Raw genomic sequence first — 57,671 nt, 5'->3', positions numbered from 1 at the left:
AGATTTGCGCGCCCTCATTGAGGACCCGGTCGATAAGATTTACGGCCAGGTGTTCGAGACTGCGAAGGGCCTGGAGGGTCTGAAGCGTCAGTGGGGTGTGCACGCTGCGGGCGTGATTATGTCCAGCAAGGACCTTGTGGACGTCATCCCGGTGATGCGCCGTGAGGCGGACGGCCAGGTGATTACCCAGTTCGATTACCCCACCTGTGAGGGTCTGGGCCTGATTAAGATGGACTTCTTGGGTCTGCGTAACCTCACCATCATCTCCGATGCGGTGGAGAACATTAAATCGAACCGTGGCATCGACCTGGACCTGGAGTCCCTCTCGCTGGATGACCCGGAATCCTACCGTTTGCTGGCGCGCGGCGACACCCTCGGCGTGTTCCAGCTCGATGGTGGCCCGATGCGCTCGCTGCTCAAGCTCATGGAGCCCGAGGAGTTCGAGCACATTTCGGCAGTGTTGGCGCTGTACCGTCCGGGCCCGATGGGTGCGAACTCGCATACCAACTACGCTCTGCGCAAGAACGGTAAGCAGGAGATTGAGCCGATTCACCCCGAGCTGGAAGAGCCGCTGAAGGACATTCTGGACACCACCTACGGCCTGATTGTGTATCAGGAGCAGGTTATGGCGATTGCTCAGAAGGTCGCGAACTACACTCTGGGTGAGGCAGATTTGCTGCGCCGTGCGATGGGTAAGAAGAAGAAGGCGGAGCTGGATAAGCAGTACGCTACCTTCCACGACGGCATGATTTCTAACGGCTACTCTGAGGGCGCTGTTAAGGCGCTCTGGGATATTCTGCTGCCGTTCTCGGACTACGCGTTCAACAAGGCGCACACGGCTGCGTACGGTCTGGTATCGTACTGGACTGCGTACCTGAAGGCGCACTTCCCGCAGGAGTACATGGCTGCTCTGCTGACCAGTGTGGGCGATAACAAGGACAAGCTCGCACTGTACCTGAACGAGTGCCGCGCCATGGGCATTACCGTGCTCGCCCCGGACGTGAACGAGTCCACCCTGACGTTTGCCCCTGTCGGCGATGATATTCGCTTCGGTATGGGTGCGATTCGTAACGTGGGCGCGAACGTGGTTGAGGGCATGATTGCCGCCCGCGAGGAGAAGGGCCGTTACGAGTCCTTCAACGACTTCCTGAAGAAGGTGCCGCTGCAGGTGTGCAATAAGCGCACCATCGAGTCGCTCATTAAGGCGGGCGCTTTCGACGACCTGGGTCATACGCGCCGTTCCCTGTCCCTCATCCACGAGGCGGCAGTGGATGCCGCCGTGGCGGTCAAGCGTAAGGAGGCGGCGGGCCAGTTCGACCTCTTCGGCTCCCTCGGCATGGACGACGCCCTCGGCGACGAACTGACCGTGACCATCCCGGACGTACCCGACTGGGACCGCCGCGAGAAGCTGAACTTTGAGCGTGACATGCTGGGCCTGTACGTTTCGGACCACCCGCTGCGTGGCCTGGAGCGCGCCCTCTCTGATGCCGCAACCCACTCGGTACACGACATCATCGGCGAAGACTCGCACGTGCGCGACGGCGAAACCGTCACCATCGCGGGCATGCTCACCGGCGTTTCGCGCCGTATCGCCAAGTCCAGCGGTAACCAGTATGCCTCCGTGGAACTGGAAGACCCCTCGGGCGCAACCATCACGGTCATGTTCTTCTCCCGCGCCTACGAGACGATGGGCGCCGCTCTGGCGGACGACCTCATCTGCTCGATTCGTGGCCGCGTGCAGCGCCGCGACGACGGCAGCGTGAACATGAGCGCCCAGGAACTGCAAATCCTGGAAATCAGCGATGACGGCCGCGCCGCACCCATCACCATCGTGGTTCCCGAGTACCTGGTGACCGAGGCGAACCTGAAGGAGCTGAAGGAGACCCTGCGCGACCACAAGGGCACCGCGGATGTGCGCATGCTCATCCGTACCCGCGATAAGGAGCAGCTGGTGCTGCTGGACGCGAGTGTGCGTGTGGAACCGAACCCGAGCCTTTTCGGCGAAATCAAGACGATTTTCGGTCCGAGCTGCATTCGACGCTAACAACACGCCCCGCTGAGGGGAATGACAGGGTGGATTCTGCATAGCAGAGTCCACCCTGAGCGTATATTCACTCACACCATACGGTGCATCCGCTGTATATCACGGTAGAATAGGTATAAATATTCTTGAGCGCTGTATACGCGGGCGCCCCTAACGCCCAGCCAAGGAGAAACGAATGTACTGCCCCTATTGCAAGCACACCGACTCGCGCGTGGTGGATTCCCGCACCACCGATGACGGCGCCGCAATTCGCCGTCGCCGCCAGTGCACCTCCTGCGCTCGCCGCTTCACGACCGTTGAAACCACCACCATTTCGGTGATTAAGCGTTCCGGCGTGACCGAGCCCTTCGACCGTTCGAAGATTGCCGCCGGCGTGCGTAAGGCATGCCAGGGCCGCCCCGTGGGCGAGGACGATTTGGCGAAGCTCGCCCAGGAGGTTGAGGAGCTGATTCGTGCCCGCGGTCTGGCGGAGATTAACGCGCACGAGGTGGGTCTGACCATCCTGGAGCCGCTGTCGAAGCTGGACGCGGTCGCCTACCTGCGTTTTGCGAGCGTGTACCAGGCGTTTGAGAACCTTGAAGACTTTGAGGAGGCGATTGCGCGTCTGCGTGAGGACCGCATCGCGCAGTAACTAGCTAAACCGGTTGCCGCTACACGAGCGGCGGCATACAGAAGGGACCGCCTCCCGAATAACTCGGAAGGCGGTCCCTTCGTGTGTCTATAAAGCGCTATCCGAGACGGATAGCAGGAAGCAAGCCCTTACGCTTCGCCGCGGCGCTGACGTTCCGGCAGCATACCGCCAGCCCACAGTGCCGCACCCACAATACCCGCGTTGTTACGCAGGGCAGCCATGACCATGGGGGTACGAATCTGATCCTCAAAGTACGGCATGAACTTCTCCGGGTTCTTGGAGATGCCGCCGCCAATGATGAACAGGTCGGGGGAGAAGAGCATCTGGACGTGCTCGAAGTAGCGGTACAGGCGCTTGCCGTACTTCTTCCAAGACAGCTCGTGCACCTCGCGGGCACGAGCGGAAGCCTGAGACTCGGCGTTGTGGCCGTCAATCTCCAGGTGGCCCAGCTCGGTGTTCGGAATCAGCACGCCGTCGTTGATGAGGGCGGAACCGATGCCGGTGCCCAGGGTGATGACGGCGATCAGGCCGTCACGGTTACGGCCCTGACCGTAGGTTGCCTCAGCCAGACCGGCTGCGTCAGCGTCGTTGAGGCCGTAGACGGTGCGGCCGCCCAGTGCCTCGCTCATGACCTGCTCCAGGTCGGTGTTAATCCAGGAGTCGTCCACGTTCGCTGCGGAGAAAACCATGCCGTTCTTCACCACTGCGGGGAAGTCGATGCCGACAGCGGACTCGGGGTCCGGTGCCAGGTCGCGGCCCTGCAGCTCATCAACTACGCGGCGTACAACCTCAGCCACAGCCTCGGGGGTTGCAGGCTTGGGGGTGTCAATGCGGAAACGGTCGGACACGAGGTTACCGGTGCGCAGGTCGACGATGCCGCCCTTAATGCCGGTGCCTCCAATGTCCACACCAATCTGCAGGTCCTTGGGGGTGGGGGCAGGCAGCTCGTTGATGACGCCGGGTTCTGCGTAATCGCTCATGGTTTTCTCTCTCTTTCACCCCGCCTACTGCCGTATAACCGGGGAGCGGGCGGGCTTGTCAGTGGGTGAATTGATATAAAAAGTGAGGGGTTGGGCTCGTACCTGCACAAGTCGTATCAGCACAGGCAGGAAACCCAGGGGGCTGTGCCTTAGGGCAGGGTGAGGATGTCCGCGCCGTCAGCGGTCACCACGAGGGTGTGCTCGAACTGCGCGGTGCGCTTGCGGTCGCGAGTGACCACGGTCCAGTCGTCATCCCACAGATCCCATTCGATGGTGCCGAGGGTCAGCATGGGCTCGATGGTGAAAATCATGCCCTCGCGAATCTCGGTGTCGTAGGCGGGTGCCGCATCGTAGTGGGGGATGATGAGGCCCGAGTGGAACTCACGACCCACACCGTGACCGGTGTAGTCACGAACCACGCCGTAACCGAAACGTGCCGCATACTTCTCAATGACGCGACCAATCACGTTAATCTGGCGGCCGGGCTTCACAGCCTTAATCGCGCGGTTCAGGGACTCCTCGGTGCGCTCAACGAGCAAGCGGGACTCTTCGTCCACGTTGCCGATGAGCAGGGTCTTGTTGGTGTCGCCGTGCATGCCGTCAAGGTATGCGGTGACGTCCAGGTTGAGGATGTCGCCGTCCTCCAACACGGTGGAGTCCGGAATACCGTGGCAGATGACCTCGTTCAGGGAGGTGCACACGGACTTGGGGTAGCCGCGGTAATCCACGGTGGAGGGGTACGCGCCGTGGTCGCAAATGTACTCGTGGACCAGCACGTCAATCTCGTCGGTGGTGGTGCCGGGTACGCAAATCTTGGATGCTTCAACGATGGCGCCTGCCGCGATCTTGCCGGCTGCGCGAACCCGCTCAACTTCCTCCGGGGTGTACATGTTCGAGTCGTTACCCTCGTTGGCGGTGGGCTTACCCACGTACTCGGGGCGAACAATGTGCGAGGGGACCGGGCGCATCGGGCTGACGCGTCCGGGGGTCAGGCAACCGACGGGCGCACGACCGGGCTCTGCGGGAAGATTATGCGAAGTATTCGTTTTGGTTGAAGACATAGTTTCATCTTACCGGGCGGGGGCGGTTTGTGTCCCTTGCGCAGGCGCTAAAAAGCGGCGGATACACAAGCCGTACCTTTTTCCCAGATTGTGAATAAAATTCCATACACCCTAGCGGCAAAACCGCGCGGCGGGAAGCGGAGGAGAAGACATGAGAAAAGGGGAGGAACACCGCGAGAAGCTTCGCCCGCCTCATTGCCACGAACCTACGCGCGTGAGAAGCTAGAAACACCAACCCCTCACCGTCCAAGGAGAACCCATGAGTGAGAAGAAAAGCCACCTGAGCGAAGCCATCGAATCGGCGGTCGAAAAGACCCTGAACGCCGCAGCTGACGCAACCAGCCCGCACGCTGACGAATACTGGTACAACCTCGCCACCGGTGAGGTTGAGCGCGGCCAGCAGAGCGCCGTCACCTCACTGTGGGGCCCCTTCAAGACCTACGAAGAAGCCGCCCACGCCATGGACCGCGCCCGCGAACGCAACGACGCCTGGGAGAAGGACGGCGGCTGGCTCTAAAGAACCACCCCCCCCCTTCAGCCTTGCTCAAGGCACCCGCCGCTCGAAAGGCACAAAATCTTGAGACACAAAGACCCCCGCACCGGGAACACCGGATACGGGGGTCTTCGCCTTTTCTCAAGCCTTCTTCTAAACCTCAAGTCTATTCAAAGGTGTGCTCAGCCGCCGGGAACTCACCCGAACGAACCTGCTCACGGTAGGCGCGCGCGGCATCCTCCATGACCTGACCGATCTGCGCGAACTGCTTCACGAAGCGCGGCACGCGGCCCTCACGGACACCCATCATGTCCTGCCACACCAGCACCTGACCGGTCGTCACGTTCGAGGCGCCAATACCGATAGTCGGCACCGCGCCCACTGCCTCATCCACACGGCGTGCGGTCTCGGTAGTCACCATCTCCATGAGCACGCAGAACGCACCAGCCTCAGCCAGAGCCACCGCATCCTCACGAACACGCTCGGCAGCCTCGCCACGACCCTGCACGCGGAAACCACCCAGGGCATGCTCCGACTGCGGGGTGAAACCAACATGCGCCACCACCGGAATACCGGTACGCACCAGGGCACGAACCCACTCGGTCATCGACGCATCTGCCTCAATCTTGACCGCGTGCGCGCCGCCCTCCTTCATCAGACGAACAGCGCTCGCAACCGCCTGCTGCGGCGACTGCTCATAGGAGCCAAACGGCAGGTCAGCAACCACCATGGCGCGGGACGCACCGCGAGAAACCGCCGCGACCAGCGGAATCATCTCATCCAGGGTGATGGTCAGGGTCGACTCGTAACCGAGCACCACATTCGCCGCAGAATCACCCACCAGTAGCATCTCGATGCCCGCGCGATCAAAAATCTGCGCGCTCAGGGCGTCATAGCAGGTGAGCATGGAGAACTTCTGCCCGGTCGCCTTAGCCTGCGCCAGGTGAACGGTGCGCACCTTCTTGACGGTATCCAGGTCAAAAGGCTTCTGCGCGCCGGAGGGGGCAGAAGTGGAAGCGGAGGTAGCGGCAGGCTGCGCCGCGTAGGGCGAAGAGATCTCGGAAGAACGCTCAGTAGTCATGCTGACTATTCTAACCCTGCACGGCTCCAACCTGGCGTACCGCTCACCACGAGGGAACTGTCCCTAGTTCCAGATGAGATTGATGTAGTAGGTCGGGAACGACGCAGCAGCGTTCTTATTCATCATCTCCGGAATGGCGAGGGACGCATCCTCAAACTCACGCGGCAGATCACGCTGAATGAGTGCCTGCTGCACCAGGGCATCCCAGTACACCTGGGTGACCGAGTAGGTGCAGACTTCCTTCACGACGTCCTCCGCGTAGGACTCCCACGCCTTACGCGCCGCATCATCAGTGCCGAAGAAACCCTCATAACCCTGAGACAGACCCGTATCACAGGCGCTCACCGCGTTCTTCGAGTACTGCAGCCAGTAGCTGCGGCTCAGCTCATCCGAAGTGTTGAACGTGAACGCCTCGTAGTCCGCCTTCAGCAGGGCGTAGGACGCCTGGATGGAACCGGCAAGCGGGGCGTGCGAGGAGAAGACAATAACGTCCAGAAGAGCAGCAATGTACTCCATCTGCGCCTTCTCATACGCAATGCCGGAAGGCTGAACCTGGCCAGAATGCATCTGCACCAGAGCCTCGACAGCGTTGATGAAACGCTCAACATCGGCGGTTGCCTTCACCATCAGGTTCAGCAGACGCTGAACACGCTGATAATCCTCAGAAATCTGCGAGAACAAGCCGTAGGGCAGAATGCCGCGCTCCGAAGCTGCCGCCGCCAGAACCTGGCTCGTCAGACGCTGGCTCTCCGCCTCAGCCTTCGCCACGCTCAGCAGTAGGGCACCGCAATAGGCCAAAGCACGGCGATCCACGAGCTGAGGCTGCTGCTGATGCAGCGGCAGAAGACGCTCGTGAATCTGACGGAAAATCGCGCTCTGCGCCAGAGCCTTCTTACCCAGCTCCTCAGTCTTCAAAAGCACCGTATCCGCCGAGAAATCACGCGGAACAAAACGGCGCGCATCCTCAGCGGTAAACGGTGAATAGGGGCGACCCATCAGCGGCTGCAACAGCGACATCGTGGTAAACAGCGAAAAACGAGCCGACACCGGGTACAGCGAATCAGGGTAGTTCGGCGCATCCACCGCATTCACACGCTCCGTGCACAGCGTCAGCCAGGTCTGCTCCACCGCCCGCTCAGACCTAACGCCAAGACCCATACCCAGGATGCCCTCGCCGAACGCCTCCGAAGGGAGCTTGCCGGGGTTCATCTGACGCACCTGCATCTGCGCCAACGCCAGCTCCACCGTATAGTTCGCGCGGCGCTTCTTGCCCGCCTCATCAAGGTGCTGGAACGGGCGCATACCCGCGATCTTCTGTGCGCGCGCCTGCGTATGCAGCTCCTTGCTCATCGCAAACTGCTGCGGGTTACGCTGCATCATCTTCGACACCTCGTACGCGCTCTTACGGTTCAGCTTCTCGCGGCGCTGAGCGCCCTCAGCCGACAGCGCATCATACTTGCCGCGCGTCGCGTGCACATACCAGGCACGAATCAGCTGAAGCGGCAGGAAGAAGAACGCGAACTTCCACGACCACGTAAACAGAAGAATCGGAATGACCGCAATCGAGCCCACACGACCCGTATAACCGAGCCAAATAAGCTCCACAAACGCACCCACCAGCGCAAAGAGCGCCACGGTGCGAGTCCTAAACGCCACGCGGGAGGGGCGGTCCAGCAGGTAGGTCGTGCCGCCAGACTTGTTGTTCCTCATGACCAGCGGGCCAAACGCCGCAATCGCCATAATGCACGCTAGGTAAACAACGCAGAAAACAACCGGTGCCGCAATGAGTAGCAGCCACTCTAAACCGGTGGGGTCGGCAGCCACGATGCTGGTCGCCAACGGAAGCTGCGCGAGCGGAAGCTGTACGGTCGAGGGAAGAAGAATGGAATGTAGCATACCCCCATTATCGCAAGGCGGCCCCGAACACGCCCCGCGAGCCGTCATCTGCTAGGTATCTGGGCACAACCTACACCCACACAGCGGAAAAGCGGGGGAACAGAGAGCGGGGGAGCGGCCCCGGCACCGCCCAGAACCTGAGCCACCGAGGCGCACGAGCGAGAATTTACACAAACGAAACCTCCCACCCGCGCGACGCACAGCAGAACCCGATAGGCTAGATAACAACAGGACACACGCCGGGGCAAGGAGGCGCCAGCACCGCTGGTACACAACCCGCCGGACAACCCGCCGCAACCCCTTGGAACCCCAAGGGACATGCAGGGCCTTCCGCAACAGGGTCTTCTTCACCTCGGCAGCAAATTTAGCGCGCCTCCGCCGCCCACAGACGGGTACCACGCGGATGCACGCCCGCACCGAGAGGGCAACTTATGGACCGCCAACAGGAATTCGTACTGCGCACCATCGAAGAGCGCGACATCCGCTTTATCCGCCTCTGGTTCACCGATGTGGTCGGCACCCTCAAATCCGTTGCGCTCGCACCGGCTGAAGTAGAAAGCGCCTTTGATGAGGGCCTGGGCTTTGACGGCTCCTCGATTGAGGGTTTCTCCCGCATCTACGAATCCGACATGCTGCTGCAGCCGGACCCCTCCACCTTCCAGATTCTGCCCTGGCGCGGCGAGGAAGACTACACCTCCCGCATGTTCTGTGACGTGCTCACCCCCGACGGTGAGATCAGCGCCTCCGACACCCGCGGCGTGCTCAAGCGCGTGCTCAACAAGGCCGCGGAGATGGGCTTCACCTGCTATACCTCGCCCGAAATTGAGTTCTATCTGCTGGAGTCCTCCAAGCTCGGCGCGGACGGCTTCCCTGTGCCCGTGGACCACGAATCCTACTTCGACCACACCCCCGGCGGCATCGTGCAGGACTTCCGCCGCAAGGCAGTGACCATGCTCGAAGAGGTCGGCATCTCCGTCGAATTCAGCCACCACGAAACCGGCCCCGGCCAGAACGAAATCGACCTGCGCCACGCCGACGCCCTGCAGACCGCAGACAACGTCATGACCTTCCGCACCGTCATCAAGGAAGTCGCCTACTCGCTCGGCATGTACGCAACCTTCATGCCCAAGCCCTTCACCAAGTACGCCGGCAGCGGCATGCACACCCACTTCTCCCTCTTCGAAGGTGACACCAACGCATTCTTCGAAGCCGGTGCCGAATACCAGCTGTCCAAGACCGCACGTCACTTCATCGCCGGTGTGCTCAAGCACGCCCCCGAATTCACCTCGGTCACCAACCAGTTCATCAACTCCTACAAGCGCCTCTGGGGCGGCGGCGAGGCGCCCTCCTACGTCTCCTGGGGCCACAACAACCGCTCCGCACTCGTGCGCGTGCCCCTGTACAAGCCCAACAAGATGCAGTCCGCCCGTATCGAGTACCGCGGCCTGGACTCGGCATCGAACCCGTACCTCGCCTACGCGGTGATTCTCGCCGCCGGCCTGAAGGGCATCGAAAACGAGTACCCGCTCATGCCCGCCGTGACCGAGGACCTCGCCGCCATGACCAACGCAGAACGCCGCGCCATGGGCTACAACCCGCTGCCCGCGTCCCTGCGTGAAGCCATCAATATCACCGAAGAATCCGAGTTCATGGCGGAGGTTCTGGGCGAGCAGGTCTTCGAGCAGTTCCTGCGCAATAAGCGCGCCGACTGGGACCAGTACCAGGCTCAGGTGACCCCGTACGAGCTCAAGCACAACCTCGGAATCCTCTAACGGCTGGATCCTCTCACCTCCTCACAGGATGAGTGAGCGCTGACAGCCTCAGGGCGGTACCCGCTACCGGTAAACACGCCGGCGGGTACCGCCCACAGGTGTATCAGCATCGCTTTTTATCCCGCCGAAATTTATACTCTCTACCCACGGTTCTACCCACAGTTCTCACGCTATGACTGACAGCTCTCACTACCCGGCCACCGGGCTCATCCGCATTGTTGACCCCGCCAAAGAACCCAAGCCGCTGACCGATATCGCCCCCGATGCGCTCGACGACGAACAGCGCGCCGAAGCCGAACGCAAAGCACAGCTGCGCCTGCACACCCGCATGATTGCCACCGGTTTTCACGACCCGTCCAAAGCGGAACGCTGGCTCAACGCGCCCGAACTGCAGCGTGTCTCGCAGGATGCGCTCTTTGCTGGGCTGCGCCTCGCACCCTCACCGGATATTGCGCTGCCCGCCCTTGTGCGCCTCATCGAAAAGCATCCGGCGGTCGCCGAGCGCGCCAACCGCGGCGAGGAAGAATTCGGCATGTACCGCCTGCTCGGTGCATCCCAGGCGATTGGTGATTTCCTCTACCGCCGCCCTGAGCTCATCGATCCGCTCTTCGACACGCAGGTGTACCCCGCCGAGAGCGCGCTGATTCGCTCCCAGCACCCGGCGTCGATTCTGCCGGAGACCGACGGGGAATTCCTGACCCCCATCGCCCCGCTGGACACCCCATACCGCCGCGATATCCTCACCGCCCTCGGCGCGGACCCCCACGCGGAACGTCCGCGCGCTGCCGCAGAGCAGACCGGCAAGGACGGCTACGTGACCCTGCGCGTCGCCTACCGCGCCGCCCTGGCGCGCATCGCCCTGCTCGACGTGTGCTGCGAAGACCCGGTCGAAATGATGCCCACCATCGGTCGGCACCTCGCCGATTTGGCTGCCGCCGCGCTGGAGGGTGCGCTCGCCATTGCGCGCACCGAAGTAGCGGAGGGGCTGGGCCTCGGCCTGGCGGCTCCTCGCCGCGGCGAGGCCGTAGACGCCCTGGACTTGGCGATTATCGGCATGGGCAAGTGCGGTGCCCGCGAGCTGAACTACATCTCTGACGTTGACGTGGTGTATGTGGTTGCGCCGGTTGAACCCGCGCCCACTACCGGGGCAGAGGGGGAGGCCGCCCAGCTCAAGCTCACCGAGAACGAATGTTCCACCATCGGCACGGAACTCGTGCACGCCCTCACCCGCGCCATCATGGGCCCCGCACCCGAACCCGCCCTCTGGGAAGTTGACGCGAACCTGCGCCCCGAAGGTAAGGATGGCCCGCTCGTGCGCACCGTCGAATCTTACGTTCAGTACTACAAGCGCTGGGCAGAAAACTGGGAGTTCCAGGCTCTGCTCAAGGCGCGCCCCATCGCCGGTTCGGCGCAGCTGGGCGCCCGCTACGCCCGCGCCATTGACCCCTTCGTGTGGGAGTCCGCCGCCCGCGAATCCTTCGTGGAATCCGTGCAGGCGATGCGCGCCCGCGTGACCGACAACATCCCCTCGCACCAGGTGGACCGCCAGATTAAGCTGGGCCCGGGCGGCCTGCGCGATATCGAATTCACCGTGCAGCTGCTGCAGCTCGTGCACGGTCGAACCGACCCCGCCGTGCGCACTAAATCCACCGTGGACTCGCTCGCGGCGCTGACCGCGGTCAGCTACATTAGCCGCACCGACGCCGAAGCATTCAGCCGCGACTACAAGAAACTGCGCGTACTGGAGCACCGCATCCAGTTGCAGCAGCTACGCCGCACCCACCTGATGCCCGAGAAGGACGCCGAACAGCGCGCTCTTGCCCGCTCGATTCTGTCCCCGGAACGCAACGGAACGCTTTCTGCCGAGCAGATGCTCAAGGCGTGGCAGAAAATTAAACGGAACGTCCGTTCACTGCACGAGCGGATCTTCTTCCGCCCGCTGCTGGCCGCCGTCTCCACGCTCAGCCGCGACGAAGTGGTGCTCAGCGAGCAGGCGGCACAGGACCGTCTTGCGGCGCTGGGCTACCGCGACCCGCGCGGCGCCATGCGCCATATCAAGGCACTCACCACGGGCCTTTCCCGCAGTGCAGACATTCAGCGTCACCTCATGCCCGTGCTACTGGGCTGGTTCGCCCGCGGCGTGGACGCAGACGCCGGCCTGCTCGGCTTCCGCATCGTTTCCGAGTCGCTCGGCAGCACCAGCTGGTACCTGCGCATGCTCCGCGACTCACCCGCAGCCGCCGAGCGCCTCAGTCAGCTACTCTCCAGCTCGCGCCCCATGACCGACCTGCTCGAGGATGCATCCGCCTCCATCGCCTGGCTGGACAAGGTCGCCGACCTCAAACCGCTGGGGGAGGAGGCGCTCGCCTCCGAGGTTTCCTCGCTGCTGGCGCGCCACGAGGACGCCGCCGAGGCGATGCGCGCCGTGCGCTACCTGCGCCGCCGCGAAACCCTGCGCACCGCCATGGGCTGGACCCTGGGCATCGTCGACATTGAAGACACCTGCGCGGGTCTTGCCGCTATTGACGAGTGCACGATCGGTGCGGCGCTGCAGATTGCTCTGCGCGAGCTCCAGGGGCCGGCAGAAGGCGCTGAGGGTATGGAGGCTGAGGAGGCAACTGGGGAGAAGTTGCTCACCCGCATCGCCGTCATCGGCATGGGTCGCCTCGGCGGTGCCGAGAACGGCTTCGGCTCCGACGCGGACGTCATGTTCGTGCACGAACCCCTCGACGGCGCAGACGAGGACGCCGCTCAGGAACAGGCGGCACGCATTGTCAACCGCACTCTCGCCCTGCTCAAGCAGCCCGTCAAGCCCCCGATTCGCGCCGAGCGCCCCCTCGAAGTGGACGCCGACCTGCGCCCCGAAGGCAAGCAGGGCGCCATCGTGCGCTCCCTGGACTCCTACCGCTCCTACTACGAGCGCTGGGCGGAAACCTGGGAGTTCCAGGCGCTCACTCGCGCCCGCCCCATCGCAGGCGACGAAGAGCTCGGCAAGGCCTTCGTGGAGCTCATCGACCCGTACCGCTACCCGGCAACCTTTACGCCCGAGCAGGTGCAGCAGATTCGTCGCATGAAGGCGCGCGTGGAGAACGAACGTATGCCTCACGGCGCCGACCGTACCCGCCAGCTCAAGCTCGGCCGCGGCGGACTCTCCGACGTGGAATGGCTGGTCCAGCTCGTGCAGCTGCGCCACGCACACGCCGTGCCGGGGCTGCGCACCACCTCCACGCTGAAGGCGCTGAACGCGGCGGTTGAAGCGGGACTCGTCGAAGCTGCGGATGCAGAAATCCTCAGCGGTGCCTGGCTGCTCGCCACCAAGATCCGCGGCGGCAACGTGCTACGCGGTGTGCGCCAATCCGACACCCTGCCCTCGGGCCGTGCCGACCTGGAAGCAATCGCCCGCTGGTGCGGATACCCCGCCGGCAGCGCACGCGCCCTCGAAGAGGACTACCTGCGCCAAACCCGCAACGCCCGCAAGGTCTACGAGCGACTCTTCTTCGAGGAACTCTAAAAATCACAGGCGCGGATTTCATAGGGGAGGGGCGGGGAACCAATTGTGGCTCCCCGCCCCTCTTTTCCGTGCCCTATCGAATTTTCTTGTGGGCGACGCCCTCCTAGACCTCACCTCAACCAGAATCGTATCCATACCAAAAACCCGAAAATGTGACCGGCACCATGAAAATAAATTTTGCCAACATGTCTCAAAAATGAGGCAAAATACCCCGTTCTGCCCCGGAAACACGCGGAACACAGGGTGGTTAGTGGAGGATTTGGCAAACACTCAAAAACCCCGTATAGTATTTACCTGTCAGCACGACGGAGCGAAAAACTCCTCGGAATGATTCAAATTGAATACGCTGATATGCGGTTGTAGCTCAGTTGGTAGAGCACCACCTTGCCAAGGTGGATGTCGCGAGTTCAAGTCTCGTCAACCGCTCGTAAGGACTCCAAGAGTTCGAACGCGTTCCCTCGTGGAGCGTATGCGGTGAGGTGGTCGAGTGGTTAGGCAGCGGCCTGCAAAGCCGTGTACGCGGGTTCGAATCCCGTCCTCACCTCGCAACAAAACAACTGTTTTGTGAGCGCGATTGGCGCAGCGGTAGCGCGCTTCCCTGACACGGAAGAGGTCACTGGTTCGATCCCAGTATCGCGCACAAATGAAGCCCTGATTCTTCGGAATCAGGGCTTTTGTGTTTAACTTTTTGGTTTTGGTTTAGGAGGGAATGGTGCTCCTCTGCTGACTCGTGTTTGTTCTGGAGGCGGCGCTCCGTATGTTTCCTCCGCGCCGTCGCAGGGAACCCGCCCTCGCTCCGCTTCGGGCACCCTGAGGGCGCTTCCGGAAAATACGTGCACCGCTCCGCACCCTGATGTCACAGCGGAGGACACCCCCTCCGCCTCGCATGTAAAACACTCAGCTCCAGTTCCGTAAGCGCGGGGCTTGCGTGCGCGATACCGGCATAACGAACTTAAGGGGGAGGGGTTGCCGCCTTCTCAATCTTTTGCTGGCTCCGCCGAGCCTGTTTCGTGAGGCTCGCGCCTACACACTTCCTCCGCGCCGTCGCAGGGGACCCGCCCTCGCTTCGCTTCGGGCACCCTGAGGGCGCATCCGGAAGGTGTAGCCAGCAGTCAAACGCTCTCTGACATGACCAAATGCTTTGCACGCCGCGAATACCTCCGATACCCTAATGGAGGAAATCTACACTCACAGATACACCGCCGTATCACAAAGGAACACCCATGAAATTCCTCAAAGGGCTCGGCATCTTCTTCGCCGTATGCCTCGCCTTCTCCCTCTGGTACGTCATCCTCGGCGCCGCCATCATCGTGCTCATCGTGGGCATTGTCCTGACCATCCGCAAAAACCGGTACTTCGCAACCCCCGAATTCCAGACGCACCGCCAACGCACCGCCACACTCGCCAGCGAATACAACGAAGTCGCCAGCTACGTACACGACATCTATACTCGCGGAATCTACGAACTCGGCGCCTCCACCAACGGCATGTACAGCCACCTCGCCACCGTCGAAGTTCAACAACCCAAAACCTGGCAGACGCTGCTGCGGAAGAAACCCGAAGAACGCCACCCGCACGTCTACAACTCTTCAAAACAGGTCGTCCTCGAAGCCGAACGGGACCCCATCGGCAGCCTCACCAAATACTTCCACATCGAAGCCGACCTGCAAACCCTCAAAGACGTGCAGCGCCTCTCCGACGATATCGCGCGTCTAGAAACCGCCGTCGACAACGTGCGACGCCGCGAAGACGACATGCTCGCACACATCAACCCGCCCCAATTCATCACCAAGCACTATGCCGACGAGTTCTGGGACAAACTCAACGTCTGCCACGTAGGGCTGACCGTGCCATACCCCGTCTATCGCTTCGAATACACCTCAATCAACGGCAAAGAAAACCGCGCCGTCACCGTCACCCTCGACACCCCAACCCTCGACGCGCTCTCCGAAACCCTCGAACGCAAAATACGCTGGGCATGGCCCGAAGGCGGCAAACGCACCCTCATGACCGCCCAGCTGCGCCAACGCATCAAAGAGCGCGACAACTACACCTGCCAAAATCCCGGATGCGGCAACTCCATCATGCGTGAACGAATCCTCATCCTGGAGGTCGTCCACAAGGTGCCGTTGTCCGAAGGCGGCAACAACGAACCCGAAAACCTGCAGACCCTCTGCTGGCGTTGCGTGCGCGGGCGGAACCTGCGGCTCGCATAGACCCACTGAGTGATAATCAGTGAAATTTACGTTAAGGCTGAGGTTAAGGGTATTCTTTTCCTCGGCGTTGATTTTCTTTCCACAGCAAGCAAATCGAGGCTCGCCTGGTTTCAAATAAAGTCGCGCCGCAAACACATCACCCCACCTGAATAAAGGGCATACCATGTCTACTTCCCTGACCCGCCGCAAGCTCGTCGCTGGCGCAGCCTGGGCGGCACCGGTCGTCGCAGCCTCGGCAACCATCCCCTCCTACGCGGCATCCGTCGCCGCCACCAACGACTGCATCCTGGCGGCAAACCCGGCGTACAGCATCTCCGGCACCGACGAAGGCGCCAAGACCGTGCAGAGCTTCGCCGTCCCCAACAACGTCTATAAGCTCCGCTTCGAGCTGGTCGGCGGCGCGGGCGGCACCAACAACCGCATGACCCCCGCCGGCTCCGGCGCGAAGGTCACCGGCATCATCCCCGTCACCCCCGGCTCCACCGTGCAGATCGTGGCTGCCGCAGGCGGCATCGGCGACGGTTCCCTCACCCCCACCGCCGGTGGTGAAGGCTACGGCAACGGCGGCTCCGTACCCGCCTACACCATCCCCGCCAACGTCACCGCGCAGGTCGACGCAAAGTACGCTGACCCGGCAAACTCCAAGAGCCAGGTCTACGCCGCATCCGGTGGCGGATCCTCGGCACTGCTCGTTGACGGCACCGTGGTAGCGGTTGCAGGCGGCGGTGGTGGCGCGGGTATGACCAGCTCCGGCGTGTCCTACGCGGACCCCTGGTACTCCAACCTCGACGGCCAGATTGACGCAGGCGTGGCGGCCCTCGGCTCGGATGCATCCCCGCAGTTCGACGCGGCGGGTAGCGCCTCCGCAGTGGCAGGCTCCAACGGTACCCCCGGCTACGAAATCTACAAGGCTGAACGCTCCAAGGTGCTGACCTACAACTCCGGTTCCGGCGGCGCAGCGGGCGTAGGCGGTGCAGGCGGCGCGGCAGGCACCCTGCCGGCAAGCGGCCCCATCATCGGTTTCGAGACCACCAACAACCAGGTACTGTTCAGCCAGTTCACGGCCGGCAACGCAGGCACGAGCGGCTTCGCGGGCAACGGCGGCGACGGCGCGGGCGCGTACTCCTACCAGCTCGACGAGAACCCCGCCAGCGTGCACGAGAAGGGCACCTACGAGGACCGCAGCTGGGACTTGGACGTCTACACCGACGAGGGCGCGTATGCGCAGAACTTCAACGGCTACCAGTCCGTGGTTTCCGGCGGCGGTGGCGCGGGCTACGGCGGCGGCGGTTCCGGTGCGGCGCAGTCTGTCTCCTCGATTGTGCTGACTCAGAAGTGGCTGAACAGCCCGACCGGTGTGCGTCAGGGCCTCGGCTACACGATGCAGGGCGGCGCTGGTGGCGCGGGCGGCTCGTACATTGCACCGTCCGTGACTGATGGCTCCATCGTTTCGGCTGAGAACGCGCCGCAGTGGATGCGCGAGCGCGGTAACGGTTCGGTGACGGTGACTTTCTGTGAGGCGGCTGCCTAACCGTCCTGGTTGCTCTTGCCAATTCGCGGATGGAGGCGGCTATGCCTTCCGGGCGCGGCGGGTGCCCCTGCAGGAGCGGAGGAAGTGCATGCTTGCCGACCCGCCGGGCACCGAAAACCACAGAGATGAAAGAGCCCCCACACGAGGTGATCGTGTGGGGGCTCTTTGCTGTTCACAGCGCAAGCTGAGGCGGGAACCTACCGCGGACAGGCGGTGTCGTCCGTAGCGACATCAGGGTGCCCGAGCTCTGCGAGGGCGGGTGCCCCTGTAGGAGCGAGGACGAGCACCGCTATCCGCAACTAAACCGTATTCCCGGAATTAACGCTTGATGGCGTCCAGCGCCTCACGCTGAGCCTTCGCAATGCGCTTCTCAGACACCGTGTAGGCGGTACCAAGCTCCTGGGCGAAGAAGCTGACGCGCAGCTCCTCAATCATCCAGTTCACGCGGCGGAGCGCATCCGGCACGATGGTGCCTGCCGGTAGCGACTTGACCGCGTTATCGTAGGAATCTTCCAGATCCTGCACGGTGAGCATGAGTTGGTTGTCGCGGTGCAGGTTCGGTCCGAGCTTCGTCAGGCGCACCTGGGCGGCCTTGAGGTAGCGGGGGATGTGAACCAGCTGGTCGTAGCCGGTTTTCGCTACGAATCCGGGGTAGACGAGGTTCTCCATCTGTGCCTTCACGTCGGAGACGGCGTGCATGGTCGTCAGCGAGGTTGCCTTTTTGATTGCCTTCTTCAGCGCGGTGGCTTCGGAGAGGATTTCGGCGACGAGCTTGGTGACGTCGAAGACCGTCTCGATGAGTTCGGCACGCACGTGCTCGTAGAGTTCGCTGTATTCGGTGTGAGTGAAGATGGGGGTGTGCGGCACGAGGTGGTCGAGTGCCGCGACGGTGCAGTCGCGGATGAGTTCGTCGATGGAGCCGTGCGGGTTCTGCGTGAAGACGATTTTCTCCTTGTGGGAGAGGTGTTCGCTCACGTAGCGTACGGGCGAGGGCACCTGCAGTTGGAGCAGGCGGATGATGCCGCGGCGCTGGGCGTGGAGCTGTTCGGCTTCGGTGGGGAAGATGCGCAGGCCTACGCTGGTTTCTTCGTCGACGAGGGCGGGGTAGCCGTTGACTGCCTGGGTGGCGATGATGCGCTGTACCTTGCGGGGGATTTCTCCGTTGGGGAAGAGGTCGGCGGGGAATTCGGTGAGGCCGCTGATTTCGCGTACCTGAGAGCCGTGTGCGTCGGTCGGCTGTGCCGTCTGGGTGGTGCCGCCCTGTGCGTTTTTCGCGCCATTCTTGGCGGAAGCCGCGGAGCTACCCGAGTTGCCCGAGCCGCCCTGGGCGAGCGCCACCATTTTTGCCATGGTGTCGTCGGATGCGCCGAGAGAGTCGGCGAGGGCGCTGCGGATTTCCTTGTGGAGCTGCTGTTGCAGGGCGCGCAGGTCCTTGCCTTCGCCGAGGATTTTGTTGCGTGCGTTGCGCACCTGGAATCCCATTTTCAGGTGTTCGGGCACGGCGTCCCAGTTGAAGGCTTCGGGCTCGACAACGACGCCGCGCAGGCGGCGTAGTACGAGTGCGAGGGAGGGGATGAGTTCGTCGGTGGCGGGGGAGTAGTCCTCTTCCAGGGCGGCGCAGGCGGCGCGTGCTACGTCGGGTGCGGGCACGAAGTTGCGTCGAATCGCCTTGGGGAGCGATTTGATGAGTGCGGTGACGAGTTCGTGGCGCAGGCCGGGGATTTGCCAGCGGAACGGTTCGGGGCTCAGCTGGTTGAGGAAGAGGATGGGTACCTGGACTGCTACGCCGTCGCGCTTGGCGGCGTCGGTGCGGGCGCCTCCGATGCCGGCGGTGGGGGCGTATTCGTAGCGCAGGTCGAGGGTCAGTTCGCCGCTGTCGGTGCGCTGCACCCACTGGCGGGGGAACTGGGAGTCGTCGTAGTCGGCGGCTTCCTCGTTGATGAGCTTTTCGGGGTTGAAGTCCAGGTAGTTGTCGTCTTCGAGACGTGCCTGCTTCCACCACTTGTCGAAGGCGCGCACGTCGGTGACGTGGGCGGGGATGCGTGCGTCGTAGAAGGCGAAGAGTACGGAGTCGTCTACGCGCAGGTCGCGGCGGCGTAGGCGTGCTTCGAGTTCTTCGACTTCGGCGAGGGCGCGCTGGTTGCGCAGGTAGAACTTGTGCTGGGTGTGCCATTGGCCTTCGACGAGGGCGGACTGGATGAACAGTTCGCGGGCTGCGGCGGCGTCTACGCGGGCGTACTGTACGGGGCGGTCGGCGTAGATGGTCAGGCCGAAGAGGGTGCCCTTGGCGTAGGCGACTGCCGCGCCGGAGCTGAGGGACCAGTGCGGTTCGGAGTATTGCACGCTGATGAGGTGCTTGCCGATTTCTTCGATCCACTGCGGGTCGATGGAGGCGTTGGTGCGCGCCCACAGGCGGGAGGTTTCGACGAGTTCGGCGGAGAGCACCCAGTCGGGGCTCTTTTTGAACAGGCCGGAGCCGGGGAAGATCGCGAACTTGGTGCCGCGTGCGCCGAGGTATTCGCGGGGGCCGCGGTTGCGTCCCTTGGAGTCCTTTTCGCGTTCTTCTTTAACGCCTACGTGCGAGAGCAGGCCGGAGAGCAGGCTCTTGTGGATGTCGATTTCGTGGGCGGAGGCGTTGATGTCCCTGCCGCCGCTGGCGTGAATGTTGGCGGTGCGTCCCATTTCGCGCAGCTGCGCGAAGAGGTCCTGCCATTCGCGGATGCGCAGGTAGTTGATGTATTCGCGGTGGCACATTTTGCGTAGCTGCGAGGAGGACAGCGCCGCCTGCTGCTCGTTGATGTAGTCCCAGAGCAGCAGGAAGGAGGAGAAGTCGGAGGTGTCGTCGACGAAGCGGGCGTGCATGGCGTCTGCTTCGGCGCGCACGTCGGCGGGGCGTTCGCGCGGGTCCTGGATGGTCAGGGCGGCGGCGAGCACCATCATTTCCTTGGCGCAGTTGCGGCGGCCGCCTTCGATGATTATGCGGGCGAGGCGCGGGTCCACGGGGAATGCCGCCATGGCTCGGCCGATGGCGGTGAGGGTTGCGCTATTGCCGCGGCCCTTGCGGGGCTGGCGGGGGCGTTCGGTGAGCGCGCCGAGTTCGCGTAGCAGGTTCACGCCGTCGTTGATAGCGCGGGATGCGGGCGGCTGCACGAACGGGAAGCGGGAGATGTCGCCGGGTTCGCGGACCACGCCGATTGCAATCATCTGCAGGATGACGGCTGCGAGGTTGGTGCGCAGAATTTCGGGGTCGGTGAACTCGGGGCGTGAGTTGAAGTCTTCCTCGGAGTAGAGGCGGATGGCGATGCCGTCGCTGACGCGGCCGCATCGGCCCGAACGCTGGTTGGCGCTGGCCTGCGAGATGCGTTCGATGGGCAGACGCTGAACCTTGGTGCGCGCGGAGTAGCGCGAGATGCGGGCGGTGCCGGTGTCGATGACGTACTTGATGCCGGGCACGGTCAGCGAGGTTTCGGCAACGTTCGTGGCAAGCACGATGCGCGGGCGAGATCCGGGGGAGAACACGCGGTGCTGCTCTGCGAGCGAGAGGCGCGCGTACAGGGGCAGCACTTCGTAGTTCAGGCGCGGCGACTTGAGAACCATTGCCTCAATGGCGTCCTTGGCGTCGCGGATTTCGCGTTCGCCGGAGAAGAAGATAAGGATGTCGCCGGGCGCTTCCTTGGAGAGTTCCTTGATGGCTTCGAGAATGCCGTCGGTGGGGTCGTGGTCGTCTTCGATTTCGTCGTCGCTGAGGTAGTCTTCCTCGTCGAGCGGGCGGTAACGGATTTCCACGGGGTAGGTTCGGCCGGACACCTCAATGATGGGCGGCGCGTCGTCGGGCAGGATCGCTTCGGCGATTTTGCGTTCTTCGGCGCTGAGGCTTTCGTCGACGATGCCCTTGCCCGGCACGTAGCTGGGGGAGAAGTGGCGCGCGAAACGCTCCGGGTCGATGGTCGCGGAGGTGATAATGACCTTCAGATCCGGGCGCTGCGGCAGGATGCGCTTGAGGTAGCCGAGGATGAAGTCAATGTTCAGGCTGCGTTCGTGCGCTTCGTCAATGATGAGGGTGGAGTAGCGGCGCAGCAGCTTGTCGTTCTGGATCTCGGCGAGCAGAATGCCGTCGGTCATGAGCTTGATAGCGCTGTGTTCGCCCACTTCGGAGGTGAATCGCACCTGGTAGCCGACGGTTTCGCCGATTTTCTGGCCGAGTTCTTCGGCGATGCGTTCGGCGACGGAGCGTGCGGCGAGGCGGCGCGGCTGGGTGTGGCCGATGAGGCCCTTCTCCCCCAGGCCCAGGTCGAGACACATTTTGGGGATCTGGGTGGTCTTACCGGAGCCGGTTTCACCCGCGATGATGACGACCTGGTTGTCGCGGATCGCGTTCATGATGTCTTCGCGGCGTTCGCTGACGGGTAGCTCTTCGGGGTAGGTGATGACCTCGGGGATGAGCGGTTCGTAGCGGCGCGGTGCCGGGCGGTTCTGCTGGTTGCTCTTGTTGTCGCCCTGCTGGTTACCCTGCAGGTTGCCCTGCTTGCGGGCGCGGTTGTTGGCGCCTGCGCGTCGGTTGGAGCGGGAGACGTTGGAGTTGCGTTCGGAGGCGCCGCGGGAGGAGTTCTTGCGGTCTGCGTTATTCTTCTGGGCGCTGTTCTTCTGTGCACCCTTCTTCGGGGCGCCGTTTTTTACCGCGTTGTTCTCAGTAGTTTTATCTGCGGTTTTGCCAGCGGCTTTTTCGCCGGTTTTTTCGGAGGATCGTACCTTTGCCGCATGGATTGCGGCGGCCATGCTCGCCATGGTGGGGGCGGTGCGGGGGGCCTTAGAAGTATCTGCGTGTTTCTTCGTGGATTTCTGCTCAGACATATCCTATCCAGTGTACTCGCCTTGCCCGCGGTGGGCTTGGGGTGTGCTTTGTTTGTCATATTTGGGTTTGTTCGTGGGAACCCCGGGGCGGACGGTGGTGGAATACCGACTCCAGGCATGCAGTTAATGTACAATAAATGACATCAAATGCTATCTAAAGAGTTAATAATTATTCATTTGAATTTTATGCACCGTAGATGCGAATTAACTGCGCTTCTTAACTTTCTTTCGATAGTTTCGTTCAACTGCTACAGTGGTGAATAACACAGTAACGAAGGAGTGACTATGCCATCACCAAAGACGTACCCGGCAACACGTGTTGCAGTGTTGGATTGCTGCGAAGACGGACAGCACGAAGAAATTCACCACCGCTGCGAAGAGCTCTTCCAAGCCCTCGTTCACGCGAGTCTGCGCACCCACTTCGACCGCCTCAGCGCCGAAGAAACCCTCTACCTGGTCACCGGCGACGGCGAGCGCGTACAGATTTCCCCCGAAATGTACGGACCCCTCACCTCCGTAGCGCGCGCATTCGCCGACCGTAAGGACGTCTGCGTGGTACGCCAGGACCGCCTCATGACCACGCAGGAGGCGGCAGACTACCTGGGCGTATCCCGCCCGACCGTTGTTCGCCTGCTGGAGCGCGGAGATATTCCGTTCGAGCGCATTAACACGCACCGTCGCGTTGCTTTTGATGACCTCGAACGCTACCGCCTTGAGCACGAATACGTGAACCGCCGCGTTCGCTAAACCCGCATCTGGTCGATTACTTTCTGATCAATCACTCGGGTCAGACAATACGGTTCAGACAGCGCGGTTCTAGAAAGCGCGGTTGAACTAAACAGTACGGTTGAAGAACTGCAGCATCTGCTGAACAATATCGGGGCTAAAACAGCGCGAATCCCCGTGTTCGGCATCCGGAACCAGCACCAAATCGGTAGGCACCTGTCGCGTGCGCAGCGCCTGATACACCCGCACCGATTGCTGGTACGGCACACACGAATCACTAATACCGTGCACGAGCATGAGGGCAGTGGCGCCGCCGCTCGCACCCTGTGCAGAGGCACTTTCGATCTTATTCACTCGTTTCTGGGGGCGTACCGCATCAATAGGATGCGCACGCTCCCAGTTCTTTTGGGCACGCTCGATGCAGACACCCGGAACCGCCCGCTCACCCTTGGAAGCGTCGATAGTAGACATGTCTGCGGGTACGGGGTGGGTGCTTCCCAGTAGCCGCCATTCGGCGCCGTCATCCTCGGGGTGGTCGAGAGCGTAGCCAGCCAGGGGACGGTCGGTGAAGATGGTCCTCAAGTCGCTGACCCCGTAAAACGAAGCCGCCGCCGCCACCTGCGAACTATGGGACGGGTAGGCGCTCGCCGCCCTGCCTTCAAAGTATTCGTCGTGCTCGGCGTGTTCGGGTGCGCTCGCAGGATCCCCACCGCTACCGTCACTGGCGGCGGAATCTCCCGTATGCGCAACCATCATGCTCAGGTGCCCGCCGGCGCTTCCGCCCGCTACCGCAATGCGCTGCGGATCAATACCGAATTCGTGCGCGTTGGCGCGGAAGAAACGCACGGCCTCCTTCACATCGTGCAGGGCGCCCGGGAAGAGCGCCTGATGCGAATATCGGTAGTTGATGGACGCGACCGCCCAGCCTGCCTGCTGAAAAGCGGCGCGCATGAGCGCCTGGGTATTGGGCTGCTCCCCGGTGGGGGTACGCAGGATAGTGTCGCGTAGGGCCTGGTTGGTGCCGAAGCGCCAGGCGCCACCGTGAATCCACACCAGCAGCGGCGCGGGGGAAGAAGGCTCGGTAGCTGAAGTTTCGGCAGTTGAAGAATCAGCAGCCGCGGGGAAGAAATCGTAGGCGAACGCCTCGCGAGTTACCGGCGACTGCGCGCCGTAGTCGGGTGGTGAGTGGGCATCGTGAAAGCCCGCCTCGCGGTAAAAACCGGAGCGGTACTCGGTGCTCTCAACGGTCGGCGTACCCTCAGTGGTCAGTGCACCCTCTACATTCGGCGTGCCCTTAGTGTCCATCGCGCCCTCAACGGTCGGCGTGCTCTCAGAAGTCTGCATGAATCAGCACCTCGTTAGGGAACCAGCACGATCTTGCCGCGGGTGCGACCCGTCGCCACCAGGGCATGAGCCTGCGCAGCCTGCGAAAAATCAAGCACCTGATCCACGTATACCTTCAACAGGCCCAAGGACATGAGGCGGGCAATCTCCTGCATCTGCGTGCGGTCCGGGTGAACCGTCAGCCACTGCGCCTCGAAGCCGCGCTCACGCGCAACATCCAGCGGGTCGGGGCTGGTCAGGGTGACAATGCGACCGCCGGGAACCAGCACCTCCAGCGAATCGAGGAAGGTCTGCTGACCGGTGGAATTGAGCACCACATCCATGGTCTGGCCCAGTACGGCGCGGAAATCCTCGGTGCGGTAATCGATGGGCTGGGCGCCCAGCGAGCGCACAAACTCGTGGTTCGCCGCGGAGGCGGTCGCAAAAACCTGAGCGCCAGCCTGCGCCGCCAGCTGAACGGCGAGGTGGCCGACGCCTCCGGCACCGGCGTGAATAAGCACGCGCTCGCCTTCCTTCAATCGCGCCACTTCGAAGAGCGCCTGGTATGCGGTCAGCGCCGCCAGGGGAGCGCCGCCCAATTGTGCGCAGGGAACATCGGCGGGTACCTTCACCAGCTGATGCGCCGGGGCGAGAACATACTCGGCGTACGCACCGGCGGGGGAGGGAAAAGAAACAAGACCAAATACGCCGTCGCCCACTTTAAAACCCGTGTAGTCGCCGGCGGTAGCAACCACGGTGCCGGCAACATCCCAGCCGGGCACGAAGGGCTTGTACGACGGGTCGGCAAGCTGAGCGGCGGGCCCCAGACCCTTGCGAGTGGTTAGGTCAATCGGGTTGACACCGGCGGCAACCGTCTTGATGAGCACGTGACCGCGCACCGGCGAGGGGATAGGCACGTTTGCTTCGTGCAGAACGCTTTCGTCGCCCCATTCGGTGAGCTGGATCTGGCGCATGGTGGTCATCGGGTTACCTCCGCTGTTGTGGCTTGAGCCGTGCTGATGTGACGGGTGTGCGCGTTTTCCCATTCTCTCAAGGCTGTTAGCGTTGCCACAACAGGTAGGCGGGTAGTGTCCACCCTCTGAGGTTGAAGAGGGTGCTGCCCGGCATAAGATGTTCAACAACCAGGCTTAGCCGTTAAATAAAAAGGAGCCGATACCCGAACAATACGCCTCGGATATCGGCTCCCGTGTTCCCTCTCGAATAAGAACATCGTGCCCCTGAAAGGATTCGAACCTTCGACCCCCAGTACCGGAAACTGGTGCTCTAATCCGCTGAGCTACAGAGGCAACCCACCTATGGTATCAGATAAGCGCTAGATGAAGGGTCAGGCACCTGCCAAGGCTTGCTAGAATAGTTTGTTATGACTCCTGAAGAACTCTCTGAAGCCATTGCGCTTGCCCTTGAAGAAACCATTTCCTCCGGCCAGCTGACCCTCGTGGAGGGCGCTGAACTGCCCGCCGTCCGAGTGGAGCGCCCCAAGTCCCGCGAACACGGCGACTGGGCAACCAACGTCGCTCTGCAGCTCGCCAAGAAGGTGGGCAAGAACCCGCGTGAGGCAGCAGCTCTTCTTGCTGAAAAGATTGGCGCCATCGCCGGTGTTGCATCCGTAGATATTGCTGGCCCCGGCTTCCTGAACATCACCCTGGACGCTGCAGCTGCTGGTGAGCTTGCCGCCACCATCGTTGAGGCTGGCGAAGCATACGGCCGCAGCGACAAGTTCGCCGGTAAGACCATTAACCTTGAGTTCGTCTCCGCGAACCCCACCGGCCCCATCCACCTGGGTGGCACCCGCTGGGCTGCCGTCGGTGATGCGCTCGCCCGCGTCCTTGAGGCTGAGGGCGCTAACGTGGTGCGTGAATACTACTTCAACGACCACGGCACCCAGATTGACCGTTTCGTGCGCTCCCTGATTGCCGCTGCCCGCGGTGAGGAGACCCCTGAGGACGGTTACGCTGGCGCATACATTGTTGACATTAAGGACCAGATTCTGGCTCAGCGCCCCGACGCGCTTGAAGCTGAGAACCCCGAAGAGATTTTCCGCGAAATCGGTACTCACCTGATGTTCGATCAGATTAAGGAGTCCCTGGCGGCATTCGGCACCCACTTCGACGTGTTCTTCCACGAGAACTCCGTGTTCGAAGGCGGCAAGGTGGACGCCCTGCTTGAGACTATGCGCGAGAACGGTCAGCTCTTCGAGGCTGACGGCGCATGGTGGATGCGCACCACCGACTACGGCGATGACAAGGACCGCGTGGTCATCAAGTCTGACGGCAACCACGCCTACGTGGCGGGCGATATCGCCTACTACCAGGACAAGATGACCCGCGCAGTAAACCCCGCCGACGTGGCGATCTACATGCTCGGTGCTGACCACAACGGCTACGTGGGCCGTCTGAAGGCTATCGCCCAGATTCTTGGCTACCGCGCCGACCAGATTGAGGTCATGATCGGTCAGCTGGTGAACCTGGTCAAGGACGGCAAGCCCGTCCGCATGTCCAAGCGTGCCGGCACCGTGGTCACCCTCGAGGACCTGGTCGAGGCTGTGGGCGTTGACGCGGCTCGCTACGAGCTGACCCGCTACTCGGTGGACACCCCCATCGACATTGACCTGGGCCTGCTGACTTCCAAGAGCAACGAGAACCCGGTCTACTACGTGCAGTACGCTCACGCACGTACCGCCGCTGTGGCACGTAACGCCGCGGAGGCTGGTGTGAAGGTTGAGGACGGCGTGGACACCTCCCTGCTCGACTCGGCTGCTGACGGCGAGCTGCTGGCTGTACTCGGCCAGTTCCCCGCTGCTGTGCGTGATGCCGCGAAGTTCTACGAGCCGCACCGCGTGAACCGCTACCTGGAGCAGCTCGCTTCGGCGTACCACAGCTGGTACGGTGTCTCCCGCGTCGCCCCCAAGGCTGATGAAGAGGTCACCGACCTGCACCGTACCCGCTTGCTGCTGAACAACGCGGCGCAGCAGGTGCTGGCTAACGGCCTGAACCTGCTGGGTGTGAGCGCACCCGAGCGCATGTAATACTCTCGTTTCAACCCCCGACCCGGTGCTACCGGGGCGGGGGTTGAACGCATGCCCACAAAGATAGCTAAGAAAGAGATACGATGAGCGAAGCCCGCGCCCTCTACGCCCCCGAATGGCTCACCTACCCCGAGCACCCCGAGGCACTGTCCCGCACCATCTGGACGGATTCCTTCACCCGCAATGAGCAGGGCGAGCTCTGCATTGATGGCGTGACCGTCAGCGACCTGGTTGCTGAGCACGAAACCCCGCAGTACGTCTTCTCCGAGACGACCTTCCGCGCCCGCGCCCGCGCCTACCGCACCGCTTTTGAGCAGGCTTTCGCCGCGCACGGTGCGAAGGTGAGTGTTTACTACGCCGGTAAGTCCTTCCTATCCACCGCTGTGGCGCGCTGGGCGACCGAGGAGGGGCTGTGCCTGGATACCGCCTCCGGTGGTGAGTTGGCGTTGGCTCTGCGCGCGCAGGTGCCCGGTGCGAATATCGCCCTGCACGGTAACAACAAGTCGGAGGCTGAGATTGCCCGCGCAATCCGCAATGGCCTGGGTCGTGTGGTGGCTGACTCGGTGGATGAGCTCAAGCTCATTGAGCGCGTGTACGCCGAGCTTGCCGCCGAGCGTGTGGCTGAGGGCGAGGAGCCGTACGCGCCGGTTCCGGTGCTGATTCGCATCACCCCCGGCGTGCATGCCTCGACCCACGAGTCCATTGCGACCGCGCACGAGGATCAGAAGTTCGGCATGTCCCTGCAGCCCGGCACCGCCGCGCTTGCTGGTCTGGATGAAGAGGAGCTGGAGCACTGGGGTGTTGAGTCTACCGATTCTTACGCGGCTCTGGCTGCCGCGATTTTGAACGCGACCGATTCCCTGGATTTCCGCGGTATTCACTGCCATATTGGTTCGCAGATTTTTGAAGCGGAGGGCTTCGAGCAAGCGGCTACTACCGCTCTGGAGTTCATGAACCGCCTCAACCGTGACCTGGGTGTGACGCTGCCGGAGCTGGATTTGGGTGGCGGTTACGGCATCGGCTACACCGAGGCGGATCACCCCCGCTCCATTACCGAGGTGACCGAGTCGATTGCCGCTTCCGTCGCGGCGACCTGCGAGCGCCTGGGCATGGCGATTCCGCACATGTCGTTCGAGCCGGGCCGTTCCATTTCTGGTCCTTCGGGTGCGACCCTGTACACGGTCGGCACCATTAAGAACGTGAGTATTGAGGACGAGAACGGCGAGATTCGCGTGCGCCGCTACGTTTCGGTGGACGGCGGTATGAGCGATAACGCCCGCCCGGTGCTGTACGAATCGGATTATTCGGTGACCCTGGCGAATCGCGCCCCGGCGGGGGAGCAGGTGCTCTCTCGCGTGGTGGGTAAGCACTGTGAGTCTGGCGATGTGGTGGTTCGTTACTGCTACCTGCCCGCTGACCTACAGGCTGGCGATATTCTGGCGGTTCCGGCGACCGGCGCGTACTGCTATGTGCTGGGTTCGAACTATAACTTCTTGACTCGCCCGCCGGTGATTGCCACTGCTGAGGGTAAGCCTTCTCGCGTGATGATTCGTCGTCAGCGCGAGGAGGATATGTTGGCGCTGGATATGGGTTCGGATATCTAAGAACCCTGTCTGACATCATGAAAAGCCGTGAAGTTCCCGTTTCTACAATGCGTGCCGTGAGGTGGCGGTTGCGGGCGGGGTCTTCACGGTTTTGCGCGTTCACAACATGACAGAAGATAAGGTTCACCTCATAACTGTGAGGGATACCTCATCTCAGAGAGTAAAAGTCGCACCTTGAGGCTGCTGAGCCGTCCCCGCCTCTTGATAAAGTGGTTGTTGAGTGCGTGCTCTGCGCCGCATCCACGCCGTAGCCCGAAGAGATACCGGGGCGAACCCGGAACAGACCGTAGAAAGAGACTATCGTGGCTGAAAAGATCAAAGTAGCACTGCTTGGTGCCGGTAATGTCGGTTCCCAGGCTGCTCGCATCCTGGTCGAGGATAACGCCGTCCTTGAAAAGCGCATTGGCGCCCCCGTGGAGTTGATCGGTATTGCTGTGCGCGATACTAATGCATCCCGCCACTGGAATGCGGACCCCTCGCTGTACACCACTGACGCTGAATCCCTGATTGATGCGGCGGATGTGGTCATCGAGCTGACCGGCGGTATTGAGCCGGCTCGCACCCGCATTCTGCGTGCCCTGAAGGCGGGCAAGTCCGTGGTCTCCGGCAACAAGGCGCTGCTGGCTAAGCACGGTGTGGAGCTGCAGGCTGCCGCTGATGAGTCCGGTGCTCAGCTCTCTTACGAGGCTGCTGTTGCGGGTGCTATCCCGATTCTGCGCCCCCTGCGTGACTCCCTGGCTGGTGACCGTGTGACCCGCGTTCTGGGCATCATGAACGGTACCACCAACTACATTATTGATCAGATGGACACCACCGGCGCATCCTTCGCGGACGCACTGGCTGAGGCTCAGAAGCTCGGCTACGCGGAGGCTGACCCGACCGCTGACGTTGAGGGCCACGATGCCGCGTCGAAGGCTGCGATTGTTGCTTCGCTGGCGTTCCACTCTGACTTCACCATCGATGATGTGCACACTGAGGGCATTACCTCCATCACCGCTGATGATGTTGCTGCCGCGGATGCTGATGGTTACGTCATCAAGCTGCTGGCTATTTGCGAGCGTGAGGGTGCGGACGGCGCGAACATTCGCGTGAACCCGACCCTGATTCCGCGTCAGCACCCGCTGGCTGGTGTGCACGGTGCGTTCAACGCTGTGTTCGTTGAGGCGGAGAACGCTGGCGAGCTGATGTTCTACGGTCCCGGTGCGGGTGGCGCTCCGACTGCTTCGGCTGTTCTGGGTGACTTCGTGTCCCTTGCTCGTCGTCTGGTGCTGGGTGGCCCCGGTGTTCCGGAGACTTCTCACGCTCAGTTGCACGCAACTAGCCTGGACAACGTGATTTCTCGCTACTCGGTGGGTGTTCTGGTGGAGGACCGTCTGGGCGTTCTGGCGAATATTACCCGCATCCTGACTGAGCACGGTATCTCTATTGATTCTCTGCGTCAGTCCGCCCCGAAGGAGGGTGCGGCTCAGATTCGTATGGTCACCCATTCGGCGAAGGATTCCGATTTGCGCCGTGCGATTGCTGTGATTGACGCTCTGGACACTGTGCGTGAGGTGAACTCGGTCATCCGCGTGGAGTCTGAGAAGCACTAAGCGCTGAGAATTACTGGGCGCGAAAGCGTCGTGCGGCACGCGCCGCTTACTAAACGTGCGATGCTCGCGTGTAGAAGCATCGCTCACGAACGAACCCGCGTCCCCGCTACCGCGTCGAACCTATGGAAGGTCCGGCGGGCGGGGCGCCAAGATTGAAGGAGAAGCCAATGGCACACGTGTGGCAGGGCGTTATCAATGAGTACCGTGACCGTCTGCCTTTCGCGGACGATGTGAAGGCAGTGACCCTGGGTGAGGGTGGTACCCCGCTGATTCACGCGCCGGCACTGTCTGCTGAGACCGGTAACACCGTTTACCTGAAGTTTGAGGGTATGAACCCGACCGGTTCGTTCAAGGACCGCGGTATGACCAGCGCGATGACCGCCGCTAAGCGTGACGGCGCGAAGGCTGTTGTGTGTGCTTCGACCGGTAACACGTCCGCTTCGGCTGCTGCGTACGCTCTGCAGGCTGGTATGCGCTGTGCAGTGCTGGTTCCGGACGGCAAGATTTCCATGGGTAAGCTGTCTCAGGCGATTGCTCACGGTGCTGACATCATTCAGATTGACGGCAACTTCGATAACTGCCTGGAGATTGCTCGCAAGCTCAGCGAGAACTACCCGGTGTTCCTGGTGAACTCGGTCAACCCTTACCGCATTGAGGGCCAGAAGACCGGTTCGTTTGAGGTTGTTGACACCCTGGGGGATGCTCCCGATTACCACCTGCTGCCGGTTGGCAACGCGGGTAACATCACCGCGTACTGGAAGGGCTACAAGGAGTACTCGGAGCCTTACACCAACCGTGACGGTAAGGTTCTGGAGCCGGTTGCGACCAAGCGTCCGATCATGTGGGGTTTCCAGGCTGCTGGTGCTGCACCGATCGTTGCGGGTCACCCGATTGAGGCTCCTGAGACCATTGCGACCGCGATTCGTATCGGTAACCCCGCGTCGTGGGAGAAGGCTGAAGCTGCTCGTGACGAGTCTGGCGGCGTGATTGAGGCTGTCACCGATGAGGAGATTCTGGAGGCGCACCGCTGGCTGTCTGCCCGCGAGGGCGTCTTCGTGGAGCCGGCTTCGGCTGCTGGCGTTGCGGGTCTGCTGAAGAAGCACCGCGCAGGTGAAGCTCCCGAGGGTAAGACCATCGTGATTACCGTGACCGGTCACGGTCTGAAGGACCCGCAGTGGGCTCTTGAGGCTGTTAACGGTGTGAAGGTTGAGCCGACTAAGGCTCCTTTCGACGTGGTTGCTGTGGCAGATATTCTTGATTTGAACTAGTCTGTTCATACTACGATGTGCACTCCGTCCCGTGTTTGCGGGGCGGGGTGCACCTGCATGACAGCCCCTTTTTGTATCTTTCACCTATTCACTCATTACGTCACCGATCGCGAGGTTCTTCTCATGTCTTCCCTGCATATTTCTGATATTCCGGTGGGCGCGTCCGTTAAGGTTCGCGTTCCCGCTACGAGCGCTAACCTGGGTCCCGGCTATGACAGCATGGGTTTGGGTCTTGGCTTCTATGATGAGCTGGTTGTTGAGCGTATTGAGTCCGGTCTGGAGTTTGAGCTCAGCGGTGAGGGTAGCGCGGATGTTCCTCGCGATGAGAGCCACCTGGTGTTGCAGGCGATGAAGGCTGGTTTTGCGGCGGCTGGTTTGGATGAGCTGCCGCCGGTGAAGCTGATTGCTGATAATAAGATTCCGCATTCTCGCGGTATGGGTTCTTCGGCGTCGGCTATTGTGGCGGGTGTGGCTGCGGCGAGCGGTCTGCTGCCGGAAGAGCACCGTCTGAGCCGTGAGCAGATGCTGCAGGTCGCCTCCGATATGGAGGGCCACCCGGATAACGTGGCTCCGGCGATTTACGGCAACCTGTCGGTGTCCTGGGGCGAGATGGGTAACTGGAAGTCCCTGATTATTCCGGTGCATCCTGACGTTCACCCCGTGGTGGCTGTGCCCGATTATGAGGTGTCGACGAAGCTTGCTCGTTCGCTGATTCCTGCGCAGATGCCCCACGGTGAGGCGGTGGCGAACTCCGCTCGTGCGGCGCTGCTGGTGCGCACTCTCTCTGATGCTCCCGAGTACCTGATGGATGCGACCGTGGATTACCTGCATCAGGGTTACCGCGTGACCGCGATGGAGCCGTCGGCTGCGCTGGTGGCGTACCTGCGCGGTCAGGGTTTTGCGGCGGTGATTTCTGGTGCTGGCCCGACCGTTTTGACCTTTGCGCACGGCGATGAGCAGGTGCGACAGGTTCAGGAAGCGATTGCCGAGTTTGAGGCGACCCATCCGTGCAGCGCTATTGTGGATCGCCGCCTGAACTGGCGGGTTCTTCCCCTTGAAATTGATACTGAAGGTGTTATAGTTACTCAGTAGGACGTTATTAGTTCGTCCTACGTTGAGGTTCGCCCGTCGTTCAATGTAGACCGTCGATACTATCCTTCGTAACGTATTTCCGTTTCCCCTAATACCTCAGATGCTTTTGTATCTGGGCGGGAACCGGCAAGGTTCGGAGGAGTGCCTTTAGGATTCATGTCTTTCTTTATTTCTGACGCATAGGGGAAGACTTTTCTTAGAGGTTCGGTTTCGCGGCGGGTGCCCTTTCAAAGTGACCAATCCATCCTCTTCATCTTGCGTAGATGGTTTGTATAGATGATGGTTTGGGCTTGCCCACATTTGTGATAGAGCGCCTTATCTTCCGTGTGTGCTCGCTGTGTCTGAATCAGCGTGTACGGTAAGAGACGCGAATCGCCTCCAGTGCGGTTCGAGGGAGTCGAAGGTGCAGACTGCTGTTTTCTTTCGGCAGTGTCTAAACCTTTGACCGCGCTATAGCGCCCGCCCGATCTTTATTCTGAAGATTTTTCAGGGCTTATAACCAAAGGAATTGTAGTTGGCAAAGAATATTGTTGTCACCGATGAGTACGGTACGGCAGCTGCCGCACCGGAACTTGCAAACTTGAAGGTCGCGCAGCTGCGTGTCCTCGCCCAGCAGCTTGGTATCCGCGGCTATCTGAAGTTGAAGAAGGCTGAGCTGGTTCAGGCTCTTGAGGAGCATCAGCGTGGTGGCGCCGTAGCCGCTCCTGCTGCGCCCAAGTCTGAAAAGCCTAAGTCTGAAGCATCTAAGTCTGAAGCGCCCGCTGAGGCTGCTGAAGCCTCCGCTGAGGGCGCTGAGAAGACTGAAGAGTCTAAGCCTCGCCGTACTCGCCGCACTCACGCCCAGAAGGACACTGAGGCAAAGGCAGAGAAGACTGCTGCGAAGGCTGAGAAGACCGAAGCTGAGGTTGCTGAAGCCCCGGCTGAGGGCGCTGAGAAGGCTGAAAAGTCTGAGAAGCGTACCCGCTCTTCCCGTTACGAGACTCCCGCTCAGAAGCGTGCGCGCGCTCGCCGTGCCGCTGAGGGTGAGGACGCATCGGCTGAGAAGTCCGAGAAGACTGAGCAGACCGAGAAACCGGAGAAGCGTACCCGCCGCACCCGCACCCGTAAGGATGAGAAGCCCGTTGAGCTTCCTCCGCTGGATGTGCGCGCTGAGCTGGCTGCTGAGCGTATTGGCGAGCGTTCGGAGCAGATTGAACTGCCCGGTAACTCTGCTGAGCTGAAGGCTACTACCGCTGACGGCACCGCGAGCCTGGACAGCCTGAACGCTGCCCTGGACATGACTTTTGGCACCCCCGACGGTGAGAAGAGCTCGAAGCGTACCCGTACTCGTGAGCGTCGCCGCGATCAGGATGGTGAGCGTACTGAGCGCCGCACTAAGCGTGAGCGTCAGGCTGAGCGTGCAGAGCGCAGCACTGAGCGTAGTGAACGTGCCGAGCGTAAGGCTGCTGAGCGTGCAGAACGCGCAGAGCGTGCCGAGCGTACTGAGCGCCGTTCCAAGCGTGACCGCCAGGCTGAGCGTGCTGAGAAGCAGGCTCGCCGCCGCGAGGAGAACGAGCCTCGCCTGAGCGAAGACGATGTGCTGGCACCGATTTCGGGTGTTCTGGACATTCTCGATAACTACGCTTTCGTGCGTACCACCGGCTACCTGCCCGGCACCAACGACGTGTACGTCTCCCTGGCTCAGGTGAAGAAGTACAACCTGCGTAAGGGCGACCACGTGCTCGGCGCGATCCGTGTGCCGCGCGAGGGTGAGTCGAACAACCGCCAGCGTTTCAACGCGCTGGTTCAGGTTGAGGCGATTAACGGTCAGAGCGTTGAGGAAGCAGCGAACCGCCGCGTCTTCTCGAAGCTGACCCCGCTGTACCCCAAGGAGCGTCTGCGCCTGGAGACCACCCCGAAGAAGCTGGGCACCCGCGTGGTGGACCTGGTGTCCCCGATTGGTAAGGGTCAGCGTGGTCTGATTGTGTCCCCGCCGAAGGCGGGTAAGACCCTCATGCTGCAGTCCATTGCGAACGCGATTACCGTGAACAACCCGGACGTATACCTGATGATGGTCCTGGTGGATGAGCGTCCTGAAGAAGTGACCGACATGCAGCGCACCGTCAAGGGTGAGGTTATTGCCTCGACCTTCGACCGCCCCGCTGAGGATCACACCACTGTGGCTGAGCTGGCTATTGAGCGTGCGAAGCGTATGGTGGAGCTCGGCTACGATGTGGTCGTGCTGCTGGACTCCATGACCCGCCTGGGCCGCGCATACAACCTGGCGGCTCCCGCATCCGGTCGTATCCTGTCCGGTGGTGTGGATTCTGCCGCACTGTACCCGCCGAAGAAGTTCTTCGGTGCAGCCCGCAACATTGAAGAGGGCGGCTCGCTGACCATCCTGGCTACCGCCCTGGTTGAGACCGGCTCGAAGATGGATGAAGTGATCTTCGAAGAGTTCAAGGGCACCGGTAACATGGAGCTGCGCCTGTCCCGTCAGCTGGCGGATAAGCGTATCTTCCCGGCGGTTGATATTAACGCTTCTGGTACTCGCCGTGAGGAGAACCTGCTCTCCCCGGATGAGATCAAGATTATGTGGGGTCTGCGCCGTGCCCTGGCGGGTATGGAGCCTGAGCAGGCTCTGGGTGTTCTGACTAACCAGCTGCGTAAGACTGAAAGCAACGTGGAGTTCCTTCTGACGGTTCAGAAGAACGGTCTGCGTCTGGTCGACTAAGGCTCGTGTCTCACGCGCCCCACCTCCTGAATGTGGGTGGGGCGCGTGAGCCGTTCGTTTTGTGCATCCCCGTTGTGAGGGGTGTGAGATGTCTAGTGCCTGCCCGTGCGGCGTAAAGTGCGGGAGATGGAAGAGAGAACAGAATGTTTGAATCTATTCAGGTTCTGCTGGATGAGCACGCTGACCTGCAGAATCAGCTGGCCGACCCCGCTGTGCAGGCGAACCAGGGTAAGGCACGCCGTGTGGGCCGCCGTTACGCGGAGCTGACCGGTATTGTGACTGCGTACAACAAGTACACTTCGCTGAAGGATGACCTTGAGGCTGCTCGCGAGATGGCTGATGAGGATCCGGATTTCGCGGCAGAGATTCCCGGTCTGGAGGAGGAGCTGGAGGTTGCTCAGGAGAAGCTGCGCCGCCTGCTGATTCCGCGTGACCCGGATGATGGCCGTAACGTCATTCTTGAGGTGAAGGCTGGTGCCGGTGGTGACGAGGCGGCTCTGTTCGCTGGTGACCTGCTGCGCATGTACATGCGTTACGCCGAGAACAAGGGCTGGAAGACTGAGATTATTTCTTCGACCAGCACTGACGTTGGCGGCTACAAGGACGCCCAGATTGCTATTAAGGGCTCCTCGAATGAGCCTGCTGAGGGCGTGTGGGCGCACCTGAAGTATGAGGGTGGCGTGCACCGTGTGCAGCGTGTTCCGGCGACTGAGTCTCAGGGCCGTATCCACACTTCTGCCGCTGGTGTTCTGGTGTTCCCCGAGGTGGATGAGCCCGAGGAAATCGAGATTAACCAGAACGACCTGAAGATTGACGTGTACCGTTCTTCGGGCCCCGGTGGCCAGTCGGTGAACACCACTGACTCGGCGGTGCGTATTACTCACCTTCCGACCGGTATTGTGGTGGCGATGCAGAATGAGAAGTCTCAGCTGCAGAACCGTGAAGCTGCGATGCGCGTTCTGCGTGCGCGCCTGTTGGCTCACCAGCAGGAGCAGATTGACGCTGAGAACGCGGCACACCGTGCTTCGCAGGTGCGTACCATGGACCGTTCGGAGCGTATCCGTACGTACAACTTCCCGGAGAACCGCATTGCGGATCACCGTACCGGCTACAAGGCGTACAACCTGGATGCTGTGCTGAATGGTGACCTGGAGCCTGTGGTTCAGTCCGCTATTGAGATGGACGAGGCGCACCGCCTCGCTCAGGTGGGCCAGGAACAGAAGTAGTTTCTGTATATAGACTCTTGCCGATTCGCTGAATCGACGTGAGATGTTGGTGAGGGGCTCGCCGCTACGGCGGTGGAGCCCCTCAGCCATATGCTGTGACAGGTTTTGAGCCGTTGAGAGACGAAGAGGAGAGCTCATGAAGGTGAATGTGCACGACCCGCGCGGGGAAGAACTCGCGCAGGTACTCACGCGCGCCACCGCGGCACTGGCGCAGGTGCCCAGCCCCCGCGTCGATGCCGAGCTACTCGCCGCGCACCTGCTCTACGACGGCTCACGCTCGCGCCTCCAGCACGCCGCGTTGATGGGGGAACGGCTCACTCCCGACCAGGTCGCAGAGTACGAGGCACTGGTCGCCCGCCGCGCCAGCCGCGAACCGCTGCAACACATCACCGGCTCCGCTCCCTTCTACCGCCTAGAACTGGCAGTCGGGCCGGGCGTGTTCGTACCCCGCCCCGAGACCGAGCTACTCGTCGAAGAAGCCCTCAGGGTACTGGGTACTCGCACTGGGAAAGTCGCACCGCGCATCGTCGACCTGTGCACCGGCTCCGGGGCTATCGCCGCGGCAATCAAGAGCGAACTGCCGAACGCCCAGGTGTTCGCGGTGGAACTCTCCGAAGATGCCATCCCCTACACCCGTAAAAACCTGGAGCCGCTCGGCGTGCACCTGGTACAGGGGGACGCCCTCACCGCCCTGCCCGAGCTTACCGGAACCTTCGACGCGGTACTCTCGAACCCTCCGTACATTCCGCCGGCGAACGTACCCGCCGACCCGGAAGCCGCCCTGCACGACCCGGACATGGCGCTGTACGGCGGGGGAGAGGACGGCATGCAGATGCCCTCCGCAATTGCCGCCCGCGCCTTCGAGCTTCTTGCCCCCGGCGGTCTGTTCATCATGGAGCACGACGACACCCAGGAAGAAGCCGTCGCCAAGCTGCTAGCACGCGTCGGCTTCGAGCGCTGCTACCCGGTGCGTGACCTGAATAATCGTCCGCGTCATAGCGTCGGTTATAAACCGCGCCTACTAGAGCCTTTAGACTAGTAAATGCACCACCTAGCCCGTGCCGGGCTGCGTGAAGGCAACGCGTCCGCCCCAGTAACCAGCCCAGAGCCGGTGAAATACGGCGAACCCCCGGAAGAGCGCTTCCACATGGCGCGTTGTGGGTGCCGGTGTCTCGCCGCATCCAGAAAAACATGAGAGAATAAGACCCGTGACTGCAAAGCTGTACCCCGTAACGACTGAAACTGAGACCCGCGAGGCCATCGAGGCTGCCCGCGAGGCGCTGAAGGCGCACGACACGATTGTGATGCCCACCGATACCGTCTACGGTATTGCCGCCGATGCTTTCTCGCATCAGGGCGTTGCCAAGCTGCTGGCAGATAAGGGCCGCGACCGCACCATGCCGCCGCCCGTACTGATCTTTGATCTTGCTGCGCTCGCTGGCGTGGTCGACGACGTTCCGGACGATATTTACGACCTGGGTGGTCGCTTCTGGCCCGGCGCGCTGACTATTATTCTTCACGCGTACCCGTCGCTGAGCTGGGATTTGGGTGAGACCCGCGGTACCGTTGCCGTGCGTGTTCCCGATGATGAGTTCGCCCTGAAGCTGCTGACTGAGCACGGTCCGCTGGCGGTTTCGAGCGCGAATAAGACCGGTCAGGAAGCCGCACTGGATGCGCAGACCGCCATGGAGTCCCTGGGCGAGGACGTTGCCGTGATCATTGACGGTGGCGCTCGTCCTAAGCCGCTTGAGTCCGAGCCGAATGAGGATGGCGTGGTTGTGGTGACCGAGCGTGAGCCGGCACCGTCCACGATTCTGGATTGCACCTCCTTCCCCTACGTGGTGGTTCGTGAGGGCGCAATTTCGGTGGAGGAGCTGCGTGAGGTTGTTCCGTCGATTCTGACTCGTGCGGAGGCTGACGAGCAGGCGGCTCGTAAGGTTGAGGAAGCTGAGTCCGCTTCTTCCGCGTCGTCTGAGTCGGCTCCTTCTGAGCGTGCCCTGGATGATCAGGCTGATCTGGATGAGGCGTATGAGCAGTGGGACAGCACCCATACCGTGAGCGGTGAGCCTGCTCGTCGCGCTTCTGCACCGGCTGCTGGTTCTGTTGCGGCGTCCCTGCTGGGCGCTACTTCGGCTCTGTCTTCTGCTTTCAGCACCGGCGTGGATCAGGAGCGTTCGCGCGGCTACCGTGATAACACTCCGAAGCCGGTTCGTGCGGATGAGCCTCAGACCCACCCGGTGTCTGCTGATACTGCCCGTGCGCTGGTCTTTGGTGAGTCGAAGATTGAGACTGCCGCTAAGACCGCCCCCGCTCAGAGCGAGGCAAAGGCGGCAGAAGCTAAGGCAGAAGACGCTAAGACTGAAGCTGCTACGACCGAGGCTGAGGCAAAGACCGAGCAGAAGGACGCCCCGGAGGATCAGCTCTAAACCTCTGCGGGTTATAGAGCTTGGAACATAAAATCTCGGAGCATAAAAACTTAGAAGGGAACCCCCGATATATCGCTCAGATATATCGGGGGTTCCCTTTTGCTATGAGTCTTACAGATTGCGTGCCCCTAGATTGTGCGTCTCTACAGGCACGTGCGCAATCTACTTCTTGTCGAAGCGGCGGTCCTTCTTCTTGCCCAGCGCGGTGTGGGCGTTGCGCAGTACCTCGCGTACGCGCGGGGTGGGCAGAAGGTTGTTGTCGCGCGCCCAGGAGTCATCAATGCCCTGGCCAAACCACATGACCTCGACCTTACGCACGGAGCCTGCGAACTTGTCGTTCATCAGCTCGGAGACGGTGTAGCCTGCCTTGACGGCTGCGCGGCAGAGCCATTCGGGCAGGTGCAGCGGCTTGCGGCGGCCCGCATCCAGAGTTGCGGAGGCGACGGTTGCCCCCTCCCAGGGCTGCAGGACAATGGTGGGCAGTTCGCCGGGGAAGGTGCCGAGCATGACCACGAATTCCGCGAGGGCGTGCACACTGGAGACGGGCGACTTGCCGGTGCCTGCGCCTGCAACGGACGCGAAGGGGGAGGACGCCATCTTGGCGAAGAGTTCCGTGGTGCGGCGTCCGCGGCCCTGCACGCTGGTTGCGCGCAGGATGCACAGTTCGGGTGCGCTGTCGGGGTGCTCTTCGAGGAAGTAGTCCTGCAGATCGAGTAGCGCTTCTTCACCGAGTGCCTTGGAGAAGGAGTATGCGCTGAACGGGTTAGTCTCTTCGGAAGCATCCAGCACGAGGCGCGGGCCCTGTACCGCTGCGGAGGAGAGGTGGATGACGCGGCGCACGCCGGTGCGCTGTGCGGCAATTGCGATGACTGCGGGTAGCAGTGCGTTTGCGCCGACGAGCGGGGGCAGGTCCTGCATGTTGGGCGCTGCGAGGCCTGCTGCGTTGACGACGACCTGCGCGCCGGCGAAGGCTTCTGCGAGGGAGTCGATGATGCCTTCAAGCTGGTCTGCTTCGTCGATGATGCTGTCTACGTCGAGGGCTCGGGTTGCGAGTCGAGGTGCCTCAATGGGGTCGACGCTGATACCTTCTGCGTTCAGGCGCGCGACGATGGAGGAACCAACGAAGCCGCTGGCGCCAATGACTTTCCACTTGGATTCGGACATCTCTTTTACCTCTCACGAGCCCGCGTACGTTGCGGGGAAAAATGGGGTCATTTCAACTTTCCCATATTTGAACAGTTTATGGGGAATTTGTGGGGTTTTATTCGGTCTCTGGTCGTTTTTTCGCACGGGGTGCACAGCGTAAACACAGGCTGTGAAGCTGGTAGCTTGATGGATACCCAAAACTGGGTGTGCCGGTACGTCCGCTATACGGATAAATCAACTGAATTCGGTTGTTTATTTGTCATAAAGTGCGTCTTTTGGGGTGATGGTTCACTCTCTAGTGGAGACCGCAGGTAGAATATTTTCTTTGAGTGATATATCCACACGGTTGAATGCCGCGGGCGCGAGAAACACCACAAGCGCCCAGTTCGGTATGGGTATATCGCGTACCGGCTGATTCAGGCGCATCGCGCCGCGGAGGGAGAACTTATGGCAGAAAAGTACAGCGACGTGACCGCTTTTGCCCAGCCTTCTTCCGAACAGTCTTCTTCTCACGATTCTTTGAACGAGTATCCCCGCACGGTTGCCGTGGTGGTGACTTATAACCGTGAAGACCTGCTGCCGAAGACCCTCGCTGGTATCGCTTCTGGTGAGCGTGTGCCTGCGGCGGTGGTGATCGTTGATAACGCCTCCACGGACGGTACAGCCGAGTATCTGCGCGCCCTGGACTATGAGCTGCCGGTGGATTGTATCCGCCTGGAGAGTAATATGGGCGGCGCTGGCGGTTTTGCGGTGGGTATTGACCGCGCCCTGGAGCGCCATAACCCGGACCTGGTGTGGGTTATGGATGATGACACCGAGCCGACCGAGAACACTCTGTCGGAGGCGGTTGCCGCCTGGCTGAACTATTCGCCGGTGCCTTCGCAGCGCCCCGCGGTGGTTGCCTCTCGTGTGGTGTGGACGAATGGCGAGGACCACCCGATGAACACTCCGCGCACGATGTTTGCGGCGGGGGAGCAGCGTCATGCTCGTGCGCAGGCGGTGGGTGCCCGTCCGATTCGTAGCGCCTCGTTCGTGTCGATTCTGATGGATGCGCAGGCTATTCGCCGCAACGGCGGCCTGCCCATTGCTGAGTTCTTCATTTGGAATGATGACTTCGAGTTTTCGACTCGTCTGATTCATCACCGTGACGGTATTGCGGTGCCTTCTTCGGTGGCTAAGCACCACACGAAGACTTTTGGCACGACGAACGCTGACCCGGGGCCGCGTTTCTATAACGATGTGCGTAATAAGCTGTGGGTCTTTACCCGTTCGCGTACCCTGAACCCGCTGGAGAAGTTGCTGTATGGTGGCTCGTCGGCGCGCCTGTGGATTTCTACTGTTCTGCGTACTGATGACCGCCGTACCTACCTGGGGTATTTCCTGAATGGTGTGCGTGATGGTTTGCGCGCGCCTCGCCCGAATGCTCAGGTGCTTGAGGGTATTTACCCGCTGACTTTCCCGGGCTGCTACGGCGTGCCGGTATCCGCTGAAAGCCCCGCTGACTCTGAGAAGGCGCGCGGTTGCGTGAGCTCTGTACCCGATTTCTCGGTGCTGATGAGCGTGTACGCGAAGGAGAACCCCGCCTATCTGGATCAGGCGTTGGAGTCGAATCTTCTGAACCAGACGGTGCGTCCTTCCGAGCTGGTTTTGGTGAAGGATGGTCCGCTGACCCCCGAGCTGGATGCCGTGGTGGACCGCTGGGTTCAGCGCGCCGAGAATCTGGATTGCCCGCCGATTCAGGTGGTGGAGCTGGCTCAGAATGTTGGTTTGGCGGAGGCGCTGAACGCCGGGCTGCAGGCGTGTTCGTATGAGCTGGTTGCTCGTGCTGATTCTGATGATCTGTCTGAGCCGACTCGTTTTGCGCGTCTGATTCCTGCCCTGGTGCAGGGCGGCTACACGGTGCTGGGCTCTGCCATGCTTGAGGTGAATGAGAGCAATACTGCGGTGGAGTCGACTCGCGAGGCGATTGTTGATTCTGCTCGTTTGCTCAGCGCGATGGATTCGCGCAACCCGATTTATCACCCGTCCGTGGCGTTCGTGAAGAGTGCCGTGCAGCAGCTGGGCGGTTACGAGTTCGTGCCCGGCGCTGAGGATTGGTGGCTGTGGATGCGTCTGCGCGATGCCGGTTACCGTCTGGGTAATATCCCGGAGGCTCTGGTGCGTTACCGCGTGGGTGCGGGCGCGTACACGAAGCGCGGGGGAGTGGACGCCTGGTTGCAGGATGTGGCGATTCAGCGTCGACTGTACACCGGTCACGGTATTTCTAAGCTTCAGTGGGCTCAGAATATGGCGGTGCGGAGTGTGTACCGTTTTGTTCCTGAGCAGGCGCGCCGTTCGGCGTTTCGTGCGTTGTCGTCTTTGACGGCTCGTGCTTCTTCTCGTTCTTCTGGTACCGCATCTGAAGGAGGCATGTAGTGGCTCAGTTGAAACCTCACGCTCATGTGGTGATGCGGAAGGCGGCCCAGCGCGGCACGATGGTGACGGAGGGTGACTCTGGCACGATGCTGGTGAACCGCCTGTATGAGCGTAAGCCGTGGTGGTTGATTGCGCAGGCGCTGATTGATTCGAGTGCCTGGGTTCTGTCGGTTTTGTTCGCGTACATGCTCCGCTATAGTGTGCTGCTCAGTAACGGTTCGGTGTTCGATATTATTCACCCGGCGTCGTTGACGATGACCGCTACGTTGGCTGTGGTGTTGCACCTGGTCATTGGTCTGGCGGGTGTGAAGATTTATAACGGCGTGTATTCGTACGGTTCGTTTGACGAGTCGTGGCGTGCCGGCGCGGCTGCTTTGAGCGCGGGTGCGGCGTTGACTGCTTTCTCCTTTGTGGATGAGCTACTGGGGCTGCCGCATATTCCGCATAGCGTGCCTGCGATTGCGGCGGCATTTAGCCTCATTATGATGGCGGGCGCTCGCATGGCGAAGCGTGTGTACACTGAGCGCGGTGCTGTGCGTGAGCTGACCGGTGAGCCGGTGATTGTGTACGGTGCCGGTTTTATCGGCGGCATGGTCATGGATTCGATGCTGCACGATGAGGAGGCGAAGCTTCGCCCGGTTGCGGTCTTCGATGATGACCAGCTGAAGGCTGGTACGAAGTTCCACGGCATTTCGGTGATTACGACTTACCGCGAGCTGGAGCAGGTGATTCGTGAGTCGGGTACCCGTAAGATTCTGGTGACGATTTCGGATATGTCGGAGGATTACTTCGAGTCCTTCTGCAACCGCATGCGTAAGCTTAAGGTTGAGGTTCAGCGTATTAGTAGTGCGAACGCTCGACTGATGGGTGAGCGTCTGATTACCGCGAGCGATAACGACCTGATGCGCGTGATTCGTGGCGAGATTAACTACGATATTGACCGCGATATTCTGCGTTCGTACCTGCACGGTAAGCGCGTGCTGGTTACGGGTGCGGGTGGTTCGATTGGTTCTGAGCTGTGCCGTCAGATTAGCGAGTTTGAGCCGGAGACCCTCATGATGCTTGATCATGATGAGACTCTGTTGATGGAGACGAAGGTTTCGATTACTCACGAGTCGAGCCTGGATGATGACCGCATTATTCTGGCTGATATTCGTGAGGGCGATAACCTGCTGGAGATTTTCCGTGACCGTCGCCCCGAGGTGGTGTTCCACGCCGCAGCTTTGAAGCATGTGTCGGCGCTGGAGGCGTACCCGCAGGAGGCGTGGAAGACGAACTCCTTGGGCACTCTGAACGTGCTGCGTGCCGCGGAGGCGGTGGGCGTGAAGACGTTCGTGAACGTTTCGACCGATAAGGCTGCAGATCCGAAGACTGCGCTGGGCCAGTCCAAGCGTGTGGCGGAGCGTCTGACCGCGTACTTTGGCGAGAAGACCGGCAACACCTACGTATCGGTTCGTTTCGGTAACGTCTTTGGTTCGCGCGGTTCGATTAAGCCACTCTTTACGAAGCAGATCCTTTCGGGTGGTCCGATTACCCTGACGGATAAGCGTGCGACCCGTTACTTCATGCTGATTACCGATGCCTGCCTGCTGGTGATGCTTGCCGGTGCGATTGGTCGCCCGGGTGAGGTCATGGTGCTGGATATGGGTCAGCCGGTCAAGATCCTGGACGTTGCGAAGGCGATGCGCCAGGCGTATGAGCGGTATGACGTGGAGATCAAGGAGATTGGTCTTCGCAAGGGTGAGAAGCTGGATGAGACTCTCTTCGGCGGTACCGAGAAGCTGGTGCCGAGCGAGGAGAACCGGTATATTTCCCGGTCGAGTGCCCCGGCACTTGACCCTGATGAGCTCGATTATGAGCGGTGGATTCAGAACTATCGGGAGCACAGTGGCTATGAGCGTCATGGCCTGGAGCGTGCCCCTGATCCGCGTACTTTGGCGGATGCACAGACGTTCTAATCTTTATGGAATAACACCGGATGCTGCACTTGCGTGGCGGGTGCGGTATCCGGTGTTTTTCTCTTTGCACGGCACTAGATTCTGTGTGCGGTACTGGAATCTGTGAAGGTTAGCCCTGCGTCGGTGAATAGTTCTATAGAATACGAAGTAAACACACACTACGCACACATCGTCCCTTAGCTGCGATTCTGGAGCTTGCGTCCAGGGGAGCGGCGCCAATGCCTTGGAGCTGGTATGACCTCCTTTTCTGAGCTGTTGAGCATTTTTGCTCTTGCTTTTGTTTTGGGTGCCCTTTTGCCGTTTGCGGTGCGCCCGATTTTGCACCGCTACAACATGGTGGATGTTCCTAATGAGCGTTCTTCGCATACTGCTCCGACGTACCGCGGTATGGGTTTGGCGACTGCGGCTGCGACCTTTGTAGCGTTTGTTGCGGCTACTCTGTTCGGCTGGACGTACCGTTCTGCTGAGTCGTTGCAGCTGGCGGTGACGATTACCGCAGCGATTCTGTGTGCTCTTGCCCTGGGCTGGCTTGAGGATATCCGCGGCGTGAGCATTGTGCGTCGTGCGGGCCTGCAGCTGGTGATTGGTGTGCTGGTGAGCGTGAGCTTTGCGACGGTGCAGGGCACGAATATTCTGCTACTGATTCTTGGCGCGATTTTTATTGCCGGCTACATTAACGTGGCGAACTTTATGGACGGTATTAACGGTATTTCTGGTGCTCACGGTCTGGTGGCTGGTTTGGCGTATGCGCTGACCGGTTGGATGGTGAACCTGCCGTGGCTGGCGTTGGCTGGTGTGGCGGTTGCCGGTGCTTTTGCGGCCTTCTTGCCGTGGAATGTGCGCCCGGGTAAGAACGTGTTTTTGGGCGATGCGGGTTCTTATGTTTTGGGCGCGGCGCTGGGCACGTTGGCTGTGGGTGCCTGGTTTGCGGATGTTCCGTTCCTGTTGGCTTTTGCTCCGCTGATGACTTATCTGGCGGACGCGGGTACGACTCTGTTCCGTCGTTTTATGGCGGGGGAGCAGTGGTACAAGCCGCACCGTACTCACACGTATCAGCGTCTGACGGATGTTGGTTTCAGTCACCTTGGTTCGACCGCCGTGGTGACCGGTACGACCATTCTGGTGTGGGTGCTGTTGGCGTTTGCATCTGATCTGTATGCTGCGGGATCTGTGGTGGCGACCGTGGGTGTGGTGCTTGTGGCTCTTGCCGTGCTGGTGGTGTATCTGCGTATGCCGCAGCTCTTTGGCGGTGAGGCTCCTACTTCTACGATTGACCTGTCGAAGCGTTTTGCAGCGGATTTGAAGGGTTCGGCGTCGAAGGCGAAGTCGGCAACTGCGGAGCCTGCTACCGGCTCTTTGACCTCGGCAACTGGCATTCCTGCGACTCCTGAGAATGTTGAGCCGACCTCGCTGCATCCGGAGCCGATTATGCCGGATTCGGTGAAGGATCGTGCGGGTCAGCTTTCTTCTGCTTCCTCTTCTTCGATGCAGCCTAATCAGAATCGTGGGGAGAAACACTAATGGTTTCTGAACACTCTAAACCTTCGGCTGAGGCTCCTGCAGAGCCTCTCTGGAGGCGCGTGGTGGACGTTCTGTGGTATCCGCCGGCAGAGCGCAAGAAGCAGCAGAAACGCCGCCGAGAGCGTGCTCAAGCAGGTTTGAAGGCCTCTTCTTTCGAGAGTCAAGAGCTTTCCTGGAAATTTTTGTTCTACAGAGTATCGGCTTACTCTCTGCTGGCTTGGTTGGGCGGTATGATGAGTGCGTACCTGTTTGCGGGCCCCGTGGGCGCGCTAGGAATAACATTGGGCTTTCTGATAATCTATATATGCTTCACTCTGGGCGTATTAGTTATGTTGGTTGCTCCCATTTTCGACTGGGGTGTACCCAAATCGCTGGTGGTGAGCTACCTCGTGAAGATCGCTCTGCTCGGTCTGGTATTGATGTTTGTGCCATTCCCCGAGAATCTGAGGCACGGTTGGACTCTCGCAGGCGCATGTACCGGCGTGATTCTGTGGATTGTTATTGAAACAGTCAGCATCGCACGACTGAGAATTTTGTACTTCGACACCGACTCGGAAGACCATGGTCGGTAACACGATTGGTGTTTGAAAGGAAAAACGTTTGGCCGAAGAGAAGAAGTGGTGGGACGGAGATAAAAAGCTCCGCACCACCGGAGAATTGGTATCTGACGGAGGTCTCTCCGGCGCAGTCATGTCGATTCTCTACCTGATTATCGGTGTAGCGGTGTGGGGAGGCATCGGTTACCTCGGTGACCTGGTCTTCTCCACCACCTGGCTGGTGTGGGTTGGCGTCTTGATTGGCGCTGTTGGAGGTTTGACCCTCGTCTTTACCCACATGACCAGGCAGAATAAAGACCGTTAGGTCATTGAACGCGGACCGCTAGGTCACACATTCATCCATGTAGTTAGCATGTCAGTCGTTTATAGGCAGACATGGGCTCTTGATAGCCACTAGTAGCAAGAAAGGACTTGCTTTGATCGAGAACGGGTTGATCCTCGCGGAAGCCTATGTGCCGCCGACCCCTGAAGACATGCATCTGCCCCCCTTCTTCACCATTGGTGATTTCGCTTTCGGTAAGCAGAACGTACTGATTCTGCTGTCCGTGGTGATTATTGCGGTCTTCTTCCTCACCGCAGCACGTAAGCGTGCCATGGTTCCCGGCAAGACTCAGTTCATTGCTGAATCCGGCTACATGTTTGCTCGTAACTCCCTCGGTAAGGAAACCCTGGGCGTTCAGCACTACAAGCCTTTCGTGCCGATTCTGTTCGCCTCTTTCTTCTTCGTTCTGGTGAACAACCTCTTCGGTTCGATTCCGTTCGTTCAGCTGCCTTCCTTCTCCCACCCCGGTAGCGCCTACGCACTGGCTGGCGTTGCATACCTGACCTGGGTTGGTGTTGGTATCAAGCGCAAGGGCCTGGGCGGCTTCTTCAAGGACATCACCATGCCTTCGGGTCTGCCGGTGTGGATTTACCCCATCCTGATTCCGATCGAGTTCTTCTCGAACCTGCTGATTCGTCCCGCAACTCACGCACTGCGTCTCTTCGCGACCATGTTCGGTGGTCACCTGGCGCTGATGGTTGCATCCAGCATGGTGACCTACATGGTTGAGACTCTGGGCGGCATCGGCTACCTGGCTGCTATTGCTCCCGGTGCTCTGGGCATGTTCCTGTACTTCCTGGAATTCATGATTCAGTGCATCCAGGCTTATGTGTTCGCTCTGCTGCTGGCTGTGTACCTGCAGGGCTCGGTTTCCGAGGGACACTAAACTCTCTAGTTTTTTAGGTTTTCGCGTTCGTCATTGGGCGTGAATAAAGCAACCCACACGTTCACTGTGCGGGCTATTAACTCAAATCAAACTCTGTTCGGTCCGGGTATGTTCCCGGTCGAACACTGTTGAAAGGAAAAATAATGGTTGGTTCCATCACTGCGGTTGGCTACGGTCTGGCAGCTATTGGCGGCGGCATCGGCGTGGGTCTGATCTTCGCGGCATACATGACCAGCGTTGCTCGTCAGCCCGAGTCCCAGAAGACCCTGCAGCCCATGCTGTTCCTGGGCTTCGCACTGGTCGAGGCACTGGCAATTCTGGGCCTGGTTCTCGTCTTCATCAAGTAACCGGCTCTGCCACATCCTAAACGACCCATCCCATAGAACAGGATTCCCTCCATGATTTATCTGGCAAGCGACGGGGGAGCGGAGGCAACTTCGAACCCCCTGATTCCCGACGTCGGGGAAATTGTCATTACCCTCATCGGATTCCTGATCCTCTACTACATCGTTGCTAAGTACGTTGTCCCGGCGTTCGAGAAGATCTACCAGGACCGTAAGGAAGCAATCGAAGGTGGCCTTGCCAAGGCCGAGAAGGCACAGGCAGAGGCTGCAGCGGCTCGCGATGAGTACACCCAGCAGCTCGAAAGCGCTCGACTGGAGGCTCAGAAGATTCGTGAAGAGGCACGCGCAGAGGGCGAGGCAATCATTGCCGATGCTCGCGAGCGTGCAACCGCTGAGGCTCAGCGCATTAGCGATAATGCAGCAAAGGCTATCGAGGCAGAGCGTGCGGCAGCAGCAGTGTCCCTCCGTTCCGAGGTTGGCACTCTTGCTACGACCCTTGCCGGCAAGATTGTGGGCGAAGCCCTCAACGATGATGAGCGATCGGCCCGTGTGGTAGATCGTTTTCTTGCTGACCTTGAAACCGAGAAGCAGAACGCAGGTGCGGCTCGGTAATGGCAGGAGTATCTACTGAATCACTGAGCAAGGTGGAAGAGGTGCTGGAAGCTCACGCTTCCCTGCAGCCCCTGAACCTGGCGAGCGAGCTTTTCGCTGTGGTTGATGTTCTCGACCACAACGGCACCCTGCGCCGTGCTGTCACCGATTCTTCGCGTGATGCAGCAGCACGTCAGGGTATCGCTAACACCGTCTTCGACGGTAAGATCTCTTCGCAGGCTATGGCTGTGCTCACCAATGCGGTGGCTCAGCGCTGGTCTGATGATGCAGATCTGGCGAACGCCCTGGAGCGTGCAGCAGTGCTCGCCGTGACCGCATCGGCTCAGTCTCGCGGTGGCGTGGATGCCCTGGACGAGGTGCTCAACGAACTACTCACCTTTGTGCGTACCGTTGATTCCAACGCTCAGGCGCAGGAAGCGCTGTCCGACCATCAGGCAAGCAAAGAAGCAAAGAAGAAGCTCGCCGTGGCGCTCGGTGGCCCCGCCACCACCGCCGAAGGTGTGCTTCTGCTCGAACGAGTTGGCTCCAACCCCCGCGGCCGTCACGCTGCACGGGTAGCCGATGAGTTCGCAGAAATCATCGTCACGCGACAGAACCGTTACATTGCGCGAGTAACTAGCGCGATTGCGCTGTCGCAGGCACAGCTTGAACGTCTCGGTCGCGCGCTCAACGCCGTGTACGGCCGTGAGCTGAAGCTCGACGTTTCGGTGGACCCCGCCGTTCTGGGCGGTCTGCGTGTTCAGGTGGGCGACGAGGTGATCGACGGTACCGTCGAGACCCGCATGTCCGACCTGACTCGTTCCATCGGCTAGCGGCTCAAGCTAGCGACGCTGAACCGTTCGTCGCAACGGTGATTTAGAAGATACCTCGGGTAGCGGGTGCGTGGCTGATGCCTCCTTCGCAGAAGTGGCGGCATTGCCCGCCCGTTCAACCCGAATTGCAAGTTTCGGTTGGTTCCGTTGACGGAACGCAACCACAATGAGAGAGCAGGGACACAAGATGGCCGAACTGACCATCAATGCCGAAGATGTCCGTAATGCGCTGAACGAGTTTGCAGCGTCTTACGAACCCGGCAATGCAGAACGTGTTGAGGTGGGTCGAGTTGTATCGGCCTCCGACGGTATCGCTCGTGTCGAGGGCCTTCCCTCGGTTATGGCGAATGAGCTGCTTCGTTTCGAAGACGGCACCCTCGGCCTCGCACAGAACCTGGATACCCGCAATATTGGTGTGATCGTCCTGGGTGACTTCACCGGTATTGAAGAGGGCCAGGTCGTACACCGCACCGGTGAGGTCCTCTCGGTGCCCGTTGGCGACGCGTACCTCGGTCGCGTTGTTGACCCCCTCGGTAACCCGATTGATGACCTGGGCCCCATTGAGGCTGAAGGTCGCCGCGCACTGGAGCTGCAGGCTCCCGGCGTGACCCAGCGTAAGTCGGTTCACGAGCCGCTGCAGACCGGTCTGAAGGCAATCGACTCGATGATTCCGATTGGTCGCGGTCAGCGTCAGCTGATCATTGGTGACCGCCAGACCGGTAAGACCGCTATTGCGATCGACACCATTCTGAACCAGAAGGACAACTGGGCTTCCGGTGACCCCGACAAGCAGGTTCGATGCATCTACGTGGCTGTTGGCCAGAAGGCATCCACCATCGCAGCTGTCCGCCACACCCTTGAGACTCGCGGCGCGCTGGAGTACACCACCATTGTGGCATCTCCCGCATCCGACGCAGCAGGCTTCAAGTACCTGGCACCCTACACCGGTTCGGCTATCGGCCAGCACTGGATGTACGGCGGCAAGCACGTCCTCATCATCTTCGACGACCTGTCGAAGCAGGCAGAAGCATACCGCGCTGTGTCCCTGCTGCTGCGCCGCCCGCCGGGACGTGAAGCATACCCCGGTGACGTCTTCTACCTGCACTCCCGCCTACTGGAGCGTTGCGCTAAGCTCTCCGACGACCTGGGCGCAGGTTCGATGACCGGCTTCCCGATCATTGAGACCAAGGCAAACGACGTTTCCGCCTTCATTCCGACCAACGTCATCTCCATTACTGACGGCCAGATCTTCCTGCAGTCCGACCTGTTCAACGCTAACCAGCGTCCGGCAGTCGACGTCGGTATCTCCGTCTCCCGTGTTGGTGGTGCCGCACAGACCAAGGCTATGAAGAAGGTCTCCGGTACCCTGAAGCTGGAGCTGGCACAGTACCGTGCTATGGAAGCGTTCGCAATGTTCGCATCCGACCTGGACGACGCAACCAAGGCACAGCTGACCCGCGGTTCTCGCCTGACCGAGCTGCTGCGTCAGCCCCAGTACACCCCGTACGCAGTTGAAGAGCAGGTTGTCTCCATTTGGGCTGGTACCTCCGGTCACCTCGACGACATTGAGGTTTCCGACGTGCTGCGCTTCGAGGAAGGCTTCATCGAGTACCTGCGTCACAAGACCTCGGTACTGACCGATATCGCTTCCTCCGGCAAGCTTGAGGATGACACCGTTGCCGCGCTGAAGACCGCAGTTGCTGACTTCAAGCAGGGTTTCAAGTCTGAGGGCAGCAGCCACCTCGTCGACGCAGGTCACGAGGAGCACAAGGCAGCTCGCGATAGCGACATCACTCAGGAAACCATCGGTTAGCGATTAGTCCTCGCCTTCTCCCCGCCTCAGCTATGAGGCTGGGGCGGGGCAGAAAGCAAGGAGAAAGGAAGCTCTATGGGAGCCCAGATTAGGGTTTACCGACAGAAGATTGCTTCGACGTCGTCTATGAAGAAGATCTTCAAGGCGATGGAGATGATCGCGACCTCCCGCATTAACAAGGCTCGTAACGCTGCTCAGGCAGCCGGCCCCTACGCGAACGCTCTGACCCGCGTGGTGACTGCGGTTGCGACTCAGCACGGTATTAAGCACCCGCTGATTCACAAGCCGCACGAGTTCGGAACCTACGAACACCGCCGCTCCGCAATCCTGGTTGTCACCAGCGACCGCGGCCTGGCAGGTTCGTACTCCTCCGCTATCCTGCGTCGTACCGAATCTCTGATTGAGAGGCTGCGCTCTAACGGCCAGGAGGTACAGCTGTACCTGGTTGGCCGTAAGGCAAAAGCTTACTTCGAGTTCCGTGAGCGCCCCTACGCCCGTGCGTGGGAAGGCCACACCGATGCACCTCGCGTTGAAACCGCCGTCGAAATTCGTGACGCGCTGCTCGAAGCCTACGACCTGCCCTTCGAAGAGGGCGGCGTGGACGAACTGCACATCGTGTACACCGAGTTCAAGTCGATGGTTGTTCAGGAACCCAAGATCCTGCGCCTGCTGCCCATCCACGTGGCTGACGCAAAGGCTATGGGCGAGGAAATCGTTCCCGACCAGGAACTGACCAAGGCTGAGTACGAGCAGGCGGCATCCTTCGAGTTCGAGCCCTCCGCTGAGGAAGTGCTCAACGAGCTGCTGCCGCGCTACGTTGCATCCCGTATCTTCTCCTGCCTCCTGCAGGCAGCAGCAAGTGAGCTGGCATCCCGCCAGCGCGCAATGAAGACCGCAGGTGACAACGCTGAGACGCTGATTACCAAGTACACCCGTTTGATGAACAACGCACGTCAGGCGGAAATTACTCAGGAGCTCTCCGAAATCGTGGGCGGCGCAGACGCCCTCGGCTCCTAGTATTGGTACGCCAACGAAGCCATCAACTGTCCAAACTTTCTAAGTAAGTGAGAAATATGACTGCCACCTACAACGAATCGGTCTCCGCACCGACTCAGGGCGCAACGGGTCGTATTGCCCGCGTCATCGGCCCCGTGGTCGACGTCGAGTTCCCCGCCGGTCAGGTCCCCGAGATTTACAACGCTCTGACCACCGAGCTGACCCTCGACGGTCGCACCCGCACCATCACCTTCGAGACCGCACAGCACCTGGGCGACTCGATTGTTCGCGCTATCTCCCTGCAGCAGACTGACGGCCTGGTCCGCGGTCAGGCTGTAGTCGACACCGGCGCACCGATCTCCGTCCCCGTTGGTGACGGCGTGAAGGGCCACATCTTCAACGTTCTCGGTGACGCACTCGACGTGCCGAACTCCGAGATCAAGGCTGACACCTACTGGCCGATCCACCGTGCCGCTCCCGGCTTCGCAGAGCTGGAAGGCTCCACCGAAATGCTGGAGACCGGTATTAAGTCCATCGACCTTCTGACCCCCTACATCAAGGGCGGTAAGATCGGTCTGTTCGGTGGTGCAGGCGTGGGTAAGACCGTGCTGATCCAGGAAATGATTACCCGTGTGGCTCGTAACTTCGGTGGTACCTCCGTGTTCACCGGTGTGGGCGAGCGTACCCGTGAGGGTAACGACCTGTGGGTCGAAATGGAAGAAGCAGGCGTTCTGAAGGACACCGCTCTTGTGTTCGGCCAGATGGATGAGCCCCCGGGAACCCGTCTGCGCGTGGCACTGACCGGTCTGACCATGGCGGAGTACTTCCGCGATGTTCAGAACCAGGACGTGCTGCTGTTCATCGACAACATCTTCCGTTTCACTCAGGCAGGTTCTGAGGTTTCCACCCTGCTGGGCCGCATGCCCTCCGCAGTGGGTTACCAGCCGAACCTGGCGGACGAAATGGGTCTGCTGCAGGAGCGTATTACCTCCACCCGCGGTCACTCCATCACCTCCATGCAGGCAATTTACGTGCCTGCGGATGACTACACCGACCCGGCGCCGGCAACCACCTTCGCGCACCTGGATGCGACCACCGAGCTCTCTCGTGAAATCGCATCGCGCGGTCTGTACCCGGCAATTGACCCGCTGTCCTCCACCTCCCGAATTCTGGACGCACAGTACATCGGTCAGGAGCACTACGACACCGCAATTCGCGTGAAGGCTATTCTGCAGGAAAACAAGGAACTGCAGGACATCATCGCGATTCTGGGTGTGGACGAGCTCTCCGAGGAGCAGAAGATCGTCGTGGCACGTGCACGTCGTATCGAGCAGTTCCTCTCCCAGAACACCTACACTGCAAAGCAGTTCACCGGTGTCGAGGGTTCGACCGTTCCGCTGAAGGACACCATCGAGTCCTTCCAGATGATCTGCAACGGCGATGTCGACCACATCCCCGAGCAGGCGTTCTACAACATTGGTGGTATGGACGACGTTATGCGCCGCTACGAGGAAATCAAGGCACAGACTGGAGCTAAGTAATCATGGCTCTGAAAGTTGAAGTTGTTTCCCGCGAACGCGTCGTGTGGACTGGCGAAGCGAACTACGTTCGTGCACGCTCCGTCAGCGGTGACCTCGGCATCCTGCCGGGCATGATCCCCACCTGCACGTTGCTGGCACAGGACGGCGAGCTGCTCATTGAACCTGTTGAGGGTGAGCCCATTAAGACCATCCTCAACGCAGGTTTCTTGACCGTCTCGAACGATCACGTGACCATCGCTGCAAAGCACGCAGAGATCTAAAGCCGGTTCCCCGCAGGGGGAATTGACCACTGTGTACACCTCGCCGGTGTTCCTCCCCGAAAGGGGAAGGGCACCGGCGATTGGTGTATCCGGGGGTAGGTCGTGTGCGCAGAAGAGTGCGCGCGCAGAAAGAGAGTGTTCCCAGAAAGAGCGCGCGCAGAACGACAGCGTGCATAGAACGACAGCGTGCATAGAACGACAGCGTGCATAGAAAGATGATGCGCACAGAAAAGGGGCGCCTCCCACGTACCGGGAGGCGCCCCTCAAGCTATGTGTAGCCGCCTAGCTAGAGCTGTTTAGAACAGGCGGTCCGCCGAATCGTCCACGCCGCGCATCGCGTCGTAGTCCAGGCTCACACAGCGGATGCCGCGGTCCTCAGCCAGGGTACGCGCCTGCGGCTTAATCGTCTGCGCCGCAAACACGCCGCGCACCGGTGCTAGCAACGGGTCACGGTTGAGCAGCTCCAGGTAACGGGTCAGCTGCTCCACACCGTCAATATCGCCCACACGCTTGAGCTCAACCGCCACGGAGACGCCGTGCGCATCCTTCGCCATGATGTCTACCGGGCCAATAGCGGTCGGGTACTCGCGGCGTACCAGCGAATAGCCCTCACCGAGAGTGTGGATCTGCTCGGCCAGCAGACGCTGCAGGTCAGCCTCCACACCGTCCTTGATGAGGCCGGGATCAACACCCAGGTCGGTGGCGTGCTCGTGCTCAATCTTGTAGATGCGAATCATGAGGCGGTCATCACTCTTAGCCGCCTGAACGGTCCACAGCTGCTGAACATCGGACTCCAGGTCCTCACGGATGCTCTGCGGAACGTCCTCACGCTCAGCCACCAGCAGGGAGCAGGGAGGGCTCATCCAGTTCAGAGGCTTGTAGGAACCGCCGTCGGAGTGAATGAGGACGGAGCCGTCATTCTTGACCATCAGCAGGCGGGTAGCGCGGGGCAGGTGGGCGCGGAGGCGGCCCTCATAATCTACGGAGCATTCAGCAATGACAATACGCATCCGTCCACTTTACCAGTAGTGGGTCATTGTGCACACGCCATCTGCGGGTTGGTTATTTATAATCTCTCCCATGTGTAGGGTAGGCCCACGTGGGAGATACACCCAGTCTTGAAATACTGTACCGCACACTCAAAAGCCTGCTCTTGAGTCACTAATTCGTGTTCCGTGAAGAGGCTCAGTTGCCCACCCACCAGTATCTTAACTGTTGCTGTGTCACTCATCTGTGGGTTTCTGACGTTTAGAATGGTGCCCTCTTCACATCCGGTGAGTACATACCATTGGGGACCTCCGCCAATCATGAGGTGGTTGTTATCGGGGTCTTTACTGGGATGATACAGGCTGAGCAGGGTGTGGTGGTTGGTGCCCAGACGTTTCAGTAAGGCCAGCAGTTCCCCCGTTGATACGATGGTGTGCTCTGTATCCTCGCTACGGTTTCCAACCCAGTGATCAAGAATAGCTTTCATGCGGCATTCTCCTAGGTACGCGTATCATGATGTGGGTGATACACAAGTGTATTTTATAGTGTATGCGGGGGCAGCGTTGTTTCTTTGCCGCTGATAGCCCGGTGAGAAAAACCGAATACTTGAAACAATCAGAAAGTGCAGGCTATGAAAGATTTTGCGTATGGTCAGCCATTAGAAGCGACTGAGGCGGAAAAAGTAGTGCAGCGTCTTATCCGTGTCTTTTTCAGAGGACATATGCTCTGCTCAACACCTAATAACTCAAACGAAAATACAGTGAGTTTCTCGTATAAGCGACCATTCGGATGCGAAAGCGGCCAGCCTCAGCTGGTTCGCCCCCACCGGCTGGGTGAGCTTTTTCCTCACCAAATGCTTTATGTGCTGCGGCATTATGTGTATGACGGTCTTCAGTTGCCTGTCTTCACTGCTCTCAGCAGCGAGATCCAGCACGATTTAGAAGACGTGGATTCTATTAATTTCTACGAGCACGCCTATATTTTTGATAAAAATTTTTCGCGCTGTTTTTACGTTATGGATTCTTGCAATCTTCACGGCAATACATATGAGGCTATCCTCACCGAGTATGCTCCTTTAGACGAGACCCTGGTATAACCTTTAAAACTGGAATGGGTAGTGGCGCGGTAGAATAGGGCTCATGGCACGTAAGAATCATCCCGGCAGGCGAGCATCCGGCACCACCAGCGATAAGTGGCACCGTCAAGCACCCGCAGGGCGTGATATCAGCAGGATCCTTGACCCTGCGCCCCGATTGGAACGTGACCGATACGGTGACTGGCTGGTGCAATACATTCCCGCCGTCAACGCCCAAAAAACCTACACCTGCCCCGAATGCTACCGCCCGATTCCGCCCAGAACAGCGCATCTGGTGGTGTGGCAAGAAAGCCACACGATGGGACGTAGCCGCGCGATTGATGAGCGCAGGCACTGGCATCAGCATTGCTGGCGCACCCGCCGCAAATAGGCTGAAACGCCGCACATAAGGTGCAGCCTAAGACTACATTCTCGACCAAGACCACATTCTCGAATCCATTTCTTGAAGGAACGCAATGAGCAACACCGCCGATATCACCCGCGAGCAGGAATTCGATCCCGCCCGCTACGTCTTCAGCACCGCCGCTGAACCCACCCCCATTAAGGCACGTACCGTGCTTCCTGCACGCCGCGAGAACTTCACCGTCACCACCGCGGACGGCAAGCGCCTCGTCGGTGAACTCGCCCTGCCCGAAGGTGAAGTCAAGGCAACCCTGGTGACCTTCCACCCGCTGCCCACCCACGGCGGCTACATGGACTCGCACGTGTACAAGAAGGCATCCTTCCGCCTGCCGGCGCTGTCGAACATTGCGGTGCTGCGTTTCAACACTCGCGGTACCTCCTCGATTCGCGGCACCAGCGAAGGCGTCTTTGACGGCGGCTTTGCCGAGAAGAAGGACTTCGACGCAATCCTGAAGTTCGTGCGCGAGCGCGCCCTGCCGAACCCCTGGCTGGTCGGCTGGTCCTTCGGCACCGAGCTGGTGCTCAAGTACGCGCCCGAATACGCGAACGAGTTCACCGGCGCTATTCTGCTCTCCCCGCCGCTGCACCGCGTGCACCCGGCTGAGCTGGACGAGTGGAACAAGATCTCGAACCCGCTGTACGCGCTGGTGCCCGAGCACGACGACTACCTGCAGCCTCCGGCGGCGCGTGAGCGTTTCGCGGCGGTACCGCGCACCCAGGTTCTTCCCTTCGAGGGTTGCAAGCACCTGTGGGTGGGCGAGAAGTCCGTGCAGCAGGTCCTGAACACTATTGTCAGCATCGTAACCGGTGTGCCCACTGAACTGCCCACCGAGTACAACGGCCCGGTGGCAGAAGAAATTACTGAGCTCTAAATGCTCAGCGCATAAACGTAAAGGCGGCGGCTTTGGATGTTCTATCCA

Annotated in this window: 43 protein-coding genes and 4 tRNA genes (1 of these 47 running past the window's edge); 36 read left to right on the top strand and 11 right to left on the bottom strand. The window is 60.5% G+C overall.

Going from position 1 to position 57,671, the window contains the following annotated elements:
• Positions 1-2,044, top strand: partial view of a DNA polymerase III subunit alpha gene (gene dnaE, locus QZ822_RS05040; protein ID WP_294643067.1) — the 3' portion only. The gene continues 1,499 nt to the left of window position 1, outside the view; 2,044 of the gene's 3,543 nt are visible here — the last part of the coding sequence; its start codon lies beyond the left edge, outside the window; it ends in the stop codon at positions 2,042-2,044.
• A gap of 175 nt (positions 2,045-2,219) precedes the next feature.
• A complete protein-coding gene (gene nrdR, locus QZ822_RS05035; protein WP_005506525.1) occupies positions 2,220-2,675 on the top strand; it encodes a transcriptional regulator NrdR in 456 nt (151 codons plus the stop codon).
• Positions 2,676-2,803: 128 nt separating this feature from the next.
• Here nrdR and ppgK read toward each other — a convergent pair whose 3' ends face one another.
• Positions 2,804-3,655: a polyphosphate--glucose phosphotransferase gene (ppgK, locus tag QZ822_RS05030; protein ID WP_294643065.1), complete on the bottom strand. Its 852-nt coding sequence runs from the start codon at positions 3,653-3,655 to the stop codon at positions 2,804-2,806.
• A 149-nt stretch (positions 3,656-3,804) separates the two neighbouring features.
• Positions 3,805-4,716, bottom strand: coding sequence for a type I methionyl aminopeptidase (map, locus tag QZ822_RS05025; RefSeq protein WP_049340708.1), 912 nt, complete (start codon positions 4,714-4,716; stop codon positions 3,805-3,807).
• Positions 4,717-4,975: 259 nt separating this feature from the next.
• On the opposite strand from map, the gene QZ822_RS05020 reads away from it, so the two are divergent.
• Entirely contained in the window at positions 4,976-5,233 is a 258-nt protein-coding gene (locus tag QZ822_RS05020) for a hypothetical protein (RefSeq protein ID WP_314988417.1), read from the top strand.
• Between the two features lie 142 nt (positions 5,234-5,375).
• On the opposite strand, the gene panB is transcribed toward QZ822_RS05020, so the two are convergent.
• Entirely contained in the window at positions 5,376-6,290 is a 915-nt protein-coding gene (gene panB / locus QZ822_RS05015; RefSeq protein ID WP_294643063.1) for a 3-methyl-2-oxobutanoate hydroxymethyltransferase, read from the bottom strand.
• Positions 6,291-6,353: 63 nt separating this feature from the next.
• Positions 6,354-8,186: a geranylgeranyl pyrophosphate synthase gene (locus tag QZ822_RS05010; protein ID WP_294643061.1), complete on the bottom strand. Its 1,833-nt coding sequence runs from the start codon at positions 8,184-8,186 to the stop codon at positions 6,354-6,356.
• 431 nt (positions 8,187-8,617) lie between these two features.
• Between QZ822_RS05010 and glnA the strand changes: the two genes are divergently transcribed.
• The 7 genes from glnA (at position 8,618) to QZ822_RS04975 (ending at position 17,216) form a co-directional block, all read left to right on the top strand.
• The gene (glnA, locus tag QZ822_RS05005; RefSeq protein ID WP_049354867.1) at positions 8,618-9,958 is read left to right on the top strand and encodes a type I glutamate--ammonia ligase; all 1,341 of its coding nucleotides are present in this window, start codon (positions 8,618-8,620) and stop codon (positions 9,956-9,958) included.
• A 172-nt stretch (positions 9,959-10,130) separates the two neighbouring features.
• A complete protein-coding gene (locus QZ822_RS05000) occupies positions 10,131-13,469 on the top strand; it encodes a bifunctional [glutamine synthetase] adenylyltransferase/[glutamine synthetase]-adenylyl-L-tyrosine phosphorylase (RefSeq protein ID WP_294643059.1) in 3,339 nt (1,112 codons plus the stop codon).
• Between the two features lie 353 nt (positions 13,470-13,822).
• Positions 13,823-13,895: transfer RNA gene (locus tag QZ822_RS04995), tRNA-Gly, on the top strand.
• Between the two features lie 47 nt (positions 13,896-13,942).
• Positions 13,943-14,013, top strand: a tRNA-Cys gene (locus QZ822_RS04990).
• 24 nt (positions 14,014-14,037) lie between these two features.
• A tRNA-Val gene (locus QZ822_RS04985) sits at positions 14,038-14,109 on the top strand.
• Positions 14,110-14,692: 583 nt separating this feature from the next.
• Positions 14,693-15,685 (top strand): HNH endonuclease, encoded by a 993-nt coding sequence (locus tag QZ822_RS04980; RefSeq protein WP_070830482.1) that lies wholly within the window; start codon positions 14,693-14,695, stop codon positions 15,683-15,685.
• A 163-nt stretch (positions 15,686-15,848) separates the two neighbouring features.
• The gene (locus tag QZ822_RS04975; RefSeq protein ID WP_294643055.1) at positions 15,849-17,216 is read left to right on the top strand and encodes a hypothetical protein; all 1,368 of its coding nucleotides are present in this window, start codon (positions 15,849-15,851) and stop codon (positions 17,214-17,216) included.
• 318 nt (positions 17,217-17,534) lie between these two features.
• On the opposite strand, the gene hrpA is transcribed toward QZ822_RS04975, so the two are convergent.
• The gene (gene hrpA / locus QZ822_RS04970; RefSeq protein ID WP_294643054.1) at positions 17,535-22,067 is read right to left on the bottom strand and encodes an ATP-dependent RNA helicase HrpA; all 4,533 of its coding nucleotides are present in this window, start codon (positions 22,065-22,067) and stop codon (positions 17,535-17,537) included.
• Positions 22,068-22,352: 285 nt separating this feature from the next.
• Between hrpA and QZ822_RS04965 the strand changes: the two genes are divergently transcribed.
• Entirely contained in the window at positions 22,353-22,814 is a 462-nt protein-coding gene (locus QZ822_RS04965; RefSeq protein WP_005506503.1) for a helix-turn-helix domain-containing protein, read from the top strand.
• Positions 22,815-22,901: 87 nt separating this feature from the next.
• Here QZ822_RS04965 and QZ822_RS04960 read toward each other — a convergent pair whose 3' ends face one another.
• The 3 genes from QZ822_RS04960 to QZ822_RS04950 form a co-directional block, all read right to left on the bottom strand.
• The gene (locus QZ822_RS04960; protein WP_294643052.1) at positions 22,902-24,137 is read right to left on the bottom strand and encodes an alpha/beta hydrolase; all 1,236 of its coding nucleotides are present in this window, start codon (positions 24,135-24,137) and stop codon (positions 22,902-22,904) included.
• 14 nt (positions 24,138-24,151) lie between these two features.
• Complete coding sequence (locus tag QZ822_RS04955; RefSeq protein WP_294643050.1) at positions 24,152-25,099, bottom strand: NADP-dependent oxidoreductase; 948 nt, start codon at positions 25,097-25,099, stop codon at positions 24,152-24,154.
• Between the two features lie 250 nt (positions 25,100-25,349).
• A tRNA-Arg gene (locus QZ822_RS04950) sits at positions 25,350-25,423 on the bottom strand.
• Between the two features lie 74 nt (positions 25,424-25,497).
• On the opposite strand from QZ822_RS04950, the gene argS reads away from it, so the two are divergent.
• The 9 genes from argS (at position 25,498) to QZ822_RS04905 (ending at position 39,083) form a co-directional block, all read left to right on the top strand.
• Complete coding sequence (gene argS, locus QZ822_RS04945) at positions 25,498-27,162, top strand: arginine--tRNA ligase (protein WP_294643047.1); 1,665 nt, start codon at positions 25,498-25,500, stop codon at positions 27,160-27,162.
• An 83-nt stretch (positions 27,163-27,245) separates the two neighbouring features.
• On the top strand, positions 27,246-28,766 hold the full coding sequence (lysA, locus tag QZ822_RS04940) for a diaminopimelate decarboxylase (RefSeq protein WP_294643045.1): 1,521 nt from the start codon (positions 27,246-27,248) through the stop codon (positions 28,764-28,766).
• 302 nt (positions 28,767-29,068) lie between these two features.
• The gene (locus tag QZ822_RS04935; protein ID WP_294643043.1) at positions 29,069-30,358 is read left to right on the top strand and encodes a homoserine dehydrogenase; all 1,290 of its coding nucleotides are present in this window, start codon (positions 29,069-29,071) and stop codon (positions 30,356-30,358) included.
• A gap of 167 nt (positions 30,359-30,525) precedes the next feature.
• Positions 30,526-31,626 carry a threonine synthase gene (thrC, locus tag QZ822_RS04930; RefSeq protein ID WP_044150573.1) on the top strand — a complete coding sequence of 367 codons (1,101 nt, stop codon included), beginning with the start codon at positions 30,526-30,528 and terminating at the stop codon, positions 31,624-31,626.
• A gap of 123 nt (positions 31,627-31,749) precedes the next feature.
• Positions 31,750-32,718 (top strand): homoserine kinase, encoded by a 969-nt coding sequence (gene thrB, locus QZ822_RS04925; RefSeq protein ID WP_294643041.1) that lies wholly within the window; start codon positions 31,750-31,752, stop codon positions 32,716-32,718.
• Between the two features lie 514 nt (positions 32,719-33,232).
• Positions 33,233-35,431, top strand: a complete 2,199-nt coding sequence (rho, locus tag QZ822_RS04920; RefSeq protein ID WP_294643039.1) for a transcription termination factor Rho — start codon at positions 33,233-33,235, stop codon at positions 35,429-35,431.
• A gap of 143 nt (positions 35,432-35,574) precedes the next feature.
• Positions 35,575-36,657 carry a peptide chain release factor 1 gene (prfA, locus tag QZ822_RS04915; protein ID WP_049337341.1) on the top strand — a complete coding sequence of 361 codons (1,083 nt, stop codon included), beginning with the start codon at positions 35,575-35,577 and terminating at the stop codon, positions 36,655-36,657.
• A gap of 136 nt (positions 36,658-36,793) precedes the next feature.
• Positions 36,794-37,696 (top strand): peptide chain release factor N(5)-glutamine methyltransferase, encoded by a 903-nt coding sequence (gene prmC / locus QZ822_RS04910; RefSeq protein ID WP_294643037.1) that lies wholly within the window; start codon positions 36,794-36,796, stop codon positions 37,694-37,696.
• A gap of 169 nt (positions 37,697-37,865) precedes the next feature.
• A complete protein-coding gene (locus QZ822_RS04905) occupies positions 37,866-39,083 on the top strand; it encodes an L-threonylcarbamoyladenylate synthase (RefSeq protein ID WP_294643036.1) in 1,218 nt (405 codons plus the stop codon).
• Between the two features lie 162 nt (positions 39,084-39,245).
• Here the strand turns inward: QZ822_RS04905 and QZ822_RS04900 are convergent, their stop codons facing one another.
• On the bottom strand, positions 39,246-40,247 hold the full coding sequence (locus QZ822_RS04900; RefSeq protein ID WP_070634426.1) for an NAD(P)-dependent oxidoreductase: 1,002 nt from the start codon (positions 40,245-40,247) through the stop codon (positions 39,246-39,248).
• A gap of 429 nt (positions 40,248-40,676) precedes the next feature.
• Between QZ822_RS04900 and QZ822_RS04895 the strand changes: the two genes are divergently transcribed.
• The 13 genes from QZ822_RS04895 to QZ822_RS04835 all read left to right on the top strand — a co-directional run bounded on the left by QZ822_RS04895 (position 40,677) and on the right by QZ822_RS04835 (position 54,266).
• Positions 40,677-42,644 carry a glycosyltransferase gene (locus QZ822_RS04895; protein ID WP_294643033.1) on the top strand — a complete coding sequence of 656 codons (1,968 nt, stop codon included), beginning with the start codon at positions 40,677-40,679 and terminating at the stop codon, positions 42,642-42,644.
• The gene (locus tag QZ822_RS04890) at positions 42,644-44,602 is read left to right on the top strand and encodes a polysaccharide biosynthesis protein (RefSeq protein WP_294456053.1); all 1,959 of its coding nucleotides are present in this window, start codon (positions 42,644-42,646) and stop codon (positions 44,600-44,602) included. Before QZ822_RS04895 ends, QZ822_RS04890 begins: the two co-directional genes overlap by 1 nt.
• 234 nt (positions 44,603-44,836) lie before the next feature.
• Positions 44,837-46,123 (top strand): glycosyltransferase family 4 protein, encoded by a 1,287-nt coding sequence (locus QZ822_RS04885; RefSeq protein ID WP_294643032.1) that lies wholly within the window; start codon positions 44,837-44,839, stop codon positions 46,121-46,123.
• Positions 46,123-46,695, top strand: a complete 573-nt coding sequence (locus QZ822_RS04880) for a hypothetical protein (RefSeq protein ID WP_070675076.1) — start codon at positions 46,123-46,125, stop codon at positions 46,693-46,695. The genes QZ822_RS04885 and QZ822_RS04880 overlap by 1 nt, the downstream gene beginning before the upstream one ends.
• Before the next feature lie 28 nt (positions 46,696-46,723).
• Positions 46,724-46,984 (top strand): hypothetical protein, encoded by a 261-nt coding sequence (locus QZ822_RS04875; RefSeq protein ID WP_005506464.1) that lies wholly within the window; start codon positions 46,724-46,726, stop codon positions 46,982-46,984.
• A gap of 112 nt (positions 46,985-47,096) precedes the next feature.
• The gene (gene atpB, locus QZ822_RS04870) at positions 47,097-47,888 is read left to right on the top strand and encodes a F0F1 ATP synthase subunit A (RefSeq protein WP_005507804.1); all 792 of its coding nucleotides are present in this window, start codon (positions 47,097-47,099) and stop codon (positions 47,886-47,888) included.
• Positions 47,889-48,031: 143 nt separating this feature from the next.
• A complete protein-coding gene (atpE, locus tag QZ822_RS04865; RefSeq protein ID WP_005506461.1) occupies positions 48,032-48,235 on the top strand; it encodes an ATP synthase F0 subunit C in 204 nt (67 codons plus the stop codon).
• A 51-nt stretch (positions 48,236-48,286) separates the two neighbouring features.
• On the top strand, positions 48,287-48,844 hold the full coding sequence (locus QZ822_RS04860) for a F0F1 ATP synthase subunit B (protein ID WP_005506460.1): 558 nt from the start codon (positions 48,287-48,289) through the stop codon (positions 48,842-48,844).
• A complete protein-coding gene (locus tag QZ822_RS04855; RefSeq protein ID WP_049337350.1) occupies positions 48,844-49,656 on the top strand; it encodes a F0F1 ATP synthase subunit delta in 813 nt (270 codons plus the stop codon). Before QZ822_RS04860 ends, QZ822_RS04855 begins: the two co-directional genes overlap by 1 nt.
• A 187-nt stretch (positions 49,657-49,843) precedes the next feature.
• On the top strand, positions 49,844-51,469 hold the full coding sequence (gene atpA / locus QZ822_RS04850) for a F0F1 ATP synthase subunit alpha (RefSeq protein ID WP_294643030.1): 1,626 nt from the start codon (positions 49,844-49,846) through the stop codon (positions 51,467-51,469).
• 75 nt (positions 51,470-51,544) lie between these two features.
• The gene (locus QZ822_RS04845; RefSeq protein WP_294643028.1) at positions 51,545-52,486 is read left to right on the top strand and encodes a F0F1 ATP synthase subunit gamma; all 942 of its coding nucleotides are present in this window, start codon (positions 51,545-51,547) and stop codon (positions 52,484-52,486) included.
• A gap of 56 nt (positions 52,487-52,542) precedes the next feature.
• A complete protein-coding gene (gene atpD, locus QZ822_RS04840) occupies positions 52,543-54,006 on the top strand; it encodes a F0F1 ATP synthase subunit beta (protein ID WP_005507810.1) in 1,464 nt (487 codons plus the stop codon).
• A gap of 2 nt (positions 54,007-54,008) precedes the next feature.
• Positions 54,009-54,266, top strand: coding sequence for a F0F1 ATP synthase subunit epsilon (locus QZ822_RS04835; protein ID WP_294643026.1), 258 nt, complete (start codon positions 54,009-54,011; stop codon positions 54,264-54,266).
• Between the two features lie 296 nt (positions 54,267-54,562).
• Here the strand turns inward: QZ822_RS04835 and nucS are convergent, their stop codons facing one another.
• Complete coding sequence (gene nucS, locus QZ822_RS04830; protein ID WP_005506450.1) at positions 54,563-55,276, bottom strand: endonuclease NucS; 714 nt, start codon at positions 55,274-55,276, stop codon at positions 54,563-54,565.
• 56 nt (positions 55,277-55,332) lie between these two features.
• Positions 55,333-55,740 (bottom strand): hypothetical protein, encoded by a 408-nt coding sequence (locus tag QZ822_RS04825; protein ID WP_294643025.1) that lies wholly within the window; start codon positions 55,738-55,740, stop codon positions 55,333-55,335.
• Between the two features lie 144 nt (positions 55,741-55,884).
• On the opposite strand from QZ822_RS04825, the gene QZ822_RS04820 reads away from it, so the two are divergent.
• From QZ822_RS04820 to QZ822_RS04810, 3 genes are all read left to right on the top strand, one after another.
• Positions 55,885-56,349, top strand: coding sequence for a hypothetical protein (locus tag QZ822_RS04820; RefSeq protein WP_294643023.1), 465 nt, complete (start codon positions 55,885-55,887; stop codon positions 56,347-56,349).
• Between the two features lie 43 nt (positions 56,350-56,392).
• Positions 56,393-56,719: an ATP/GTP-binding protein gene (locus QZ822_RS04815; protein ID WP_080562540.1), complete on the top strand. Its 327-nt coding sequence runs from the start codon at positions 56,393-56,395 to the stop codon at positions 56,717-56,719.
• A gap of 85 nt (positions 56,720-56,804) precedes the next feature.
• A complete protein-coding gene (locus tag QZ822_RS04810) occupies positions 56,805-57,623 on the top strand; it encodes an alpha/beta hydrolase (protein WP_294643021.1) in 819 nt (272 codons plus the stop codon).
• Positions 57,624-57,671: the final 48 nt, after the last annotated feature.

The organism is uncultured Rothia sp. (genome assembly GCF_916715725.1).
GTDB lineage: Bacteria > Actinomycetota > Actinomycetes > Actinomycetales > Micrococcaceae > Rothia.
Note: the sequence above shows the minus strand (reverse complement) of the source record. Positions and strands in the feature narration are given on the sequence as shown.

What these genes read in the sequence shown, in the direction of transcription:
- nrdR (WP_005506525.1), top strand. Translation starts at nt 2,220, where the DNA reads ATGTACTGCCCCTATTGCAAGCACACCGACTCGCGCGTGGTGGATTCC.
- ppgK (WP_294643065.1), bottom strand. Translation starts at nt 3,655, where the DNA reads ATGAGCGATTACGCAGAACCCGGCGTCATCAACGAGCTGCCTGCCCCC.
- map (WP_049340708.1), bottom strand. Translation starts at nt 4,716, where the DNA reads ATGTCTTCAACCAAAACGAATACTTCGCATAATCTTCCCGCAGAGCCC.
- QZ822_RS05020 (WP_314988417.1), top strand. Translation starts at nt 4,976, where the DNA reads ATGAGTGAGAAGAAAAGCCACCTGAGCGAAGCCATCGAATCGGCGGTC.
- panB (WP_294643063.1), bottom strand. Translation starts at nt 6,290, where the DNA reads ATGACTACTGAGCGTTCTTCCGAGATCTCTTCGCCCTACGCGGCGCAG.
- QZ822_RS05010 (WP_294643061.1), bottom strand. Translation starts at nt 8,186, where the DNA reads ATGCTACATTCCATTCTTCTTCCCTCGACCGTACAGCTTCCGCTCGCG.
- glnA (WP_049354867.1), top strand. Translation starts at nt 8,618, where the DNA reads ATGGACCGCCAACAGGAATTCGTACTGCGCACCATCGAAGAGCGCGAC.
- QZ822_RS05000 (WP_294643059.1), top strand. Translation starts at nt 10,131, where the DNA reads ATGACTGACAGCTCTCACTACCCGGCCACCGGGCTCATCCGCATTGTT.
- QZ822_RS04980 (WP_070830482.1), top strand. Translation starts at nt 14,693, where the DNA reads ATGAAATTCCTCAAAGGGCTCGGCATCTTCTTCGCCGTATGCCTCGCC.
- QZ822_RS04975 (WP_294643055.1), top strand. Translation starts at nt 15,849, where the DNA reads ATGTCTACTTCCCTGACCCGCCGCAAGCTCGTCGCTGGCGCAGCCTGG.
- hrpA (WP_294643054.1), bottom strand. Translation starts at nt 22,067, where the DNA reads ATGTCTGAGCAGAAATCCACGAAGAAACACGCAGATACTTCTAAGGCC.
- QZ822_RS04965 (WP_005506503.1), top strand. Translation starts at nt 22,353, where the DNA reads ATGCCATCACCAAAGACGTACCCGGCAACACGTGTTGCAGTGTTGGAT.
- QZ822_RS04960 (WP_294643052.1), bottom strand. Translation starts at nt 24,137, where the DNA reads ATGCAGACTTCTGAGAGCACGCCGACCGTTGAGGGCGCGATGGACACT.
- QZ822_RS04955 (WP_294643050.1), bottom strand. Translation starts at nt 25,099, where the DNA reads ATGACCACCATGCGCCAGATCCAGCTCACCGAATGGGGCGACGAAAGC.
- argS (WP_294643047.1), top strand. Translation starts at nt 25,498, where the DNA reads ATGACTCCTGAAGAACTCTCTGAAGCCATTGCGCTTGCCCTTGAAGAA.
- lysA (WP_294643045.1), top strand. Translation starts at nt 27,246, where the DNA reads ATGAGCGAAGCCCGCGCCCTCTACGCCCCCGAATGGCTCACCTACCCC.
- thrC (WP_044150573.1), top strand. Translation starts at nt 30,526, where the DNA reads ATGGCACACGTGTGGCAGGGCGTTATCAATGAGTACCGTGACCGTCTG.
- thrB (WP_294643041.1), top strand. Translation starts at nt 31,750, where the DNA reads ATGTCTTCCCTGCATATTTCTGATATTCCGGTGGGCGCGTCCGTTAAG.
- prfA (WP_049337341.1), top strand. Translation starts at nt 35,575, where the DNA reads ATGTTTGAATCTATTCAGGTTCTGCTGGATGAGCACGCTGACCTGCAG.
- prmC (WP_294643037.1), top strand. Translation starts at nt 36,794, where the DNA reads ATGAAGGTGAATGTGCACGACCCGCGCGGGGAAGAACTCGCGCAGGTA.
- QZ822_RS04900 (WP_070634426.1), bottom strand. Translation starts at nt 40,247, where the DNA reads ATGTCCGAATCCAAGTGGAAAGTCATTGGCGCCAGCGGCTTCGTTGGT.
- QZ822_RS04895 (WP_294643033.1), top strand. Translation starts at nt 40,677, where the DNA reads ATGGCAGAAAAGTACAGCGACGTGACCGCTTTTGCCCAGCCTTCTTCC.
- QZ822_RS04885 (WP_294643032.1), top strand. Translation starts at nt 44,837, where the DNA reads ATGACCTCCTTTTCTGAGCTGTTGAGCATTTTTGCTCTTGCTTTTGTT.
- QZ822_RS04880 (WP_070675076.1), top strand. Translation starts at nt 46,123, where the DNA reads ATGGTTTCTGAACACTCTAAACCTTCGGCTGAGGCTCCTGCAGAGCCT.
- atpE (WP_005506461.1), top strand. Translation starts at nt 48,032, where the DNA reads ATGGTTGGTTCCATCACTGCGGTTGGCTACGGTCTGGCAGCTATTGGC.
- QZ822_RS04860 (WP_005506460.1), top strand. Translation starts at nt 48,287, where the DNA reads ATGATTTATCTGGCAAGCGACGGGGGAGCGGAGGCAACTTCGAACCCC.
- QZ822_RS04855 (WP_049337350.1), top strand. Translation starts at nt 48,844, where the DNA reads ATGGCAGGAGTATCTACTGAATCACTGAGCAAGGTGGAAGAGGTGCTG.
- atpA (WP_294643030.1), top strand. Translation starts at nt 49,844, where the DNA reads ATGGCCGAACTGACCATCAATGCCGAAGATGTCCGTAATGCGCTGAAC.
- QZ822_RS04845 (WP_294643028.1), top strand. Translation starts at nt 51,545, where the DNA reads ATGGGAGCCCAGATTAGGGTTTACCGACAGAAGATTGCTTCGACGTCG.
- atpD (WP_005507810.1), top strand. Translation starts at nt 52,543, where the DNA reads ATGACTGCCACCTACAACGAATCGGTCTCCGCACCGACTCAGGGCGCA.
- QZ822_RS04835 (WP_294643026.1), top strand. Translation starts at nt 54,009, where the DNA reads ATGGCTCTGAAAGTTGAAGTTGTTTCCCGCGAACGCGTCGTGTGGACT.
- nucS (WP_005506450.1), bottom strand. Translation starts at nt 55,276, where the DNA reads ATGCGTATTGTCATTGCTGAATGCTCCGTAGATTATGAGGGCCGCCTC.
- QZ822_RS04825 (WP_294643025.1), bottom strand. Translation starts at nt 55,740, where the DNA reads ATGAAAGCTATTCTTGATCACTGGGTTGGAAACCGTAGCGAGGATACA.
- QZ822_RS04820 (WP_294643023.1), top strand. Translation starts at nt 55,885, where the DNA reads ATGAAAGATTTTGCGTATGGTCAGCCATTAGAAGCGACTGAGGCGGAA.
- QZ822_RS04815 (WP_080562540.1), top strand. Translation starts at nt 56,393, where the DNA reads ATGGCACGTAAGAATCATCCCGGCAGGCGAGCATCCGGCACCACCAGC.
- QZ822_RS04810 (WP_294643021.1), top strand. Translation starts at nt 56,805, where the DNA reads ATGAGCAACACCGCCGATATCACCCGCGAGCAGGAATTCGATCCCGCC.